The organism is Streptantibioticus parmotrematis (assembly GCF_019890615.1).
Taxonomy (GTDB): Bacteria; Actinomycetota; Actinomycetes; order Streptomycetales; family Streptomycetaceae; genus Streptantibioticus_D; species Streptantibioticus_D parmotrematis.
In genome coordinates this window covers 1-45128 of record NZ_JAINVZ010000037.1, presented here as the reverse complement: position 1 = coordinate 45128, position 45128 = coordinate 1, and the positions used below count along the sequence as shown (strand labels likewise).

Below are 45128 nucleotides of genomic sequence, written 5' to 3'. Positions count from 1 at the left end.
TCCGACTCTATCAGACCATTTCCGATCCGATTACCGCCGGGGTTTTACCGACCTCACCGGCACACACGTTTCCGTGCGGCTCGTCGAGGCGGTTGTGCCAACGTACTGGAGGGGGCGTCCGGATGCAAATCCGGGCACCCCCTCCGGTGACGAACCGTCAGACCTCGACCACCACAGGCAGGATCATCGGTCGGCGGCGGTAGGTGTCGGAGACCCACTTGCCCACCGCGCGACGGATCAGCTGCTGGAGCTGGTGGACGTCGGCCACGCCGTCGTTGGCGGACCGCATCAGGGATTCCTCGATCTTCGCCACGGCCGGGGCGAACGCGGTGTCCTCGATGCCGGAGCCGCGTGCCTGGATGTACGGACCGCCCACCAGCTTGCCGGTGCTGCTGTCCACCACCACGAAGACCGAGACGATGCCTTCCTCGCCCAGGATGCGGCGGTCCTTCAGCGAGGACTCGGTGACGTCGCCGACCGACAGGCCGTCCACGTACACGTAGCCCGCCTGGACCTTGCCGACGATCTTGGCGACGCCGTCGTAGAGGTCGACCACGACGCCGTCCTCGGCGATGACCGTGCGGGACTTCGGGATGCCGGTGGCGATGCCGAGGTCCGCGTTGGCGCGCAGGTGGCGCCATTCGCCGTGTACCGGCATCAGGTTGCGCGGCTTGCAGATGTTGTAGAAGTACAGCAGCTCGCCGGCCGACGCGTGGCCGGAGACGTGCACCTTGGCGTTGCCCTTGTGGACGACGTTGGCACCCCAGCGGGTGAGTCCGTTGATCACGCGGTAGACGGACGTCTCGTTGCCGGGGATGAGCGACGAGGCCAGGACCACCGTGTCGCCCTCGACGATGCGGATCTGGTGGTCGCGGTTGGCCATCCGCGACAGCGCCGCCATCGGTTCGCCCTGGGAGCCCGTGCAGATCAGCACGATCTCCTCGTCCGGCAGGTCGTCCAGCGTCTTGACGTCGACGACCAGGCCGCCGGGGACGCGCAGATAGCCCAGGTCTCGGGCGATGCCCATGTTCCGGACCATCGAGCGGCCGACGAACGCCACCCGGCGCCCGTACTCGTACGCCGCGTCCAGGACCTGCTGGATGCGGTGCACGTGGCTGGCGAAGCTGGCGACGATGATGCGGCGCTCCGCCTTGGCGAAGACCTGCCGCAGCACCGGCGAGATGTCGCGCTCGTGCGGGATGAAGCCGGGGACCTCTGCGTTCGTGGAGTCCGACAGCAGCAGGTCGATGCCCTCCTCGCCGAGCCGCGCGAAGGCGGGCAGGTCGGTGAGGCGGCCGTCCAGCGGCAGCTGGTCCATCTTGAAGTCGCCGGTGTGCACGACCATGCCCGCGGGGGTGCGGATGGCGACGGCCAGCGCGTCCGGGATCGAGTGGTTGACGGCGACGAACTCGCAGTCGAACGGGCCGATGCGCTCGCGGCGGCCCTCCTCGACCTCCAGCGTGTAGGGCCGGATGCGGTGCTCCTGGAGCTTCGCCTCGATCAGGGCCAGCGTCAGCTTGGAGCCGATCAGCGGGATGTCGGGCTTCTCGCGCAGCAGGAACGGGACGGCGCCGATGTGGTCCTCGTGGCCGTGGGTGAGCACGATGCCGACCACGTCGTCGAGACGGTCCCTGATGGACGTGAAGTCCGGCAGGATCAGGTCGATTCCGGGCTGCTCCTCCTCGGGGAAGAGCACCCCGCAGTCGACGATCAGCAGTCGGCCGCCGAACTCGAAGACGGTCATGTTGCGGCCGATCTCGCCGAGGCCGCCGAGGGGGGTGATGCGCAGGGCCCCCTCGCGGAGTGCCGGCGGGGCCGAGAGGTCAGGATGCGGATGGCTCAAAGGTTCTCCTTGGCGCTCGCGCCACATCCCCAAGGGTGCCGCCGTACGGACCCGTAGTGGTCCGCGGGCTCTGCCGGCCCGGCGTGGCGGTCCCGTGGGACACATGGCGCGAGTGGATCGTGCGGTGTTCTGGTCAGTGGTGTTGTTCTGGCTGTATTCGGTTGTTCTGGCCTGTATTCAGTTGTGAAGTCTTTGGTCAGAGCTGTACCCCGCCGGCGGCGAGATCCTTCCTCAGCTGCTCGGTCTCCTCGGGCGAGAGCTCCACCAGCGGCAGCCGCAGCGGTCCGCCGGGCAGCCCGCGCAGGGCCAGGGCGGCCTTGGTGGTGATCACGCCCTGGGTGCGGAACATGCCGGTGTAGACGGGCAGCAGGCGCTGGTGCAGTTCGGCGGCCTTGGCCACGTCACCGGCGAGGTAGGCGTGCAGCAGGTCGCGCAGCTCCGGCGAGACGAGGTGGCCGACGACCGAGACGAAGCCGACCGCGCCGACCGACAGCAGCGGCAGGTTGAGCATGTCGTCGCCGGAGTACCAGGCGAGGCCGGAGCGGGCGATGGCCCAGCTGGCGCGGCCGAGATCACCCTTGGCGTCCTTGTTGGCGACGATGCGCGGGTGCTGGGCGAGCCGGACGATCGTCTCGGTCTGGATCGGGACGCCGCTGCGGCCGGGGATGTCGTACAGCATCACGGGCAGGCCGGTGCTGTCGGCGATCGCCGTGAAGTGCCGGTACAGGCCCTCCTGGGTGGGCTTGCTGTAGTACGGGGTGACGGTCAGCAGGCCGTGGGCGCCGGCCTTCTCGGCCTGGCGGGCGAGTTCCACGCTGTGCCGGGTGTCGTTGGTGCCGACGCCCGCGACGACGAACGCGCGGTCGCCGACCGCTTCGCGCACCGCCCGTACGAGCTGCTCTTTCTCCGCATCGCTGGTGGTCGGGGACTCACCGGTGGTGCCGTTGACGACGAGTCCGTCGTTGCCGGCGTCCACCAGATGGGCGGCGAGGCGCTGGGCGCCGTCGACGTCGAGAGCGCCGTCCGCGGTGAACGGCGTGACCATTGCGGTCAGGACCCGCCCGAAGGGGGTCTGCGGTGTGGAGGTCGGAGCCATGGGTCCAACGCTACTCGTAGCCGGTACCGGAGTGCCCCCTTGGGGACCTTCCGTGAGGTCCGCGAGGGTTGCGCGCCGCCGCGTCGGGGCCCTGACACGGGCGGGAGCGGGGGAGGTGGGACCCCGGCGCTGCCTGCTCGGGGGTCCAAGCAGCGCCGGAATCCGTTTCTGAAGCCTAGATGAATGTCACTAATACCCGCAATTGGGACACTTTGGACGTTGGTTCATCAGGGGAACGGCCCTGTCACGGGGCGGGCTCTTCTTCCCCCGGTCCCGCGTGGGCGGGTCGGTCCGCCGGGCCGGTTCAGGGGGCCTGGCGGCCGTTGGCGTTGAACGCGGCGTACGTCAGCGGCATGAGCCGCGCCCACTCCGCCTCCATCCGCTCCGCGACCATCTCGATCTCCCGCTGCGGGAACGACGGCACGGCGGCGCGGTCGTCCTTGGTGCGCAGGCTGAGGAAGTGCATCAGGGAGCGGGCGTTGCAGGTCGCGTACATCGAGGAGAACAGCCCGACGGGCAGCACGGCCCGCGCCACCTCGCGCGCGACGCCGTCCTTCAGCATCCGCTGGTAGGCCTCGTAGGACTCCAGGTAGGAGGCGCGCATCGTCTCGGAGACGGCGGCGTGCTGCTCCGGGGAGCCGTGTACGAACTCGTACTTGCCGGGGCGCCCCTGCTGCACGAGCTTGCGGTCCTCGCCGGGCACGTAGAAGACCGGCTGCAGCTCGCGGTAGCGGCCGGACTCCTCGTTGTACGACCAGCCGACGCGGTGCCGCATGAACTCGCGGAAGACGAAGATGGGCGCGCTGACCAGGAAGGTCATCGAGTTGTGCTCGAACGGGCTGCCGTGGCGGTCGCGCATCAGGTAGTTGATGAGCCCCTTGGACCGCTCGGGGTCCTTGCCCAGCTCGTCGAGGGACTGCTCCCCCGCGGTGGAGACCCGGGCCGCCCACAGCACGTCCGAGTCCGCGGCGTTGTGCTTGACCAGTTCCACGGTCACGTCGCTGCGGAAAGAGACGGAGGTCTCGGAGGGGGTGTCGGGCACGAGAGCACACTTCCTGAATCGTCACTGGTGGACCCGGCCGGGCCGACGGCCAGCCTATCGATCGGCATCGTGCCGGGCTGGAGGCGGGGCCGCTCCGGAACCCCGGAGGCCGGGATCGCGTCAAATACAACGACCGGTGCAGATCATGGACATCGGGCACCAAACGGCGGCCCGGTTCGTTTCCGGTGCAGACCAGCCTACGATTCGGGGAGGAAGACGCCATGTTCCGCCGGGGAGAGCCCGTTCCGTTCGCCTTCGTGGCCGAGGCGGACAGCTTCCGCAGCAACGTGGAGCCTCCACCCCGGCAGCGCGCGTCACGGTCCCAGATAGCCGGGCGCATATTCGCCACGGTCACGGTCGTCGCCGGGCTGGTGGGCGCCGTGGTCCTGGGCACGCCCGCGCTCAACGCGCAGCACTCCCCCGGGTCCGCGCCCCAGCAGGCGGACGTCGCGCACCACCACTGAGCCGGAGTCCTTTTCCGCACGGGAGCCGCCGGTACGAGCTCCGCACGGGAGCGGCTGGTACGAGGCCCCATGGTCCGTCGCGGCGCTGGTAGCCTCACCGGTCACGGCCTGCCCCGGGAACGATCGAGGGCGGCCGGTCTGGTCCGCGCACATCCACCGCTGGAAAAGGACATCGCGCCGTGCCCCTGTCTTTCCTCACCTCCGACGCCGGCCAGGACGAGCGCTTCGCGGCCGCGGACCTCGCTTCGCGGCGGGCGGTGGAGGGATGGCACCGGCCGTACCAGCTGGGGCCGTGGCGGGTGGCGACGGCGTCGCTGCTGCTGGTGCTGGCGTCCTACCTGCTGTTCGCCGCGCTCATCGAGGGGCTGGCGGTCGGCGCGTCCGGCGCGGTGACCCTGCTGGTGTCGGGCGTCGTGGTGATCGCGGTCGCGCTGCGGCTGCTGCGCGTCGGCGTCTGGGTCGGCGCGCACGGCCTGCGGGTCACCACGCTGCTGCGGACGAACACCGTTTCGTGGGACGGCGTCGAGGTGCGTACCGCGCAGCAGCCGGTGCGGTTGCTGGCGCTGCCGCGCACCGTTCAGGGACAGGCCCTGGTGGTCCGCAAGGCGCACGGCGGCGAGCTGCCGACCGTGCTGACCGACCACAGCCCGGACTTCCTGGGCCGGTCGGAGTCCTTCGACGTCGCGGCCGACGTCATCGAGGGCTGGGCGACCGACCTGCGCCGCGGCTGAGTCCGGCGAGGGCCGCGTACCCGGGGCGGGCCGCGGTCCGTGCGCTCAGGCGCGGACCGGGCGGCCGTCGTGCAGGGCGATCGCGCGCTGCATGGCCTTGCGGGCACGCGGGGTGTCGCGGGCGTCGTGGTAGGCGACGGCGAGGCGGAACCACGAGCGCCAGTCGTCCGGCGACGTCTCCGCTTCCGCCTTGCGCCGGGCGAAGACCGCGTCGGCGGAGTCCCGGTCGATGCGGCCGCTGGGGGTGCGTACCAGTTCGTCGACCGGCAGGCCGCCCTCCGCGTCCAGTTCCCTCGCCAGCCGGTCGGCGCTGGTGGCGAACCGCGTGGTCTGCACGAGGAACCACACGCCGATGAGGGGCAGCACCAGCACGGCGACGCCGAACGGGATGGTCACCGCGGTGCCCTGTTGCAGGAGCATCACGCCGCGGCTGCCCGCCAGGTAGAAGTAGACGAGCAGCACGGCGGCCGTGACGAAATACGTGATCTTCGCGCGCACAACGATCAGCCGATCAGTCCAGGTCGAGGAAGTGTTCGAGGCCGAAGGTGACCCCGGGGCGCTCGGTCACCTTGCGGGCGGCGAGCAGAATGCCGGGCATGAAGCTCCGGTGGTGCAGGGAGTCGTGCCGGATGGTCAGCGTCTCGCCCGAGTCGCCGAACAGCACCTCCTGGTGGGCCAGCAGCCCGTGCAGCCGCACCGCGTGCACCGGCACGCCGTCCACGTCCGCGCCCCGCGCGCCCTCCAGGCCGACCGTGGTCGGGTCCTGCTGCGGCGCGAGCCCGGCGCGTTCGCGGGCCGCGGCGATCAGCTGGGCGGTGCGGGTGGCGGTGCCGGACGGTGCGTCGGCCTTGCCGCGGTGGTGCAGTTCGACGACCTCGACGGACTCGAAGAACCGCGCCGCCTGCTGCGCGAAGCGCATGGTGAGCACCGCGCCGATGGAGAAGTTCGGCGCGATGAGCACGCCGGTGCCGGGTGAGGCGGCGACCCAGCCGTCGAGCAGCGCGAGGCGCTCGTCGGTCCAGCCGGTGGTGCCGACGACGCCGTGGATGCCGTTGGCGACGCAGAACCGCAGGTTCTCCATGACCGCGTCGGGGTGGGTCAGCTCGACGGCCACGTCCGCGTGGGCCGCGGTCAGCGTCTCCAGTGAGTCGCCCCGGCGGAGGGCGGCGACCAGTTCCAGGTCGTCGGCCGCCTCGACGGCACGTACGGCTTCGGAGCCGATCCGGCCGCCGGCGCCGATCACGGCCACACGCAGCTTGCTCATCTCGCTTCGTCCTTCGGGTTCGGGGCGGTCGGAAGGGTCGGGGCCGCCGCCCGCGGTCCGGGGCGGCGGGCCCGGGGTCAGGCCACGGCCTCCTGGAGGAGGGCGGCCCGCTTGCCGTTCAGCGGGCCGATCGCGGCCAGTGACGGCCGCCGTCCCAGCACGTCGCGTGCCACCGCCCGCACCTCGTCGGGGGTGACGGCGCGGATGCGGCCGAGCATGTCGTCCACCGACAACTGCTCGCCCCAGCACAGCTCGCTCTTGCCGATACGGTTCATCAGCGCGCCGGTGTCCTCCAGGCCCAGCACCGTGGAGCCCGCCAACTGGCCGACGGCGCGGGTGAGTTCCTCGTCGGACAGGCCGTTCTCCGCGACGTCGTACAGCTCCTCGCGGCAGATCTTGAGGACCTCGCCGGTGCGCCGCGGCTGGCAGCCGGCGTAGACGCCGAACAGGCCGCAGTCGGCGAAGGAGGAGGTGTAGGAGTAGACCGAATAGGCCAGGCCGCGCTTCTCGCGGATCTCCTGGAACAGGCGGCTGCTCATCCCGCCGCCCAGCGCGGTGTTGAGCACCCCCAGTGCCCAGCGCCGCTCGTCGGTGCGTGACAGACCGGGCATGCCGAGCACCACGTGGGCCTGCTCGGTGCCGCGGTCCAGCACCTCGACGCGGCCGGTGGCGCGGATCGCCTTCGTCCCGCACCGCGGTCCCACCGGCACCGCGGTCGTGTCGTCCAGCGCCCCGGCCGCCTCGAAGGCGCGGCGCACCTGCCGTACGACGGTGGCGTGGTCGAGGTTGCCCGCGGCGGCGACGACCAGGTGGGTGGGGTCGTAGTGCTTGCGGTAGAAGCGGGAGATGCGCGGGCGGGTCAGCGCGTTGACGGTCTCGACGGTGCCCAGCACCGGGCGGCCCAGCGGGGAGTCGCCGAGCATCGCGGTGTTGAACAGGTCGTGGACCTGGTCGCCCGGGTCGTCCTCGGTCATCGCGATCTCTTCGAGGACCACGCCGCGCTCGGCGTCCACGTCCTGCGGTGTGATCAGCGCGCCGGTGAGCATGTCGCAGATGACGTCGACGGCGAGCGGCAGGTCGGAGTCGAGCACCCGCGCGTAGTAGCAGGTGTACTCCTTGGCGGTGAACGCGTTCATCTCACCGCCGACCGCGTCGATCGCGGCGGAGATCTCCAGCGCGCTGCGCCGCCCGGTGCCCTTGAAGAGCAGGTGCTCCAGGTAGTGCGTGGCACCGTTCAGCGACGGGGTCTCGTCGCGCGAGCCCACGCCGACCCAGATGCCGAAGGTCACCGAGCGCACCCCGGGAATCGACTCGGTGACGACGCGCAGACCGCCGGGGAGCACCGTGCGGCGCACGGTGCCGACGCCCGCGTCGCCCTTGAGGACGGTGGTGGTACGGGCGACGGCCCGCCCCTCAGAAGAGGGGCGGGCCGTCGCGCCACGCTTGCGCGTCGTCACTTGGCGGACTCGTCCTTCGCCGCCTCGGCGTCGCCGTCCTCGCCCTCGATGACCGGGATGAGCGAGAGCTTGCCGCGCTGGTCGATCTCGGCGATCTCGACCTGCACCTTGCTGCCGACCGCGAGGACGTCGTCGACGTTCTCCACGCGCTTGCCGCCGGCCAGCTTGCGGATCTGCGAGATGTGCAGCAGACCGTCCTTGCCCGGCATGAGCGAGACGAAGGCACCGAAGGTGGTGGTCTTGACGACCGTGCCCAGGTAGCGCTCGCCGACCTCGGGCATCGTCGGGTTGGCGATGCCGTTGATGGTCGCGCGGGCGGCCTCGGCGGCCGAGCCCTCGGACGCGCCGATCAGCACCGTGCCGTCGTCCTCGATGGCGATCTCGGCGCCGGTGTCCTCCTGGATCTGGTTGATCATCTTGCCCTTGGGGCCGATGACCTCGCCGATCTTGTCCACCGGGATCTTGATGCTGATGATCCGCGGGGCGTTCGGGGACATCTCGTCCGGGACGTCGATGGCCTCGTTCATCACGTCCAGGATGTGCAGGCGCGCGTCGCGGGCCTGCTTGAGCGCGGCGGCCAGCACGGAGGCCGGGATGCCGTCGAGCTTGGTGTCGAGCTGGAGCGCGGTGACGAAGGTCTTGGTGCCCGCGACCTTGAAGTCCATGTCGCCGAACGCGTCCTCGGCGCCGAGGATGTCGGTCAGCGTCACGTAGTGCGTCTCACCCTCGATCTCCTGCGAGATCAGGCCCATGGCGATACCGGCGACCGGGGCCTTGAGCGGCACACCGGCGTTCAGCAGCGACATGGTGGAGGCGCAGACCGAGCCCATCGAGGTCGAGCCGTTGGAGCCCAGCGCCTCGGAGACCTGGCGGATGGCGTACGGGAAGTCCTCGCGGGCCGGCAGCACCGGCAGCAGCGCCCGCTCGGCCAGCGCGCCGTGGCCGATCTCGCGGCGCTTCGGGGAGCCGACGCGGCCGGTCTCGCCGGTGGAGTACGGCGGGAAGTTGTAGTTGTGCATGTAGCGCTTGCGCGTCTCGGGCGCGAGCGTGTCGAGCTGCTGCTCCATGCGCAGCATGTTCAGCGTGGAGATGCCCAGGATCTGGGTCTCGCCGCGCTCGAACAGCGCCGAGCCGTGGACGCGGGGGACGACCTCGACCTCGGCGGACAGGGTGCGGATGTCGGTGACACCGCGGCCGTCGATGCGCACCTTGTCCTTGATGACGCGCTCGCGCACCAGCTTCTTGGTGAGCGCGCGGTAGGCGGCGGAGATCTCCTTCTCGCGGCCCTCGAACTGCGGCAGCAGCTTCTCGGCGGCCAGGCCCTTGACCCGGTCCAGCTCGGCCTCGCGCTCCTGCTTGCCCGCGATGGTCAGCGCCTGGGCCAGCTCGTCGCGGACGGCGGCGGTCAGCGCCTCCAGGACGTCGTCCTGGTAGTCGAGGAAGATCGGGAACTCGCCGGTCGGCTTGGCGGCCTTGGCGGCCAGCTCCGACTGCGCCTTGCACAGGGTCTTGATGAACGGCTTGGCCGCTTCCAGACCCGCGGCCACGATCTCCTCGGTCGGCGCCTCGGCGCCGCCCTCGACCAGCTTGATGGTCTTCTCGGTGGCCTCGGCCTCGACCATCATGATCGCGACGTCGCCGTCCTCCAGGACGCGACCGGCGACGACCATGTCGAAGACGGCCTCCTCCAGCTCGCTGTGGGTCGGGAACGCCACCCACTGGCCGCGGATCAGCGCGACGCGCACGCCGCCGATCGGGCCGGAGAACGGCAGGCCCGCCAGCTGCGTCGAGGCGGAGGCGGCGTTGATGGCGACCACGTCGTAGAGGTGATCGGGGTTGAGCGCCATGATCGTGGCGACGACCTGGATCTCGTTGCGCAGGCCCTTCTTGAACGAGGGGCGCAGCGGGCGGTCGATCAGACGGCAGGTGAGGATGGCGTCCTCGGAGGGGCGGCCCTCACGGCGGAAGAACGAGCCGGGGATGCGGCCGGCCGCGTACATCCGCTCCTCGACGTCCACCGTGAGCGGGAAGAAGTCGAGCTGGTCCTTGGGGTGCTTCGAGGCGGTGGTGGCCGACAGGACCATGGTCTCGTCGTCCAGGTAGGCCACCGCGGAACCGGCGGCCTGGCGGGCCAGGCGGCCGGTCTCGAAGCGGATGGTGCGGGTGCCGAAGGAGCCGTTGTCGATCACGGCGTCGGCGTAGTGGGTCTCGTTCTCCACTATGGGAATTCTCCTTGTGTCCGCTCCGGGGCACCTGCCCCGGAGCCTTCCGCGGTGGAGCGCCGCACCGCCGGACACGGCGGTCCCGGCCGGGCCGGTCTTCGATCGAAGCCACCGGGGTGCCACGTCGTGCGGCGGGTCGTCCACCGCGCGGCGCGACCCGGGGGCCACTACCGAGGACCGGCGCCTCTGGCACCGACTCGGCGGTCGGCAGGCGCGGGCGCTCCTCCTTTGTTCTGTTCTTTCCAGGCCAGACTACAAACCTCGCGGTCCGGCCACACGTACGGCGAACAACCGTCACACGTACGGCGACATCGTCGCCGCGTCCCGGGCGGTGCTCACGTACGGCAAAGGGAGCGGCCCCCGGGTCGGGAACCGCTCCCCTTCACGACGTCTCAGCGGGCGCCCGCCGCGCCGCGGCGGATGCCGAGGCGCTCGACCAGGGCGCGGAAGCGCGTGATGTCCTTCTTGGCCAGGTACTGCAGCAGGCGGCGGCGCTGGCCGACCAGGAGCAGCAGACCACGGCGCGAGTGGTGGTCGTGCTTGTGGGTCTTGAGGTGCTCGGTCAGGTCGGTGATCCGGCGGGTCAGCAGGGCGACCTGGACCTCGGGGGAGCCGGTGTCGCTCTCCTTGGTACCGAAGTCCGCGACGATCTGCTTCTTGGTTGCGGCGTCGAGCGGCACACTTACTCCTTGGGTCTTCGTGCTCGCGAGCGCCCCTGGTCTGCTTCTCAGGGGAACGTCGAAACTCGTCGAGCGAGAGGGCCGGGTGGACACACGGCCGTCACCCAGAGTACCAGCCCCTGTCCGAGGGTCGTCCCCGGGTCCCCGGCTCGGCGTCCGCTCAGCCGGAGCCCATCCCCCGCGCGGCCCCGTAGACGCCGAGCACCGCCAGGCACAGCGGCACCAGCGACAGCAGCACGGCGCCCTCGGCGAGGTCCAGCAGCCTGCCCCAGAACGGGGAGACCCCCTTCTTCGGCACGATCAGCGCGACCGCCGCCGCGAGCCCGGCCCCGGCGGCCACGCTCGCGGCCAGCCACAGGGTACGCAGATCCGCCCGCGCGTGGTCGCCGGTGAGCAGGGCGTGCGCCTCGGCGGCCGGCGGGTGCAGCGCGAGCCCGAGCACCAGCAGCGCGATCGCGCCGACCCCGGCGGCCAGCAGGCAGCCGACCTGGGCGGTGTACCGGAAGAGCCGGGCCCGGGTCAGCGCGGCGAGCCCGGTGGCCAGGGCGAGCGGCTGGGCCCAGGCGGAGTGCGAGAAGCCCAGCACCGCGCCGCAGCCCACCACGACCGCGCTGCATCCGCCGACCAGGCCGAGCAGCATCTCGTGGCCGCGCCGGGCCCGGGCCGCGATCCGGGTCTCGTCGACCGGCTCGGCGTCCCGTACCCCCGCGGCGTCGTCCGGGCGGGGCGTGGCGAAGCCGATGGGCAGCCGGGCGAAGCGGGCGGACAGCGCGGGCAGGAACGCGGTCGCGGCCACCGCGAGGACCGCGCAGACCGCGGCGACGTGGGAGGGGGCCGCCTCGGTGAGGACCGCGGCGAAGGCGGCGAGGGTGCCGACGGCGGCGGCGGTCGCGGCGGCCACGAACGGGGCGTCCCCGTTCGGGGTGAGGGCGATGAGCAGGGTTGACGCGACGAGGACGGTGACGCAGCCCAGCAGGAACTGGAGGCGGCCAGGGCCCTGCCCGGTGTCGGGGGCGACGATCGCGGAGCCCGCGAGCAGCAGCAGCGGCAGCGCGCCGAGCCCGAACGCGACGGCGGAACCGCGGTCGTCGTAGACCCGGGCGCGGACCGCGGCCAGGGCGGTGAGCAGCACGCCCGCCGCGGCGGCGATGACGCCGGGCAGTCCGTGGGTGTCGTGGCGCACGGGGTCGGCGCACCACAGCACCAGGGCCGTCAGCGCCAGCAGCAGCATCCCGCCGGTGAGTCCGGCGGCCCGCATCAGCTCGTCGCTCCAGCGGCGGCGGTCGGTGGCGACCGCGGCGGCCACGGCGTCCACCACGTCGTCGTAGACCGCGGGCGGCAGCGACTCGGCGAACGGCCGCAGGCTCAACACCTCGCCGTCGAGCACCCGTTGGGCGGCGAGGCTGCGGGCGGGGTCCAGCACGGTGCCGTCACGGCGCACCAGATGCCATCCGGTGGGCGCGTCCGGCGGCTGGGTCTGGCCGGACAGCCGCAGGATCTCGGGGTTGATGTCGGCGAGCGGGATGTCCTCGGGCAGGGCGACGTCGATCCGGCTGTCGGGTGCGACGACGGTGACGCGGCTGAAGCCGGTCGCTGCGGTCGTGCTCACCTCGCGGTTCCCCCTTGAGTTCGTGGCGATGCGGCCAGCAACCCTATCGGGCAAGGGCGTTGACGTGTTCAGTAGGATCGTCGATCGCGCGGGGGGAGGCCGTCGCCACCCGGCGGCGGCGCGGAGCTGAGGCCAGCTGACCCGGAAGACGTCCCCGTCCGCATTGAGGATTGATGCTTCGGTGAGCGTGGTCGTCGTCAAACGCCCGCCCAGGGCGGTGCCGCCCGAGGTCCCCGCGCAGGAGGTCCGGCTGGAGACCCCGCCGGAGCTGCCCCGGGGCCAGGAGCAGGGCCTGTTGATGACGCTGCTGCCGATGCTGGGGATGGCGTCCTCGTCGGCGTTCTTCTTCATGCCGGGCACGCAGGCGTTCATGAAGGTGATGGGCGGACTGATGGTCGCCTCGACCGCGGTCATGGGCGTCACCCAGGCGGCGCGGATGCGGCAGGGCCCCTCGGGGCAGATGGCACAGGCGCGCCGCGACTACTTCACGTACCTGGCCGGGGTGCGCAAGCAGGTCCGCCGCACGGCACACGCGCAGCGCACCGCGCGACTGCACCAGCACCCGGAGCCGGACCAGCTGTGGGCGCTGGTGGCGCAGGGCGACCGGGTGTGGGAACGGCGGGTGAGCGACGCGGACTTCGCCCACGTCCGCCTCGGCCTGGGCGCGCAGCGGCTGGCCACCCCGCTGGTCGCGCCGACCACGGCACCGGTGGAGGAACTGGAGCCCCTCACCGCGTCGGCGATGCGGGGCTTCCTGGCGGCGCACGGGTCCTTGGACGGCTTGCCGATGGCGGTCAGCCTGCGGGCGTTCTACCACCTGACCGTCTCCGGCGCGCCCGACGCGGTGTACGGGACGGCGCGGGCCATGGTGGCGCAGCTGGCGACCCTGCACTCCCCCGAGGACCTGGTGATCGCGGTCGCCGCCGGGCACGGCTCGGCGGACGAGTGGGAGTGGACCAAGTGGCTGCCGCACACCCAGCTGCCCGGCACGCTGGACGGCGCGGGCACCCGGCGGCTGTTCCGCGACGACGTTCCCGAGCTGGAGGAGGCCCTGCGGCCGTACCTGGAGGGCCGTCCGCGGTTCCACCGCTCCGCGCAGCCGCTGCTGGACCAGCCGCACCTGGTGATCGTGGTGGACGGCGTGACCGTCCCGGCGGAGGCCGCCATCGCCTCGGCCGAGGGGTTCCAGGGCGTCACCGTGGTGCAGCTGCTCCCCGGTGAACTGCGGGAGCCGGTCGGCATGTTGTCGGTCGTCGTCCATCCGCGTGAGCTGCGCACCGAGACGCCGGACGGCATGGTCTACACCGGCGTGCCGGACGCCCTGCCGTACGCGGGCGCCGAGGCGCTGGCCCGGCAGCTGGCCCCGTTGCGGCTGGGCACCGACGACGGCGAGGAACCGCTGCTGACCAACCTGGAGTTCACCGACATGCTCGCGCTCGGCGACGCGGCGTCGGTGGACGTGGCCAGGACGTGGCGTCCGCGTTCGGCGCACGAACGGCTGCGGGTGCCCGTCGGCGTCGGCCAGGACGGCCGCCCGGTCGTCGTCGACCTGAAGGAGGCCGCCCTTGAGGGCATGGGCCCGCACGGCCTGTGCGTCGGCGCCACCGGCTCGGGCAAGTCGGAGCTGCTGCGCACGCTGGTGCTGGGGCTGGCGGTCACCCACTCCTCGGAGGCGCTCAACTTCGTGCTCGCCGACTTCAAGGGCGGCGCGACCTTCGCCGGGATGTCGGAGCTGCCGCACGTCGCCGCGGTCATCACCAACCTGGCGGACGACCTGACGCTGGTCGACCGGATGCGCGACTCGATCACCGGCGAGCTGCAACGGCGCCAGGAACTGCTGCGCGCGGCCGGCAACTTCGCCAACGTCCACGACTACGAGCGGGCCCGGGCAGGCGGCGCTCCGCTGGAACCGCTGTCCTCGCTGCTGCTGGTGGTCGACGAGTTCAGCGAACTGCTCAGCGCCAAGCCCGACTTCATCGACATGTTCATCCAGATCGGCCGCATCGGCCGGTCCCTCGGCGTCCACCTGCTGCTGGCCTCGCAACGGCTGGAGGAAGGCAGGCTGCGCGGCCTGGACACCTACCTGTCGTACCGCATCGGCCTGCGCACCTTCTCCGCCGCCGAGTCCCGCGCCGCGCTCGGCGTGCCCGACGCCTACCACCTGCCGTCGATCCCCGGTTCCGGTTACCTGAAGTTCGGCACCGACGAGATGGTGCGCTTCAAGGCGGCCTACGTGTCGGGGCCGTACCGCCCGGGCACGGCCGCCTCCGGTGACGGCCGTGACGGCTCACCGGCCGTGGAGCGGCGGCCCGTGCTGTTCACCGCGGCGCCGGTGCCGGTGACGTACGCGGTACCCGACCCGGTCGGATCGCCGTCGCCCGGCGACCGGGACGAGGCGGGGCAGGCCGCCACCGTGCTGGACGTGATCGCCGGGCGGCTGGAGGGCCAGGGGCCGCCGGCGCACCGGGTGTGGCTGCCTCCGCTGGACGAGGCGCCGCCACTGGACGAGCTCTTGTCGCCGCTCGCCCCCGTGGAGGGCCGCGGGCTGACCGCCGCCGGGCATCCGCACCTGGGCAGGCTGTGCGTGCCGCTGGGCGTGGTGGACAAGCCGTTCGAGCAGCGCCGCGAAACGCTCGTGCGCGACTTCTCGGGTGCGGCGGGCCACATGCTGGTCGTGGGCGGGCCGCGTTCCGGCAAGTCCACGCTGCTGCGCACCCTGATCTGCTCGTTCGCGCTGACCCACACGCCGCGTGAAGTCCAGTTCTACGGGCTGGACTTCGGGGGCGGCGCGCTCAGCTCGGTGGCGGACCTGCCGCACGTCGGCGGGGTGGCGTCGCGCCTCGACCCGGAGCGGGTGCGCCGTACCGTCGCCGAGGTCGCCGGGGTGCTGGCGCGGCGCGAGGAGTTCTTCCGCGCCCAGGGCATCGACTCCATCGGCACCTACCGCAGGCGCCGCGCCGCCGGTGAACTGCCGGACGAGCACTGGGGCGACGTCTTCCTCGTGGTGGACGGCTGGGGCGCGTTCCGGCAGGACCACGAGGCGCTGGAGGCGGTCGTCACCGACATCGCCGCCCGGGGCCTGGGCTACGGCGTCCACGTGGTCGTTTCCGCCGCCCGGTACATGGAGGTCCGCGCCGCGCTGAAGGACCTGCTGCTGGGCCGTCTCGAACTGCGCCTCGGCGACACGCTGGACTCCGAGTTCGACCGCAAGGTCGCCGCCAACGTGCCGGCGGGCGTGCCCGGCCGGGGCCAGGTGCCCGAGCGCCTGCACTTCATGGCCGCGCAGCCACGGGTGGACGCCACCGGCTTCGCGGAGGACCTGCCGCAGGCCACGTCGGCCCTGGTGCGCGCGGTGGCGCAGGCCTGGCCGCACGCGCACGCGCCGAAGGTGCGGCTGCTGCCCCGGCAGGTGCCCGCGGACCGGCTGCCGAAGGGCTTCGAGTACCCGCGTCAGGGCGTGGCGTTCGCTCTCGACGAGAACGATCTGGCGCCGGTCTTCGTGGACTTCGAGACCGACCCGTTCTTCGTGGTGTTCGGCGACAGCGAATCGGGCAAGACCGCGCTGTTGCGGCTGTTCGCCAAGCAGATCGCCGAGCGGTACACGCCCGAGGAGGCGGTGATCGTCGCGGGCGACTACCGGCGTTCGCTGCTGGGCGCGCTGCCCGAGCAGCATCTGCTGGAGTACGCCCCGGTGGCGTCCTCGCTGGAACTGCACATGAACGAGCTGAACGCGCTGATGACCCGGCGCGCTCCCCAACCGGACGTCACACCACAGCAGTTGCGTGACCGCAGCTGGTGGTCGGGCCCGCAGGTCTTCGTCATCGTCGACGACTACGAGCTGGTGGCCTCCGGGCCGTCCAATCCGCTGTCGGCACTGGTGGACAACCTTCCGTTCGCCCGCGACGTGGGCGTGCGCTTCATCGTCGCGCGGAGCACCGGCGGCGCGGGGCGTGCGCTGTACGAGCCGTTCATGCAGCGGGTACGCGAACTGGGCGCCCAGGGCGTCGTGTTGTCCGGCGATCCGTCCGAGGGCGAGCTGCTGGGCCCGGTCCGCCCGCGCCCGATGCCGGCCGGCCGGGGCTTCTTCGTGTCCCGCAGGAGGGGTGTGCCGCTGGTCCAGCTGGGCTGGCTGCCGCCGAGTTGAGGGGACGTACGGCGCTGCTAGCGTCGTGGCATCGCAGGCATGGAGGGGGAGGGCGTGATGGACTACAGCGGTACGGCACCGGGGTGGACGTCGCCGGGCGGTGCGCGGGACCTGGCGTCGAGTCCGGCGGCGAAGGCGGCGGCCGTGACGGCGTTGCACGGTCTGGAGACCGACCTGAAGACGGACGGCTCGGGCGCGGACAGCGCGACGCACGAGGCGGTCGCCGGTCTGAAGGGCTGGGAGACCGCCGCGGGACTGTCGGACGCGCTCACCGAGTGGCACCGCCAGGTGGCGGCGTTGAACGGCCGTTTCACGGCGGCGCGGCGGGCGCTGAGTGGCACGAACACGCTCTTCGGCGACAACGACGGCGCGACGGCGTCGTCGTTCGGAAGCGGGCCGTTGCTGAAGCCGGAGGCCGGCGGCCCGGTGCCGCCGTATTCGAAGTTGTCGCAGTTCTGAGCTGTCGCAGTTCTGAGCTGTCGCGGTCTTGAGTTGTCGGGTTCCGAGTTGTCGCGGTTCCGAGTTGTCGCGGTTCCGAGTTGTCGCAGTTGAGGGGATGACCGCATGGTGACGTACCAGGAGGCCATGGCGGCCGACCTGTCCAAGCTCGGGGACGCCGCCAGGCAGTGGGGAACGATGGCGGGCACGTTCGGCGACATGGCCACCACGTACCGCACCAAGGTGCTCAGCGTGAGCACGGACGGCAGTTGGACCGGGGTGAGCGCGCAGGCGTCGGTCGGCACGTCGTTGACCGACCTCCAGGACATCCAGGCCGCCCGGAAGGAGGCCGAGGCGGTGGCCTCGGTCCTGAAGGAGGCCGAGGCGAAGCTGACCCCGTTACAGAGCGCGCTCAGGAAGACGGTGAGCCAGGCGCGGGCGGCCGGGATGATCGTCGACGCGGACGGCTCGGTCTCGGCCGACCCGCGCAACCCCGACTACAACCCGCACCTGTCGAAGGACAGCGGTGAGCAGGCCTCCGCGGAGTGGGCCCGTCGCATCGGTGACGCGCTGTCCGCCCTCCAGGACGAGGACTACGGGGTGCGGGTGGCGTTGGACGCCGCGTCGCGCTACCAGGCTCTCCCGACGGACAACGACTTCAACGCGTCCGCGGACGGGGACGTCAGCCGCGACGACGCCCGTGAGGCGGCGAGACTCGCGTTGCAGTTGGACTCGGCAGGCAAGCTGACCGGGGAGGACATGAGCCACCTCCAGATGCTCATGCGCTCCGGTGACCACGACACGGACTTCAGCCGGACGCTGCTGACGTCGCTGGGCGCGGACAACACGCTGCGGCTGGCGACCACGCTGAACCATCTGTCCAACAGCGGCGCCGAGGACACCCGGGGCTCGTACGCGTCCCTGGAGTCGGAGGTGGCCCTCTCCCTCGCCTCGGCCACGAAGGACCCGACGTCGGCGTTCTACCAGCGCTGGATCAAGCAGCTGACCCGGGCGGGCACGCACACGTTCGGCGACAACCTCGAACCGGTCTACGGCTACCAGTCGCTCGTGACGCTGATGAGCCACGGCGGGAACGGCTACGGCACGCGGTTCCTCTCGGACGTGGGCGACGGGATCATCGCGGCGGAGAAGCCCCGGTCGGGCATCTGGAACCCCGTCAACGGCAGCGTTCCGCCGGGGATGGTGACCGATCCCCTGGACGGCCTGCTCGGCATCATGGGCAAGGAACCGGCGGCGGCCCAGGCCTTCCTGAACCCCGCGGCCCCGCAACACCGGCTCCAGTACCTGCTGGACCAGCGGCAGTGGCCGTACGCGGAGGAAGCGGCGGCCGGAACGCTCGTGGCGTTCAAGGGCCCGGCGGACTGCCAGGGCTTCGGAGCGGCCCTGGAGGCGGCCACGACCGGTCGCCCGTACGGCAGCGGTTTGCTGAGCGCGGCGGTGCCGCATTCGGGGACGGGTGCGTCGATCATGAGCACGGTGGTCAACACGCTGGGCGGACATCCGGACTGGCTCGACGGCGATGACGATCACCCGGCGAAGTTCGCCGATCTGCGGGCGGATCTCGGGGACATGAGCGCGGATTACATTGCGGACTTTCAGAGGGGGGTGAGCGGCTTCAAGGACATCTCGTCGTTCGGCGCGTCCGTCGACCTCACTGGCAGGAACCCGATGGCATTCCTTTGCGCGGTGGGATCAGACCCCCATGCCTACGCCGCGATCACCGGCGCCAACCAGGCGTTCACTGGCAACCTCATCGACCGGGAAGTCGGCGCACACACCGGCTCGGCGGTGTCGCTGACTGAGCGCGTCCAGAACGCCACACTCCCGGGCGCCACCGTCGCAGGTCTGATGAGCGGTGCCCGCGCGCAGGCGGTGCACGACTCCTACGCCCAAAGCGACAAGGACTTCAACGAGAACGCGGCACTCGCCGACAAGTGGGCCACTCGCATCGTCGCGGTGGGCGCGGACAAGGCACTGGAACACGCCACCGAGGCGGTACCCATCGTCGGCACCGTTTCGGAGTGGGCACAGGACGACCTCAACGACAGCATCATGGACACCATCAAGCACGACAACACGCTCGCGGCCCAGGCCGCGGCCGGAGAGCAGTACTCAGACGCACGCATGGCAGCTATCAGTGCGGCACAGGCATCGATCGCGCGGGCAGGAAGGACGCATCATATGAACGGCCCCACGGTTACCGACCTTCAGGACAGCGTGGCCGGTCAGGTGGGGAACGCCTTCGGGTCCGCGACCGCTTGGGCCAAGGCCTACCATGGTTGAGTCCCGTATCCCGCTGCGAGCCGGCTGTACCGGAGCCCGGACCGTTTCCTGGCGCGCGGTCTTCCTCTCCTTGAGCATGCTGCTCCTACCCGCGTCCACCCTCACGGGCTGTGCCTCGACTGCGGCCGTTCCGGCAACGTTCTGCGGACTGAAGGTCGACACGTCTCTTTACGGTCCGCTGTTCCCCAGTGGGAAAACCCTCAAGCCGACTCCCCCAGGGTTCAGGGCCGTGTCCCAAGAGCAAATGCTCGGTATTCGAGGGTGCTCGTACCAGGACAGCCACCGAAACACGCTCATCAGCGCCTCGCAGGAAGGAGTGGGGCAGGACAGCATCTCCAAGGTCGTCAAGTCCTCGAACGCTGCGAACCTGCGGGACTTCCAACCCGTCAACGGGCCTTACGAAGCGGCGTCGTGGAAGGACGATCTCGGAGCGTACGTGGCAGCCATCGTGCCGTGCTCGATACCGGTGCTCGACACCAATTGGTACATGCTCACGATTCAAGCGGGAAGCTCCGCCACCGACGTGAAGACTCTGCGCAAGCTCATCACACCCGCGGCGAAGGCCTACCTGGCCGTGACCCCGTGCCAGCCCGCGAAGCCGGCCACTTCGCCCTCGCCGGCGGCATCGTCGCCGTCCCCGGCCGGGGGCAAGAGCAACTGAGGGTCGGGGCCGCCGGTGCGGCCCCGACCCTCAGCGACGCCTCACGGCGATCACGCGTGGAAGTACTGCGACGCCTTGCGGTCCGTGGCCTGGTACGAGCCGTGGGCGTCCTCGACTCGGCGGGCCACGTCGTCCAGGACCGACTGGATGTCGGCGGCGCGGGACTGCCAGATGGCGTCGGCCTGCTTGAAGGACTGCTGGGCGTCGCCTTCCCAGGTCTCCGAGACGCGCTGGACCCTGCGCCGCAGCTGTTCCAGCTGGTTGCCGAGATCCTTGGCGGCCGTGCGCAGCGCGGTGGCCGCGTCGGTCAGCGAGGAATAGTGGACCTTGAGGTCGTCACCGGTGCTCATGGTGCCCCCTGAGGAAGATGGTTCGGATGGTGGCGGTCGCCTCTCCCGCGAACGGACGCGGTAGGGACGCGACCGGGCTTAGAGGCTGCTGAGCCCACTCGTCGGCCGGCCCCCGACGTTGACGCTCTTGAGGTCCTGAAGGACCTGCTCGTCGTTGGTCTGGGCGCCGACCTTGGTGTCGTGCACCGCTTCCCTGATCCCGTCGAGGACCTTGCGGAGGGCGGTGTGGTCGTCGTTCAGCTGCTCCTGGGCGCGGACGAAGGCGGTACCGCCCAGGCCCTTCCAGTCCGACTGGAGCTGGGCGATCATGTTCGCCAGGTTCTGCACCTGCTTGGTCATCGACTCCGTGGTCGTCTGGATGTCCGTCTCCAGAGACTGGATCTCGGCGTAGGTGAGCCGCTGCTGCTGGGCCATCTGTTTCCTCCCCCTTGTGGAAGTGTTCGGTCGGCGCGGGCCTGCGTCCAATTGCTGGGCGATCGCGCGCTGTTCGTGACTGATGCGTACCGAATTGGTGCACGGTATCCGCTCCGGCGGACACCTCGACCACCAACGGCGGTGTGGGCGACGGCAGTTAGGCCCGACGTCGTCGGCGCAGGGCCCACGCACCCCCTCCTGCGACGACCACGACGGCGGCGACTCCGCCGAGGACCCAGGGCAGGGCGCCGCCGCCCCCGGTGGACGAGGCGGCTTGGGCGGGCAACTTCCCACGTGCCGACGCGGACGAGGACGGCGCGGAGGCGGAGGGCGAGGGCGCGGAGTCGGAGGCCCCAGGCAGCGGGTAGACGTTCGCGGGACCCGGGTCGCCCTGGTGGTCGATGACGGCGATACGGGGGCGGACCATGCCGTAGCCGACGTACTGGCTGGGCACCTCGCCCGTGGTCGGCTTGCCGGCCGTCGACAACAGGACGCGCAGAACCTGGTTCGCTGTCCAGCTCGGATGCTCGGACCAGATGAGGGCCGCGGAGGCGGAGGCGAGGGCAGTGGCAGGGCTGGTGCCGCCGCTCTGGCAGTACTGCTGGCTGTCGGGGTGGCAACGGCTGGGAATGTTGTCACCGGGCGCGGCGAGCGCGACCTGTGGGCCGTAAGTGGACCACTTGGTCACCTGGAGATTCTGCCCCACGGCACCTACACCGACGACTCCGGGAAGGGATGCCGGAGCGACGTCTTCGTTCTGGCCGTCTCCATCGTTTCCAGATCCAGCAAAAATCAACACCCCTTTGCTGTGCGCGTACTTCACTGCGGATTCCATCGGGAAATCACGAGCCGCCGTATCGTCAGCAAAGGACATGTTGACGATACGGGCCCCGTGCGCCACCGCGTAGCGCAGGGCCGTAGCCGCGGCGACCATGCGTGACTCCCCCGCCTTGACCGGGAGAATTTTAGCTCCGGGGGCGAGCCCCTGAATCCCGTTGTCGTTTCCTGTGCCCGCGATCAGCTCGGCCATCTGCGTGCCATGTCCGTCCTGATCAGAAGCGTCGCTGGACGAGTCCACGGCGTTGTAACCAGGCAGGAGATGTCCTGCGAGGTCCGGATCGTCGGGGCGGACGCCACTGTCGACGACTGCGACGGTGACCCCGGCACCTGTGGCGTGCCGCAACATCTGCGTGGCCTGCATCGGTGTGAGGTACCACTGGAGAGACCTGACGTCCATAGCCGACGCCGTCGGTGCGAAGAGACCGAAGACAGCCACCCAAGCGATGAGCACAACGAGCCCCCGCGTAAGCCTGCTCATGGTCCTACTCCATCCGGCAGCGCGCACAGCACTACAGCTTCCGAATGTCCACATCGCTGGTGACTAGCCAAGGACCGGCGGGACGACATCCGTCCTGCCCACATCCCAGGTCTCTTCCTCCTCTTGCAAATAGTCCGGACGAGCTGCACCTTGTCTTCCACCTCCGCCTACCGGCGTGCCAGGCGTGCCCAACCCGCCCACGGACCGGCCCCCGACCAGTCCGGACCCGCCCGAGGTGAACTGCGCGGGTTCCTCGGCGGAAGCCCTCAGTTGCTCCTGGCCGGAAATCGTCTCCCCCGCACGCCCTGAGGGAACGCCGCTGGTCGCTGAAACCGGCGCAGAACCGAATCCAGCCGTAGCACCCGGTGCTGAAACCTCTGCCTCTCCACCGATCGCACGGCCGTAGCGTCCCGCGGACCGAGGGTTCGACAAGGCCTGCGGAGTGCCGCCGAAGATCCCCTGGCCTGCGTCGCCGCCCCCGAGAGAGCGAGCCGAGGATGGAAACCCCGGGCCCTCGTCGCTCTCGTTGAGCGATGCCTCCGGCGGAACTCGCACGACGTTGCCTGCCCGGGCAGGCGGGGTCTCCACTGTGCGGTAGGGAGGGGGCAACATGCCGGGCCTCATACCTCGTTCAGTACCAGGGCTGTCATGCCCGCCTCTGGCAGACGCCGGAGGCCGCGCCGCCGTCACCGTGCTCGGAGGCGCGACAGAATCCAGCGACGTCCGTGAGGCCGGACGCCAGTCCGCCTCAGGCACCGATGTCTGAGCACCCGACCGCCCCGCGGTGACTCCGCCGTCTGAACCGGATTCGTTGTACACCGGGTCTCGCGAGGCACCGCCCGGATCATAGTCAGGCGTCACGTCAGTATCCGGGGTCTCGACAGCCGAGCCGTAGGGGCGCATGTATGCCTCGATCAAGCCCCCGGTGGGTGTATAAGGCACGGGCTGGAAGTTCGGAGCCTTACCCCCGGAGATCTGGCCGTTGGCCCACTTGTAGGAGGACGACAGGCTCTCCATGAGCGTGATCGCCTCCTGGCGGTCGGGCTCTTCCGCCTTGACCGCCGCCTGCTCCTTCTTCGGGTCGACGAAGCACTCCGTGCGCTTCGACTTGGGCATCGCCTTCTGCACGTACTGCAGGCTCGAGCCCGCGGTGATGAGCTGTTCACCGACCAGGCCGGTGTAGTCCGCGAGGTCATAGCTCTGGGTGGTCAGTTGAGATCCCCAGTCCTGGAAGGCCCGGGCGCTGTCTCCCTGCCAGGAGACACCACTCAGGTGGCTCTTCAGGTCGTCCGCGACACCCTGAATCTTGGACTGGGCGTCCACCAGCGCCTCGCCGGTCGTCGTGAGGTGCTGGCTGTTCGCGGACGCCACCATCGCGTTCATGTCTTCCAACGACAGGTCTTCGAAGGACGACTTGAACGAGGGGTCGAAGGGGACGCCGCCTCCGGGGTCCGACCTCACGCCGACACCCCCCTTCCGTCGTGGTCCGACGAGGACTGCCCGCCACCGGGCTCCTGTCCCGTACCGGAGTGCGCGGACGCCGGCGCGTGGTAGTACTGCGCGGTGCGCTTCTGGATGGCCATGAGCCGGTCCTGCTGCTCCTGGTCGATGCCCTCGTAGTCGCCGTTGGCCATCTGGACGGCTATGCCGAGGGCCTCGATCTGGTCGCTGAAGGTCTGCGACATCGTGACCAATTGCGTGTGCACCTTGTCGTACTGCGACGCGAGGTCCTGGGCCTCCGTGAAGTCGCCGTACGACGCCGGCGGGATCTTCCGGGTGCCCAGCCTCTTGTGAGACGCCTCGGACGTGTCCAGGTCGGCCAGGATCTTGTCGATGCGGTCCTTGAACTTCTTCAGCGACTCCGCTTCGCGCGCGAGCTGCTGCGCGTTGCCGTTGGGCGTACTCACGACGCGCTCCCCCCGATTGTCTGCTGCGCCACGTGATCCTCACTCTATCGCCGGGCACTGACAGCCCTCAAAGCGGTAACCCGGCTTTCCCTTAAGCGACTTGACGGCCGGTTATTGCCTGTTGAACCAAGCCGTTCCGCGGCGTTCGGTCGCCCCACGTCACCCCGGCGCCTTCGCCCCCACCGCGGCCACCTCACGCACCGCACAAATCGCGCCATCAACCACACCACACCCCCACCCACACCCACGTACGCCCTGCTCACAGCCACCCACCGGCAAGCTCCCACGAGCGCCCAGCCGGCCGGCCACCACCACGCCCCCGCGACTTCCCTCCGCATTCGCGCACACGCATCACCCACCGCGGGATCGCAGATCGCGGCATTCATGACACCTCCCCCTCACCCCATTGAATTTCCGGCCGACCGGCCGCTTATGAATTCTTACGGGTTCACGGAAACTCCCGCATTCCTCCCCCCGCTCCACCCGAAAGGCGGACCGACCGTCTCCTGTCGCATTCACCTCGCCCCCGCACCACCGAATGGTCTACACCCCTTGACCGCCCGTCAGGGGCGCGGTACTCAGGGATGGCGATCAGGGGAGGGTGGGAAGCCGGTTCGGGTCCTCGGGGTACACCGTCGAAGGGGTCATTCGTGAGGCGACGACAGAAGGCTTGGCGGAAGATCAGGACGTACGCGGCCGTGCTCGGGCTGCTGAGCGGGGTCGGGCTGGGGGTGGGGGCGGCCGGGCCGAACGCCGTCGCGGCGGCCGCGCCACCCAGACCGCTGGGGCAGGTCGTGCCGGAGCCCTCCTCCGTCCAGCCGGGCGGAGCCCCGTACACCCTGGGGCGGCACGCCGTGATCGACGCGAGCGGGCCGGCCGCGCAGGTCGGGCAGTACCTCGCGGGACTGCTCAGGCCCTCGACCGGCTACGCGCTCCCGCTCACCCACGACGCGCGGCCCGGCGCGATCACCCTGCGCGTCGCCCACATGCCCGGGCTCGGGGGCGAGGGCTACCGGCTGGACGTGCGCGACTCGGGCGTCCTGATCGAGGCCGACGCGCCCGCGGGGCTGTTCCACGGCGTGCAGACGCTGCGCCAGCTGCTGCCCGCGAACGTCGAGGCGCGGACCCCGCAGGCCGGGCCGTGGACCGTCGCGGGCGGGACCATCACCGACACCCCGCGCTACGCCTACCGGGGCGCCATGCTGGACGTGGCACGCCACTTCTTCACCGTGGCGCAGGTCGAGCGCTACATCGACGAACTGTCGCTCTACAAGATCAACTACCTTCACCTGCACCTCACCGACGACCAGGGCTGGCGCATCGCCGTCGACTCGTGGCCGAAGCTCGCCACCTACGGGGGTTCGACCGAGGTCGGCGGCGGCCCCGGCGGCTACTACACGAAGGCGCAGTACGAGCAGATCGTGCGGTACGCGGCGAGCCGGTTCATGACCGTGGTGCCCGAGATGGACATGCCCGCGCACACCAACGCCGCCCTCGCCTCCTACGCGGACCTCGACTGCGACGGGGTCGCTCCCCCGCTGTACACCGGCACCAACGTGGGCTTCAGCTCCCTGTGCGTCGCCAAACCCGTCACGTATACGTTCGTCGCCGACGTGCTACGTGAACTGGCGGCGTTGACGCCCGGCCCCTATCTGCACATCGGCGGCGACGAGGCGCACTCGACCAGCGCGGCCGACTACACGACGTTCACGGACAAGGTCCAGCCGATCGTCACCGGGCTGCACAAGACGGTGATGGCGTGGAACGAGATCACCGACGCGCACCCGGTCAAGGGCGCCATCGCGCAGTACTGGGGCACGACGGGGACCGAGGCCTCGGTCATCGCTGCGGCCAAGGCGGGGACGCGGCTGGTGATGTCGCCCGCCAACCACGCGTACATGGACATGAAGTACGACAAGAGCACCGTGCTGGGGCTCAACTGGGCCGGATACATCGAGGTCGAGGACGCCTACAACTGGGACCCCGCGACCTTCGTCAAGGGCGCCCCGGCGTCCGCGGTCTACGGGGTCGAGGCACCGCTGTGGTCGGAGACCCTGACCACCAGCGCCGACATCGACTACATGGCCTTCCCCCGGCTTCCGGCCATCGCGGAACTGGGGTGGTCGCCGGCCGCCACGCATGACTGGAACTCGTTCTCCGTACGGCTGGCCGCCCAGGGACCGCGGTGGGACGCGATGGGGATCGGCTACTACCACTCGGCCCAAGTCCCCTGGCCCACCTCGGAGTCGTAGAGGCCCGCCGCGGACTCGTAGCGGGCCCGGCACGCAGTCGTAGGGGCCGACCCTCACCGCGAGATCGTAGGGCCGCGCCAGTCGCCACGCCCGCCTGTTGCCGTTCTGTCGCCACTCCTCGATCGGGTGGCGACAGTCGGCGGCATAAGGTATCGGCCATGTCTTGGCCCCAGAACCCCAACGATCCCCAGCAACCGCCGCGGGCGCCGCAGCCCGGGCAGGCCCCGGAGCCGCAGCAGCAGCCCGCGCAGCCGCCGCGGGCCGAGTCGTCGCAGGCCCAGCCGCAGCCCGGCGAGCCGGCGCAGGGAGCCCCCCAGGGGGCGCCGCAGGGGTTCGGTCCGGCCCCGCGCTGGACGCCGACGGGCGAGATGCCGCAACTGCCGCAGCCGCACGGCGGGTTCCCCGGCCAGCAGCCCCAACAGCCTCCGCAGCAGCCCCAGGGGGCGTTCCCGCCACCGCAGCAGGGCGCGTACCCGCCCGCCCCGCAGCAGGGCGCCGGCTACCCGCCTCCGCCCCCTCCGCCCGGCGGCGCCTTCCCGCCCCCGCAGGCCGCACAGCCGCAGCAGCCCGGCCAGCCCGGTCACCCTGGGCAGCCCGGCCCCAACCCGTACGGCACCGCCCCGCAGCAGTACGCCGCGCCCCAGTACGGCGCACCGCAGTACGGCACCCCGCAGGCCCCCGACTCCCCGCAGCCCGGCCAGGACCCGCAGGGCCCGCGGTCCCCGGGCAGCCGCAGGACGCTGTACGCCGTCGTCGGCGCGGTCGTCGCGCTCGCGGTGATCGGCGGGGGCGTCGCCTTCGCGATGAAGGGTGACGGCAAGAAGTCCGACCAGGCGCACAACGGTCCCGGCACGTCCGCCTCCGCGCCGGCGCCCGCCCCGCCCGCCTCGGGCGGCCCCAACTCGACGGCGGGACCGCTCAAGCCGATGATCACGGGCTGGCAGACGCAGACCCGGGCCGACCACCACTTCGCGTACGACGTGCCGCCGACTTCGCAGCAGTGGCACGTGTACGACCCGGGGATCGAGATCGCGTACACCGACGACCAGGGCAAGCCGATCGTCGCGATGAGCGGCACCGCCGACTACCACGAGGGCGGCTGCGCCTCGCACCCGAACGCCAACACCATCGGCCAGGCGGGCAAGGGGCAGTTGGCGACCATCGGCACCCAGGGCAGCGGTGGCGGCTCCCTGCAGGAGAACGCCTACAACGTCGCGGGCAACTGGGTGTTCGCGGCCTACGGCGGTGCCGACCACAAGCCCAGGATCTCGGTGACCAAGGCCGTGCCCTGGGACCACAACGGGATCAAGGGCTGGACGTCGACGGCCACCGCCACCGACATCTACCGCCCCAGCTCCTGCGTGCCGCCGCGGGCGATCGCCAAGTCCATCGCGCAGCAGCTGCCGGACGGCACGGTCCACGAGTGGGTGATCTACGCGGACCAGGACGTGCCGAACGCGCTGACCGAGGCCCAGATCGACAAGATCATGAGCACCGTGCGCCCTTACAGCGGTTCCTGACGGGCAGTAGGTGCGGGCCGCGTACGTACGTCGCTCCGGCAGGCGTGACGCATACGTTGCTCCGCACGCCGTGACGTATACGTGGTGTCGCGCGAGGCCACGTATACGTCGCGGCCGCTAACGCGACGTACGGCGGCGTCGTGCGTCCCGTACCACGACCGTGCCGCCCGCGATCGCCGCGACCAGTACGACCGCCGCACCCAGCGCGTACGTGGCGGTGCGTTCCGCGCGCTGCTGCGGGGTCTCGCCGAGTGTGAGGGCGGCGGGGCGCACCCGTTCACCGGTGGCGGCGGACCGCTGGTCGGGCACCGGGTGGTCGATCGGCCGGGCGTCGTCGGTGAGCGCGCGGACCGGGTCGACCACGCCCCAGCCGATGAAGTCGTTGCGGCCGGGGTCGACCCGGTCCGCGGTCTGCTCGATCTGCGCGACGACCTGCCCCGCCGTCCAGCCGGGGTGCTTGGCCCGGACGAGGGCGGCGACTGCGGCCACGTAGGGGGCCGAGAAACTCGTGCCGTTGTCCGCGCACTGTCCGCCCAGCGGGACCGTGGAGACCATGTCCACGCCGGGCGCCGCCACGCCGACGAAGGAGCCCGCCTGGGAGAAGTCGGCGCGTTCGTCGTCGCGGTCGGACGCGCCGACCGCGAGCACGCCCGGATAGGCGGCCGGATACGTGGTGTTGAGCTTGCCGCCGCTGCCGTCGTTGCCCGCTGCGGCGACCACTACGACGTCGCTGTCGAGCGCGTGACGTACGGCGGCACCCAGGACGGGGTCGGGGGTGAGCGGATTGGCCACGTCCTGCGAGATGTTGATGACCCGGGCGCCGTCGCGCACCGCGTCGTCGACGGCCTTGGCGAGCGTCTTGGTGTCGCCGTGCCCCTGGTCATCGTTCTGCCGGATGGGGATGATCGTGGCCTGCGGCGCGATGCCGACGAAGCCGGTGCCGGACGCCGGGCGGGCGGCGATGATCCCGGCGACCTCGGTGCCGTGGCCGACGGTGTCGTCGGTGCCGTCGCCCTTGGGGTCGATCAGGTCCTCGCCGTCACGGGTGTCGACGGCCTGACGCAGCTGCGGGTTGCGGTTGTCGACGCCGGTGTCGATGACGGCCACCTTGACGCCCTCGCCGCGCCCGTACTGCCACAGCTGGTCGAGCAGTACGCGTTGCAGCGACCAGGGGGTGCCCTTGATCTGCGGCGCGGGGTACGTGCACTCGCCGTCGCCGTCGAGGACGGTGGCCGCGTGGCCGACGGGGGCCGCGCAGGGCAGCAGCAGGAGGGCGGCGGCCGGCGCGGCCAGGGCCAGGCGACGCGCGCGCATCACGAACCCTGCGGCTGGGCCGCGCTGTTGGTGTCGAGCGTGGGCCCGGCGGGCAGGAAGGACGACCAGGTCCGCGGGACCGGCACCGGCTGGACGCCGCCGTAGCCGAGCCGTACCTGCGCCTCGTCGGTCTGCTGCTGACCGTCCGACGTGCTCCCGGCCGACGGATCGGTGACCTTCGACCTGGCGGTGTCGCTGTCGTCGTTGGACTGCACGCCGTAGCGCAGTCCGGTGTCGGTCAGCAGGAACACCGGGCCGCTGCCGCCCGCGCTGCCGGTCACCTGGCGGTAGAGCAGCCCCGAGCCCGGGGTGACGTAGGCGGTGGAGCCGCCGTCCGCCACGGCTGCCGGGTAGTCGGTGCCCGCCCAGACGCTGAGCGCGGGTCGCGAGCCGTTCATCGTGCCGCGGTAGACGCTGCACACGGTGGAGGTGGAGCCGGTGTCGGCCTGGTGCGGCATGGTGGCCGGCCAGCCGGTGTCACCGAGGTACGGGGTGGCGGCGGGGGTGAGGTCCTGCGCCGCGACGTGCTGCGGGGCGGGCGTGCCGCCGGGGTACATCGCTGGTGCGCCGGGCGCGTTGAGCAGCAGGGTGGCGACGAGGGCGGAGACCCGGGCGACCTGACCGCGCAGGACTACGTAGCTCTGGGTGCCGCCGCCACTGGGGGCGCTGAGCACCATGCCGACGTGGTCCAGTCGCGGATCCAGCCGGGGCACCCCGGCGGGGCCACCGAAGCCGTCGGGGTGCGGGAACGCCAGCGGTTGCCCGGAGTTGAACGTCTCCAGCCAGTCGGCGGTCACCTTCTGCGGGACCGCGCCGTCGCCGAAGAGAGCGCGCAGCAGCAGGTTGGGGTCACCGCCCCGCGTCGCGCCCGGCTGGATGGGGAACCTGGTGCCCGAGGCGTCCACCAGGTAGCGCGTCCCGTCCGGCCCCTGCACGTACAGCGTCTGGTCGCCGCGCAGCCGCCCGGTGCCATCCACCTTCGGCGCGTCGCGCGCGGCGAGCACGAACGCGGCCTTCTGCGCCGAGGTCACGTCACCGCCCGGCTGCTCGCACACCGCCCACAGCTTCGGCGTCCCGGCGTCGCCCGCGCCGGGGAGCCGGTCGGGGGCGTAGGGGATGCCGAGCGTGGGACCGTGCGGGATCTCGCCGTTGTCCAGGACCGATTCGTCGACCTTCAGCACGCCGAACTTCGAGGGGTCCAGCAGGAGTTTGGCGGAGGCGAGATTGAGCACCGGGTCGAGCTGCTTCTTGCCGCCCGCCTCGACGACGACGTACCGCGTGGTGGACTGGCTCCCCACCAGGACCTTGGAGTACGGCTCGGCCCATCCCTGCGGCGCGCCCGGCTTGATCAGCCCCCAGGCGCCGAACCCGGCGACCAGCAGCGCGGCGGCGACGAGGCTCGGCGCCACCGCGCGCAGCGGACGCGGCGCGCCCTCCTCGGAGCCGGACGGTGACGGCTGGAGGAACGCGGCGACGGTCCGCTTCCTGGCGAAGGTGTACGCGTTGAGCTCGTCCCGCCGTGAGGCCATGGGCTGTTCGTCTCCCCCGGTGATGTCGCTGTGAGCCCCGATGTCACTGCCGGTCCCGATGTCACTGCCGGTCCCGATGTCGCTGTCGGTCCCGGTGACGCCCGGCGCCGCGTGGCCGCCGGGCGCCGGAATGCCGGGCGTGGCCGTCGGCGGGGCACCCGGCCGTCGTTGTCAGTGCGGCCCTCTACTATGCCGGTAATGGATCCGCACGCGCCGTGCGGGTGGGCCGACAGCCTGTCAACAGCCGTGCCCGGCACGGTGGTCGGGCGTCGGGCGGCCGGTCCGGGGCGATGACAGGACGCGGACGGCGAGGGGAACGGGACTCCGGGCAGCCGGAGTGCGAGGGGGTGACGGGGATGGCCGGCACGACGACGGCGGTACGGGGCCGCACCAGGGCGGACAGCGGCGCGGTGCCCGCCGCGAGCGCGCCGTCCGGTGCCGACGCCGCCTCCGGTGCCGACGCCCCGTCCGGCGCCGTGTTCCGGCTCCAGCCGCGCTCCGGTCGCTTCGGGCCGTTGCGGCTGGGGCAGTTGGTGCTGATCGAGGTCGCGGTCGCCGTGCCGCTTGCCGCGTGGGCGACGCACCCGCTGCTGGTGGTGCCCGCCTGCGTGGTGGCGGTGGCGCTGGTGCTGCTCGCCGTGGTGCGGCGTCACCGGCGGCCCGCGCCGGAGTGGCTGACGGCCGCGCTGGCGCTGCGCGCGAGGCGGCGTACGGCAGGTCAGCCGGTTCCGCCGGGCACCGACCCGGGTCTCGCGCCCGCGGTGGAGTGCGAGCCCGGTCTGCGGACCCTGACCTACCTGCGCCCCGGACGCGGCGGCCCGGACGGCCACGCCGACCGCGTGGACCGCACCGACGGCGAGCAGCGCGCCGTGGGCATGGTCGGCGACGGCACGTTCCTGACCGCGGTGCTCCAAGTGCAGGCGAACGACGCCCCGTTGCGTCCGCTGCGCACGGCCCGGCCGCTGCCGCTCGACCTGGTGTACGGGGCGCTGGAGGTGGACGGCATACGGCTGGAGTCCGTCCAGGTCGTCCAGCACACCCAGCCCGCGCCCGCGCCGCACCTGCCGGAGCAGGCGATGGCCGCCCGCTCCTACGCGCCGTTGCAGGCCCAGTCGGGCGCCCCGTCGGTCCGGCTCACCTGGGTCGCGCTGAAGCTCGATCCGCAGCTGTGCCCCGAGGCGGTCCTGGCCAGGGGCGGTGGGCTCGTCGGGGCGCAGCGCGCCCTGCTGCGCGCCGCCGACCAGTTGGCGAGCCGACTGGCGGGCGCGGGCTTCGACGCCAGCGTGCTGGACGAGGCCGGGCTGACGTCGGCGATCGCCACCTCGGCCTGTGTCAATCCGCACGCGGGGGCGCAGGCCGCGCGGTCGGACACCCCCGTGCGCCGTACCGCCGAGACCTCGCGCACCTGGCGCTGCGACGACCGGCGGCACACGACGTACTGGATAGGCCGCTGGCCCCGGTTGGGCCCCGGCGGGACGCCCGCGCCGAACCTGGTGGCGCTGCTGACGTCGATGCCCGCGCTGGCCTCGACGTTCAGCCTGACCGCGAGCCGGGGGCCGGGCGACGTCGCGGCGCTCACCGGACACATACGGGTGACCGGGCGCAGCGACACCGAACTGGTCGCGACGCGGCGGCAGTTGGAGCGTGCCGCGCGCGGGGTGAAGGTGGACCTGGTGCGGCTGGACCGTGAGCAGGTGCCGGGTGTGCTGGCGACGCTGCCGCTGGGGGGTGCCCGCTGATGACGGCGCCGACGGGGTTCCCGGGGGGCGATGCGGTGACCGCCGCGGCGGTGGGCGGGCGTTCGCGTGGGGGGCGGCCCCGGCTGGGCTTCGGGCTGCGCGGGCCGCGTCGGCCCCGGCACGTGCTGGCCGTCGAGCAACTGGCCGCCGTGGGGCTGCCGGTGGGCGACGACGGCGTGGTGATCGGGGTGGACAACGCGGGCCGTCCCGCGGTGCTGGGCGTCAACCGGCCCACGCCGCTGGACGTCGTGCTGATCGGCGGGATCTGGACGGCGCAGGTCATCGCGCTGCGGACCGCGGCCACCGGTGCCCGGGTGGCGGTGGAGACCGCCCGCCCCCAGCTGTGGACCCCGCTGGCCCAGGCGGCGGGCGGCGGTCAGCCGTGCGTGACGGTGTACGACGTCGGCCGGGTTCCGCCGCAGGGGGCGTCGGTGGGCAGCCCGGTGCTGGTGGTGCGGGACGCGGGGGTGCGTCCGCCGCGCGGGCGGGTGGCGGCGGCGCCGTGGCAGTCGGTGCTGACGCTGCTGCCGTATCTGGGGCCGACCGCGCCGAGGTTGCTGGAGGGCGCGTCGCTCGTCGGGGTGCAGCGCGTCTCGCCGGACGAGGCGCGGCTGGTCGGCCGGCTCATGCGGCTGCCGGAACGGGACGTGGAGGCGCTGCCCGGGCTGGGCGACCAGTTCGCGCTGTGGTGCACGCGACAGCACCGGCAGTTCGTGATGACGCGGCCGACCGAGGCGGAGTCGGGGCTGCTGGGCGGCCCGCGCCGGGTGGACTGAGGCGTACCGGCGGCGGCCTTCCGCCCGGGGGACGGACCTGACACGGATGCCGGTCACATGATTAGGCTGTCCTCCTGAGCGGCAGGAGCACAGCAGGTGCCCGTGGCACGGCTCGCGTGACACCGGTCTCCGGGCTGGCGCGGGCAAAGGCTGCGGGAGCCGCCGCGGTACGGGGGTGGGGTCACCGGTGGCCCACGGCACGCGCCGTGTCCGTCCTCGCGGTGCCGCGCGCCCGCGTGCGACGTGGACGCAGCCGGGCATGACAGCAATCCAGGAGGCACAGTGAGCAGCGACCGGGACGAGAACCACGTCGGCGGTGACGGGGCACGGTCGACGGACGCCGACTACACGGGCGAGTTCACCATCGACTACACGCCGCCTGCCTGGTACATGACGAACAACAGTGACGAAAGCGGTGCGGGGGCCGGCGCGGACGAATCCGGCGCGGGTTCCGCGGCTGCCGCGGCGCAGCCTCCGGTGGCGCCCTCTCCGGTGGCGCCCCCTCCGCCGCCGCTGCCACCCCGCCCGGCGGCCCTCTCCGACGCCACCGGCCCCGCGGACTCGTCCGGTTCCGCGAGTTCCGCCACTCCGGCCGCTTCCGCTGCTTACGCCGCTTCCGCGCAGGGTTCCGGGACGCCGGACGGCCAAGTGCCGGGTGCGGGTGGCCAGTCCGGGGCGGAACGGCCCAACTCCACCATGCGGTTCTCCGCGTTGTCCCTCGACGGCATCAAGGCCCCGGCTCCCGCCGACACCCCCTCGGACACGGCCTCTGAGGGCGAGGGCGCGGGCGAGGCCCGGCGGGAGCCCGCGTTCCGCTCGACCGAGCGGTTCTCCGCGCTGTCGCTCAAGCGGCCCGAACCGGAGGCCGACGGGCCCGAGGCGCCCACGCCCGCGCCGTCCGACGCGACGCCGCAGGCCCCGGTCACCACGGCCCCCGTCGCACCGCCCGCGGTCACCACACCCACGGCCGACGCGCCCGCCGACGCCGACGCCGTTCCCCCGGCTCCGCAGGCGCCGCAGCCTCCCCAAGCCTCACAGCCTCCGCAGACACCGCACGCCCCGCAGCCCCCGCAGACGTCCGGGCCCGCCATACCTCCGCCGCCCGTGCCCGGACCGCCCTCCCCCGCCGACCGCGTCCCGGAATTCGCGCCGCAGGCCCAACCCCCGCAGGCCCAACCCCCGCAGGCCCAGCCCCCGCAGGGGCAGCCGGTCGCGCCGGTGGGAGCGCAGTCGTGGGCGCCGCCCGCGCCGGACAGCCAGTGGACGCCGACGCCCCAGCCGCCCGGCCCTCAGCCGCCGCAGCCCCAGCCGCACGCGGCCGTACCTCCGTTGCCCCCGCAGTTCCAGAAGCCGCAGGCCACGCCCGCGCAGCAACAGCAGCCGCCGCAGCCGCAGTCCGGTCCCGCCGAGCAGCCGCCGCCCCCGCCGCGGCCCGCGTACGGCTACCCCCACCAGGGACAGCCCGGGCCGCCGCTCCCGCCGCCCGCCGCCGACCAGCCGCCGCGGCCTCCCTTCCCCGCGCAGGGCGGCCCCGCCCCCGTACCGCCGCAGCACCAGCAGCCGCCCGCGTACGGCTACCCACACCCTGGTCAGCCCGGTCAGCCCGGTCAGCCCTCCGCGCCCCTGCCCCCGCCCGCGGCCCAGCAGCCGCAGGCCCCGCAGCCTCCGCAGCCGCAACCCCCGCAGCAGGCCCAGCCGCAGGCCCCCGTCGATCCGCGGACCGGCGGCTGGCCCACCGTCTCGCCCGACCAGCGGCAGCGCACCGTCGGCGGCGCGCCGCTCGGTTACACCGCCGCGGTCGAACTGTCCTCCGACCGGCTGCTGCGCAACCAGCCCAAGGCGCGCAAGCCCGGAAGCAACGTGCCGGGCGCGTCCCGGTTCCGGTTCGGCGCGAAGCAGGCGGAGGCCGAGCGGCTGCGCAAGCTGGAGCTGATCCGCACGCCGGTGCTCTCCTGCTACCGGATCGCGGTGATCAGCCTCAAGGGCGGCGTGGGCAAGACCACGACGACCACCGCGCTGGGCGCGACGCTCGCCTCCGAGCGGCAGGACAAGATCCTCGCCATCGACGCCAACCCGGACGCGGGGACGCTGGGCCGCCGGGTGCGCCGCGAGACCGGCGCGACCATCCGCGACCTGGTGCAGAACATCCAGTACCTCAACAGCTACATGGACATCCGCCGCTTCACCTCGCAGGCGCCGTCAGGTCTGGAGATCATCGCCAACGACGTGGACCCGGCGGTGTCCACCACGTTCAACGACGAGGACTACCGCAGGGCGATCGACGTGCTGGGCCGCCAGTACCCGATCATCCTCACCGACTCCGGCACCGGTCTGCTCTACAGCGCCATGCGAGGCGTTCTGGACCTGGCCGATCAGCTGATCATCGTCTCCACGCCGTCCGTGGACGGCGCCTCCAGCGCGAGCACCACGCTGGACTGGCTGTCCGCGCACGGTTACGCGGACCTGGTCAGCCGCAGCCTCACGGTGATCTCCGGGGTGCGCGAGACCGGCAAGATGATCAAGGTGGAGGACATCGTCTCCCACTTCGAGACGCGGTGCCGCGGTGTGGTCGTCGTACCGTTCGACGAGCACCTGGCGGCCGGCGCCGAGGTGGACCTCGACATGATGCGGCCCAAGACCCGCGAAGCGTACTTCACCCTCGCCGCGATGATCGCCGAGGACTTCTCCCGCGCGCAGCAGGCCCAGGGCCTGTGGACGCAAGGGGACGGCAGCACGCCGCCGCCGCAGGTCGCGCCGCCGGTGCCGGGTCAACAGCAGCCCGGTCACTACGCGCCGCAGCCGCCGTACGAGGGCTACCCGGGCGGGCAGACGCCGCCCCCGCCGCCGTACGAGGGGCAGCCCCCGCAGCAACCCCCGTACCCCCAGCACCCCGGCGCCCCGCAGCCCGGCGTACCGCCGCAGGGCGCACCGCAGGGCTGGCCGCAGCAGCCCGCGCAGGGCCAGAGCTGGCAGCAGGAGCCGCAGGCCCCGTCCCAGCCGCAGCCCCAGCCGGGATACGGCTACCCGCCGCCCCCGCCGCAGGGCTGAGCGACGGCGACAGCGCGAGGGCCCGGACACCCGCTCACGACGAGCGGGCGTCCGGGCCCTCGCGCGTCAAGACCATCACGCCCTCGCGTCCGGGCCCTCGCGCGTCGAAACCATCGCGCCCGCGCTCGCGGGACCGCGGCCGGGCGCTCAGCCCTCCACCAGCTCCCGCGCCCGCTTGACGTCGACCGCCATCCGTTCCAGCAGCGCGTCGATGGAGTCGAACTTCTCCTGCCCGCGCAGATACTCCTGGAAGTCCACCGCCGCGTGCAGCCCGTACAGGTCGAGGCCGACGCGGTCGATGGCGTACGCCTCGACGGTGCGCTCGGTGCCGTCGAACGTCGGGTTGGTGCCGACCGAGATCGCGGCGGGCATCCGTTCGCCCGCGACCACCAGCCAGCCCGCGTAGACGCCGTCCGCCGGGATCGCCGAGTGCGGCAGGGTCTCGACGTTGGCGGTGGGATAGCCGAGTTCGCGCCCGCGCTGGGCGCCGCGCACCACGACGCCCTCGACGCGGTGCGGGCGGCCGAGGATCTCCATCGCGCCGGTCACGTCGCCTTCCGCGATCAGCCGCCGGGTCAGGGTGGAGGAGAACGGCTCGCCGCCACCCGCCTCGCCGCGCATGAACAGGTCGACCACCTCGACGCCGTAGTCGTACTTCAGGCCGAGCGCGGACAGGAACTCCACGTCACCGGCGGCCTTGTGGCCGAAGCGGAAGTTCGGGCCCTCGACGACCAGCCGGGCGTGCAGCTTCTCGACCAGCACCGTGCGCACGAAGTCGCCCGGCGACAGCTGCGAGAACTCGGTGGTGAACGGCAGGATCAGCAGCGCGTCCACACCGATCTCGGCCATCAGCTCGGCGCGGCGGTGGTGCGCGGCGAGCAGCGGCGGGTGGCTGCCGGGGCGGACGACCTCGCTGGGGTGCGGGTCGAACGTGACGACGACGGCGGGGACGCCCAGTTCGCGGGCGCGTTCCACCGCCCGTCCGATGATCAGCTGGTGTCCGCGGTGCACTCCGTCGTACGAACCGATCGTGACGACGCTGCGCCCCCATCCCTCGGGAACGTCTTCCAAGCCCCGCCAGCGCTCCACCGTGACCGCTCCTCGCCCGTGCGTTTCTCGTCCTGGTGCGGATACGGAAACAGGTCCCCGTGTATCCACACAGCATGCAGGGTCCAAGCCTGCCATGTCCGCGCCGCCGGGCGTGCACGGGTCCGGCGGGCGGGGCCGTGGTGACTAGTGGCCGACGGGGGTCTCCTGGGCCCGCAGCACGCCCAGCAGTTCCCTGCGCAGCGGCCGGGACGCGGGCGTGCCGGCCGACGTCAGTACGGGGGTGAGCGCTCGCCGTACCTCCTGCCCCGGTGTCCGCAGCAGCACCGCGACCAGCGGGAAGAGCACCGCGCGGGCCGCCGGGCCCTGTTCCAGCCGGGCGTCGAGGTACGCGGCGACGTGTGACGCGCCCGCCGGGCAGCGTCGGGCGTAGCCGCTGACCAGCGCGGCGGCGCGGCGGGCCAGCGCGGGCGTGGTGACCCGGGACAACGCGGCCAGTACCTCGGCCGCCCCGGGGCCCGGTTCGCGCAGGCGGCGGCCGAAGGCGGCGAGCACCGGTTCCGGGTGCGTGGCCAGCGCGGCGGCCAGTGCGCTCGCCGGGACGCACGGATCGCCCGCGGCGAAACGCGCGACGGCGGCGGGCAGGTACCGGTTGCGGGTCACCGGGTCGCGGACGAGCAGCGCCAGCGCGGCCCCCCGCGCCCCCGAAGCGTCTCCGGCATCGTCCACCGACCCCGGCCCCGACCCCGGCTCCGCCTCCGCCTCCGTAAAAGCGCCCGCCCCTCCCGTCTCCACAGCACCCGCTTCCCCCAGCAACGCCAGCGCCGCCCCCCGCAACCGGGCGCGGTCCTCTTCGGTGCGGACGTGCGGGGCGACCCGCAGTCCGTGTCCGGCGGCGGCCACCCGCCGTTCGACGCGTGCGTCGCGCGCCCAGCGCTCGACCGCGCGGCACACGGCGGACGGCTCGTCCTCGGCCAGTGCGCCCAGGAGTTCGTCGGCGCGCGCGTGACCCGCGTCGGCCAGCGCCTCGGCGAGGGCGTCCAGGGCGTGGTGCCGGTGGGTGTGCAGCAGGGCCTGGGCGGCGGTCGCCACCGTGGGACGCGCCCGCGCGCCGGGAGCGGCTGCCAGCGGCCGGTCGTCGCCGAACCAGCGGCACAGCACCGGCAGCGCGGCGGCCGTGTCCTCGCGCACCACCTCGTCCACGGCGGCGATGAACCGGTCCTCGCGCGGCACGGGCCCGGGACGCCTGGGCGCGGGCGGCGGGTCGGCGGGCAGCAGCAGCCGCAACAGGTCCAGCCGGGTCGCGGTGGTCAGCGGCAGCCGCCGCCAGAACCACGGCCCGAACTCGGCCAGCCCCTGCGGCACCCGCGGCCCCTCGGACCCGGCGAACCCGCCGCGCGCCACGGCCCGCACCGTGATCCGCTCGGCCAGCCGCCGCAGCACCCCCCGGTACGGCTCGGCGTCCGGCACCCGCAGCAGCGCCTCCCCCAGCAGGTGCGCCGCCCACCACGTGGCGTCGGACCTGCGTTCCTCGGGGGCGTCCGGGCGCGGGTCGGCGGCGTGGTGCGCGACCACCCGGGCGGGTTCCGGGGCGTCCGTGTCCAGCGCGGAGACGAGGGCGTGCAGGCGGTGCGCGAGCGAGGCGGGGCCGTCCCTGCGGGCGGTGAGCAGCAGGGACTGCGCGACGGGTCCGATGCGGTGGCGGGGCACCGGCAGGGTGTGCGGCGGCTCGGCCGGGGCCAGCGCGGGAGCGGGCGGCGGCGGGGGCGGTCCGCCGTCGGGCGGCGCGATGGCGGCGGGACGGGACGGCAGGCGTACGGCGGTATCCCGGCCGGGCCGCGGCGCGGTCGTCCAGCGGTGCACCAGGGCGTGCAGCGCGGTGTCCAGGTCGAGGTGGGCGCCCTGGAGCCAGTCGCCGAACTCCTCGTGCGCGAAACGGTATCCGGCGCCCGCGGGCACCAGCAGTCCTTCGCCGAGCACTGCGGAGGCCCAGCCGCCGCGCCAGGGGAAGATCCGCTCGAACGCCTCGCGGTCCAGTTCGCCCTGGCCGGGGCCCAAGCAGCGGCGGGCCGCCTCGTGCGCCTGGCCCGCGACCCGGATGGCCAGCCGCCGCAGCGCGGAGGGCGGCGCGTCGGGAGCGAGCCTGCCGGCGACACGCAGGCAGACCAGGTCGAGGTGGGCGGCGAAGACGTCGGCGCGGTCGGGGACGCCCGTGAGGCCGGGCGTGGCGGCGCGCACCTCGCCCAGCAGCCGCAGCGTGAGCGGGTGCCCGGCGTCGGCGGGGGCCACCGCGTCGTCGGGGACGCCGTGCCGGGCGCGGGCGGAGGCGGCCTGCCGGGGCCCGAGGTCGCCGAGCAGCACGCAGGGCGGCAGGGCGCGGGCGGGCGTGCCGGGGTCGTGGAGCGTGCCCGGCGGGAAGTGTCGTCCGGCGTGCTCCCAGAACTCCGGACGGCAGGCGACGACCAGCCGCACGTCCGCGTCCCGCAGCCAGTGCGCGGTGCCCGCGATCCAGTCGGGCAGCGCGTGTGCCAGCGCGGGCGGCATCTCCTCCGGGGCGTCCAGCAGCACCAGCAGCGGCCGTCCGGCGCCGCGGGCGAGCCGGGCCACCGCGTCCGGGCTGACACTTTCCGCGCCGCCGCGGGGTGCCGTGCCCGCCGCCGCGTCGATGATCCGTCCGGCGGCGCGCAGCGCCCGTTCGACCGCGTCCCGCAACCCGCCGTCGCCGGGCCGCAGTTCGGCTCCGCGCAGCCACACCGTGGGCGCGGGACGTGCCTCGCGGGCCCGGCGGGCGGCGAGCGCGGCCAGTTCCGTGCTGCGGCCGCAGCCGGGTTCGCCGACCAGCGCGAGCGTCAACGGGCCCTGGTCGTCGGCTGGTTCGGCGAAGCGTCGCAGATGGGCCTCGATGTCGGGTCTGCGCACCGGGTCGAGCCGCTCCCCGAGCGGTCCCGCGCCCGTCGCGGCGCCGACGCAGGTGCCGGTGAGGTGGAGGGCGCCGGCGAGGTTGAGGTGCGGGCCGTAGACGGGCACGGTGGCGGCGTTGCGGGCGAGCGCCTCGGCCAGCGGTCCGGTGCCGCGCGGCGGGATCGCGTAGGCGGCCGCGGGACGTTCGGCGTGCAGCGCGGTGGCGAGCAGGGCGACCACCGCGCCCGTCGTGGCGTCGATCAGCGGGCTGCCGGAGACCAGCGGATGCGGACGCAACGCCTGGACGTCGCCGGTGGCCAACGCGTAGACCTCGGGCAGCAGATGGAACCGGTCGGTCGCGGTGTACGTGCCCGGGGCGGTCCCCACGACCCGCGCCTCGGTCCACTCCTGGGCCCGGACCCGGACCCGGCCGTCCAGGTCCGCGGGCCCGTACGGCGCGACCGGCAGCGGCGGGGCGACCAGCCCGTCCGTGGCCACCAGTGCCAGCCCCAGGCCCGGCAGCGGGGTGACGGCGGCGGCGTCGGCCAGGCAGGTCTGTTCGCCGGTGGCGTGCAGCACCAGCCGGGGCAGTCCGTCGACGGCCTCGTGGCTGGTCAGCAGCGTGCCGTGGGTGTCGATGAGGAACCCGGTGCCGCGCGTCCGTCCGGCCAGGTCGTGGATCCGCACCAGCGAGTCGTCCGGGTCCGGCCTCCCCCGGCCTGCGCCGCGCGGAACTCCGAGGGCCATGCACCAACCTCCCCGTCGAATCGGCAGGACAAGAAACGCGATTCGACGGTAGGGGTGAACACCTTTTCCCGACAGGGCGCGAAGGAAAGACGACCCTTTCCGCGACCGAATTCACCCCCGGTTCCGCCACGTTGGGGTGAATCACCGATGCGGCATGGATAGCCGCTGGTCACAGGGGCATCGTCGGAGTCGGTGCCGTAGTCGGTGCGTGCACCGTGAGGCGCCTTCGCAAGGCGCCCAGGCGTAGGACCGCATTCGCCGGGCCGAACGGAATACCGGCGAATACGGTCGTAGGATTTGCACTTCAGCGCTTTATTGCGCGAACCCGGCGAGGATGCGGGTCTCGCCGCGCTTCTCCTCCACCAGCGCGATGAAACGCTCCTCGGGTCCGAACACCGCGATCGGCCCGGTGCCGAGCCCCGGCGCCTTCTGCCGCACGCCGTTGGCCAGCAGCCCGGCGGTGCGCTCGTCCACGTCCCAGCGCGGGAACGCGGCCGCCGCGGCCTGCCCGAGCGGCAGCACGGAGAACGACTCCTCCAGCTGCTCCAGCGTCCGCGCCCCGTCCAGCCCGTACGGCCCGACCCGGGTGCGGCGCAGCGCGGTCAGGTGCCCGCCGGTGCCGAGGCCGGCACCCAGGTCGCGGGCGAGGGCGCGGATGTAGGTGCCCGAGGAGCAGTCCACGGTCACGTCCAGGTCGAGCAGCGCGGTCCCGTCGGGCGCGGCGCTGACGCGCACCTCGTGCACGGTGAACGCGGACACCGTGACCGGCCGGGCGGCCAGCTCGAAGTCCTCGCCCGCGCGGACCAGCCGGTGCGAGCGCCGGCCGTCCACCTTGATCGCGCTGACCTTGGACGGCACCTGGAGGATGTCGCCCGTCAGCTCGGCGACGCCCGCGTCGATCGCCTCACGGGTGACGTGCGCGGCGGACGCGGTCGCGGTGACGTCGCCCTCCGCGTCGTCGGTCACCGTGGACTGCCCGAGGCGGATCGTGGCGTCGTACGACTTGCTGGTGAGCGCCAGGTGGCCGAGCAGCCGGGTCGCCTTCTCCACGCCGACGATCAGCACGCCGGTCGCCATCGGGTCCAGGGTCCCGGCGTGCCCGACCCGGCGGGTGCCGGCCAGGCGGCGCAGCCGGGAGACCACGGTGTGCGAGGTCAGCCCGGCGGGCTTGTCGACGACGACCAGCCCGTCCGGGCCGACACCCTTGCGCTTCACGCGTCGTCCGAGGCGTCGCCACCGGCCTCGGCTTCGTCGTCCTCGGCGGGCTTGCGGTACGGGTCGGCGCCGGCCGCGTAGTCCTTGCCCGCGGACGTCTCCCGGACCTGCTCGTCGGCGGCCTTGGCCTTGGCCAGCAGGTCGTCGATGGTGCGCGCGTTGTCGGGGACGGCGTCCAGGACGAAGGCGAGCGTCGGGGTGAACCGGACGCCGGTCTGCCGGCCGACCTCGGAACGCAGCACGCCCTTGGCGCTCTCCAGCGCCGCGGCGGAGGCGGCCCGCTCCTCGTCGTCGCCGTAGACCGTGTAGAAGACGGTCGCCTCCCGCAGGTCACCGGTGACCCGGGTGTCGGTGATCGTCACGTACCCCAGTCGCGGGTCCTTGATCCGGCGCTGGAGGGTCTCGGCGACCACGACCCGGATGCGGTCCGCCAGCTTGCGCGCCCGCGCGGTGTCGGTCATGCGTGATCTTCTCTCTTCTCGGGTGGTTCAGTCGTCTTCGCCGTGGATCCGCTGTCGTGCGGAGAGCAGGTCCACCTCGGGGCGCGCGGCCATCCAGTGCTCGCAGCGCTCCAGCACCTCTCTGAGGTGGCCCGGATCGCCGGAGACGAGGGCGAGGCCGACGACGGCCCTGCGGTACAGGTCCTGCTCCCCCACCTCGGCGGCGCTCACCGCGAACCTGCGGTGCAGCTCGGCCACGATGGGACGGATCACGGAACGCTTCTCCTTGAGCGAGCGGACGTCGCCGAGAAGCAGGTCGAAGGACAGAGTCCCTACGTACATGGGCAACGGGTCAAAGCCGACCCGGGAGGCCTCGTGTGACGGATGGCGGCTGACGCGGCCGGCTGCTCGCCGACGTGATCAGCTCTTTCCACACTACCGGCACCGGCCGGGGCCGATCGACGGATTATCTCCGCCGACCGGGCCCCGGCCGGACCGGTCAGCCGCGTCAGCCGCGCGGCTTCTCGCGCATCTCGTACGTCGCGATGACGTCGTCGACCTTGATGTCGTTGAAGTTGCCGAGGTTGATACCGCCCTCGTAACCCTCGCGGATCTCGGTGACGTCGTCCTTGAAGCGACGCAGGCCCTCGATGGTGAGGCTCTCCGCGACGACCTTGCCGTCGCGGATGAGCCGGGCCTTGGTGTTGCGGCGCACCTCGCCGGAGCGGATGAGCACACCGGCGATGTTGCCCAGCTTGGACGAGCGGAAGATCTCGCGGATCTCCGCCGTGCCGAGCTCGACCTCTTCGTACTCCGGCTTGAGCATGCCCTTCAGGGCCGCCTCGATCTCCTCGATGGCCTGGTAGATCACCGAGTAGTACCGGATGTCGACGCCCTCGCGCTCGGCCATCTGCGTCGCGCGACCCTCCGCGCGGACGTTGAAGCCGATGACGATGGCGTCGGAGCCCGCCGCCAGGTTGATGTCGGACTCGGTGACCGCACCCACACCGCGGTGCAGGACGCGGATGTCCACCTCGTCGCCGACGTCGAGCTGGAGCAGCGAGGACTCCAGGGCCTCGACCGAACCGGACGCGTCGCCCTTGATGATGAGGTTGAGCTGCTGGACCTCGCCCGCCTTGAGGGCCTTGTCCAGGTCCTCCAGCGAGATGCGGATGCCCTTGCGGGCGAACGCCGCGTTCCGCTCGCGGGCGGCACGCTTCTCCGCGATCTGGCGGGCGGTGCGGTCCTCGTCGACGACGAGGAAGTTGTCGCCCGCGCCGGGGACGTTGGTCAGACCGAGGACCAGGACCGGCGTCGAAGGACCGGCCTCCTCCACGTTGTTGCCGCCGTCGTCGAGCATCGCCCGCACGCGGCCGTACGCGTCGCCGACCACCATCGTGTCGCCGACCCGCAGCGTGCCGCGCTGGACCAGCACGGTGGCCACGGCGCCGCGACCGCGGTCGAGGTGGGCCTCGATCGCGATGCCCTGCGCGTCCTGCTCCGGGTTGGCCCGCAGGTCGAGCGAGGCGTCGGCGGTGAGGATGACGGCCTCGAGGAGGTCGTCGATGTGCAGACCCTGCTTGGCGGAGATGTCGACGAACATCGTGTCGCCGCCGTACTCCTCGGCCACCAGGCCGTACTCGGTCAGCTGACCGCGCACCTTGGTCGGGTCGGCGCCCTCGACGTCGATCTTGTTGACCGCGACGACGATCGGCACGTCGGCCGCCTTGGCGTGGTTGAGCGCCTCGACGGTCTGCGGCATCACGCCGTCGTTCGCCGCGACCACCAGGATCGCGATGTCGGTCGACTTGGCACCGCGGGCACGCATGGCGGTGAACGCCTCGTGACCGGGGGTGTCGATGAAGGTGATGCGGCGGTCCTCGCCGTTCACCTCGGTCGCCACCTGGTACGCGCCGATGTGCTGGGTGATGCCGCCGGCCTCGCCCGCGACCACGTTGGTCTTGCGGATCGCGTCCAGCAGGCGGGTCTTGCCGTGGTCGACGTGACCCATGACGGTGACCACCGGCGGACGCGCGACGAGCGCTTCCTCGCCGCCCTCGTCCTCGCCGAACTCGATGTCGAAGGACTCGAGCAGCTCGCGGTCCTCCTCCTCCGGGCTGACGATCTCGACGACGTAGTTCATCTCGTCGGCGAGCAGCTGAAGCGTCTCGTCGGAGACGGACTGCGTCGCGGTGACCATCTCACCCAGGTTCAGCATCACCTGGACGAGGGACGCCGGGTTGGCGTTGATCTTCTCCGCGAAGTCGGTGAGCGACGCACCGCGCGACAGCCGGACCGTCTGGCCGTTGCCGCGAGGCAGCATCACGCCGCCGACCGACGGGGCCTGCATGGCCTCGTACTCCTGGCGCCTCTGACGCTTCGACTTGCGACCGCGCGCCGGGCGACCGCCCGGGCCACGGCCGAACGCGCCCTGCGTGCCACCACGGCCACCCGGGCCGCCGGGACGGCCACCGAAGCCGGGACGACCGCCGAAGCCGCCGCCACCACCGGGGCCACCGCCACCGGGACGGCCGGCGAAACCGCCACCGCCGCCGGGACGACCGGCACCGCCGCCGCCACCGGGGCGACCGGCGAAGCCGGGACGACCGCCGCCGCCACCGCCGCCGGGACGACCGGCACCGCCGGGACCGCGACC

At 72.4% G+C, this 45128-nt stretch carries 33 protein-coding genes; 11 read left to right on the top strand and 22 right to left on the bottom strand.

All coding sequences use genetic code 11. The annotated features are described in order from the left end of the window. Positions 1–157: 157 nt before the first annotated feature. The 3 genes from K7472_RS30805 to thyX all read right to left on the bottom strand — a co-directional run bounded on the left by K7472_RS30805 (position 158) and on the right by thyX (position 3981). Positions 158–1843, bottom strand: coding sequence for a ribonuclease J (locus K7472_RS30805; RefSeq protein WP_222982329.1), 1686 nt, complete (start codon positions 1841–1843; stop codon positions 158–160). A gap of 196 nt (positions 1844–2039) precedes the next feature. Continuing rightward, entirely contained in the window at positions 2040–2939 is a 900-nt protein-coding gene (gene dapA, locus K7472_RS30800; RefSeq protein ID WP_222982327.1) for a 4-hydroxy-tetrahydrodipicolinate synthase, read from the bottom strand. Positions 2940–3243: 304 nt separating this feature from the next. Next, a complete protein-coding gene (gene thyX / locus K7472_RS30795; RefSeq protein ID WP_222982325.1) occupies positions 3244–3981 on the bottom strand; it encodes an FAD-dependent thymidylate synthase in 738 nt (245 codons plus the stop codon). Positions 3982–4202: 221 nt separating this feature from the next. On the opposite strand from thyX, the gene K7472_RS30790 reads away from it, so the two are divergent. Together K7472_RS30790 and K7472_RS30785 are read left to right on the top strand one after the other, a co-directional pair. Beyond that, positions 4203–4445, top strand: coding sequence for a hypothetical protein (locus K7472_RS30790; RefSeq protein ID WP_222982323.1), 243 nt, complete (start codon positions 4203–4205; stop codon positions 4443–4445). Positions 4446–4624: 179 nt separating this feature from the next. Beyond that, positions 4625–5176, top strand: a complete 552-nt coding sequence (locus K7472_RS30785) for an SCO5741 family PH domain-containing membrane protein (protein ID WP_222982321.1) — start codon at positions 4625–4627, stop codon at positions 5174–5176. A 45-nt stretch (positions 5177–5221) separates the two neighbouring features. Here the strand turns inward: K7472_RS30785 and K7472_RS30780 are convergent, their stop codons facing one another. From K7472_RS30780 to eccD, 6 genes are all read right to left on the bottom strand, one after another. Beyond that, complete coding sequence (locus K7472_RS30780) at positions 5222–5674, bottom strand: tetratricopeptide repeat protein (RefSeq protein WP_222982318.1); 453 nt, start codon at positions 5672–5674, stop codon at positions 5222–5224. Positions 5675–5687: 13 nt separating this feature from the next. Then, positions 5688–6440, bottom strand: coding sequence for a 4-hydroxy-tetrahydrodipicolinate reductase (gene dapB / locus K7472_RS30775; RefSeq protein ID WP_222982316.1), 753 nt, complete (start codon positions 6438–6440; stop codon positions 5688–5690). Between the two features lie 77 nt (positions 6441–6517). Next, complete coding sequence (locus K7472_RS30770; protein WP_222982314.1) at positions 6518–7897, bottom strand: M16 family metallopeptidase; 1380 nt, start codon at positions 7895–7897, stop codon at positions 6518–6520. Beyond that, positions 7894–10116 (bottom strand): polyribonucleotide nucleotidyltransferase, encoded by a 2223-nt coding sequence (locus K7472_RS30765; RefSeq protein ID WP_222982312.1) that lies wholly within the window; start codon positions 10114–10116, stop codon positions 7894–7896. The genes K7472_RS30770 and K7472_RS30765 overlap by 4 nt, the downstream gene beginning before the upstream one ends. Positions 10117–10511: 395 nt before the next feature. Then, the gene (rpsO, locus tag K7472_RS30760; RefSeq protein WP_222982311.1) at positions 10512–10799 is read right to left on the bottom strand and encodes a 30S ribosomal protein S15; all 288 of its coding nucleotides are present in this window, start codon (positions 10797–10799) and stop codon (positions 10512–10514) included. Between the two features lie 160 nt (positions 10800–10959). Then, positions 10960–12408, bottom strand: coding sequence for a type VII secretion integral membrane protein EccD (gene eccD / locus K7472_RS30755; protein WP_222982310.1), 1449 nt, complete (start codon positions 12406–12408; stop codon positions 10960–10962). A gap of 181 nt (positions 12409–12589) precedes the next feature. Between eccD and eccCa the strand changes: the two genes are divergently transcribed. The 4 genes from eccCa to K7472_RS30735 all read left to right on the top strand — a co-directional run bounded on the left by eccCa (position 12590) and on the right by K7472_RS30735 (position 19955). Beyond that, positions 12590–16552: a type VII secretion protein EccCa gene (gene eccCa, locus K7472_RS30750; protein ID WP_222982309.1), complete on the top strand. Its 3963-nt coding sequence runs from the start codon at positions 12590–12592 to the stop codon at positions 16550–16552. Between the two features lie 39 nt (positions 16553–16591). Continuing rightward, positions 16592–17011, top strand: coding sequence for a hypothetical protein (locus K7472_RS30745; RefSeq protein WP_222982308.1), 420 nt, complete (start codon positions 16592–16594; stop codon positions 17009–17011). A gap of 105 nt (positions 17012–17116) precedes the next feature. Continuing rightward, positions 17117–19294 (top strand): hypothetical protein, encoded by a 2178-nt coding sequence (locus K7472_RS30740; protein ID WP_222982307.1) that lies wholly within the window; start codon positions 17117–17119, stop codon positions 19292–19294. A 229-nt stretch (positions 19295–19523) separates the two neighbouring features. Next, positions 19524–19955 (top strand): hypothetical protein, encoded by a 432-nt coding sequence (locus K7472_RS30735; protein ID WP_222982306.1) that lies wholly within the window; start codon positions 19524–19526, stop codon positions 19953–19955. A 50-nt stretch (positions 19956–20005) separates the two neighbouring features. On the opposite strand, the gene K7472_RS30730 is transcribed toward K7472_RS30735, so the two are convergent. From K7472_RS30730 to K7472_RS30710, 5 genes are all read right to left on the bottom strand, one after another. Next, a complete protein-coding gene (locus K7472_RS30730) occupies positions 20006–20305 on the bottom strand; it encodes a WXG100 family type VII secretion target (RefSeq protein ID WP_109451208.1) in 300 nt (99 codons plus the stop codon). 78 nt (positions 20306–20383) lie between these two features. Further along, a complete protein-coding gene (locus K7472_RS30725) occupies positions 20384–20719 on the bottom strand; it encodes a WXG100 family type VII secretion target (protein WP_222982304.1) in 336 nt (111 codons plus the stop codon). A gap of 157 nt (positions 20720–20876) precedes the next feature. Continuing rightward, on the bottom strand, positions 20877–21905 hold the full coding sequence (locus tag K7472_RS30720) for a S8 family serine peptidase (RefSeq protein WP_252396513.1): 1029 nt from the start codon (positions 21903–21905) through the stop codon (positions 20877–20879). Between the two features lie 195 nt (positions 21906–22100). Then, on the bottom strand, positions 22101–23498 hold the full coding sequence (locus K7472_RS30715; RefSeq protein ID WP_222982297.1) for a hypothetical protein: 1398 nt from the start codon (positions 23496–23498) through the stop codon (positions 22101–22103). Next, positions 23495–23944, bottom strand: coding sequence for a DUF2563 family protein (locus tag K7472_RS30710; protein WP_222982295.1), 450 nt, complete (start codon positions 23942–23944; stop codon positions 23495–23497). The genes K7472_RS30715 and K7472_RS30710 overlap by 4 nt, the downstream gene beginning before the upstream one ends. Positions 23945–24594: 650 nt before the next feature. Here K7472_RS30710 and K7472_RS30705 point away from each other — a divergent pair. Together K7472_RS30705 and K7472_RS33070 are read left to right on the top strand one after the other, a co-directional pair. Next, entirely contained in the window at positions 24595–26196 is a 1602-nt protein-coding gene (locus K7472_RS30705) for a beta-N-acetylhexosaminidase (RefSeq protein WP_372458138.1), read from the top strand. Between the two features lie 158 nt (positions 26197–26354). After that, complete coding sequence (locus tag K7472_RS33070; protein WP_252396508.1) at positions 26355–27716, top strand: DUF8017 domain-containing protein; 1362 nt, start codon at positions 26355–26357, stop codon at positions 27714–27716. Between the two features lie 117 nt (positions 27717–27833). Here the strand turns inward: K7472_RS33070 and mycP are convergent, their stop codons facing one another. Continuing rightward, the gene (gene mycP / locus K7472_RS30695) at positions 27834–29030 is read right to left on the bottom strand and encodes a type VII secretion-associated serine protease mycosin (protein ID WP_222982291.1); all 1197 of its coding nucleotides are present in this window, start codon (positions 29028–29030) and stop codon (positions 27834–27836) included. Further along, entirely contained in the window at positions 29030–30559 is a 1530-nt protein-coding gene (eccB, locus tag K7472_RS30690) for a type VII secretion protein EccB (protein ID WP_222982289.1), read from the bottom strand. The genes mycP and eccB overlap by 1 nt, the downstream gene beginning before the upstream one ends. Before the next feature lie 356 nt (positions 30560–30915). Between eccB and eccE the strand changes: the two genes are divergently transcribed. From eccE to K7472_RS30675, 3 genes are all read left to right on the top strand, one after another. Next, on the top strand, positions 30916–32298 hold the full coding sequence (eccE, locus tag K7472_RS30685) for a type VII secretion protein EccE (protein WP_222982287.1): 1383 nt from the start codon (positions 30916–30918) through the stop codon (positions 32296–32298). Further along, positions 32298–33074, top strand: a complete 777-nt coding sequence (locus K7472_RS30680; RefSeq protein ID WP_252396507.1) for a hypothetical protein — start codon at positions 32298–32300, stop codon at positions 33072–33074. Before eccE ends, K7472_RS30680 begins: the two co-directional genes overlap by 1 nt. A 282-nt stretch (positions 33075–33356) precedes the next feature. After that, complete coding sequence (locus K7472_RS30675; RefSeq protein ID WP_222982285.1) at positions 33357–36122, top strand: SCO5717 family growth-regulating ATPase; 2766 nt, start codon at positions 33357–33359, stop codon at positions 36120–36122. Between the two features lie 147 nt (positions 36123–36269). Here K7472_RS30675 and K7472_RS30670 read toward each other — a convergent pair whose 3' ends face one another. The 6 genes from K7472_RS30670 to infB all read right to left on the bottom strand — a co-directional run. Beyond that, entirely contained in the window at positions 36270–37211 is a 942-nt protein-coding gene (locus K7472_RS30670; protein ID WP_222982283.1) for a bifunctional riboflavin kinase/FAD synthetase, read from the bottom strand. Positions 37212–37355: 144 nt separating this feature from the next. After that, positions 37356–40817, bottom strand: coding sequence for a S1 family peptidase (locus tag K7472_RS30665; protein ID WP_222982281.1), 3462 nt, complete (start codon positions 40815–40817; stop codon positions 37356–37358). Positions 40818–41129: 312 nt separating this feature from the next. Continuing rightward, the gene (gene truB / locus K7472_RS30660) at positions 41130–42032 is read right to left on the bottom strand and encodes a tRNA pseudouridine(55) synthase TruB (protein ID WP_222982279.1); all 903 of its coding nucleotides are present in this window, start codon (positions 42030–42032) and stop codon (positions 41130–41132) included. Further along, on the bottom strand, positions 42029–42493 hold the full coding sequence (gene rbfA, locus K7472_RS30655) for a 30S ribosome-binding factor RbfA (RefSeq protein ID WP_222982277.1): 465 nt from the start codon (positions 42491–42493) through the stop codon (positions 42029–42031). The genes truB and rbfA overlap by 4 nt, the downstream gene beginning before the upstream one ends. A gap of 27 nt (positions 42494–42520) precedes the next feature. Then, positions 42521–42814: a DUF503 domain-containing protein gene (locus K7472_RS30650; RefSeq protein ID WP_222982275.1), complete on the bottom strand. Its 294-nt coding sequence runs from the start codon at positions 42812–42814 to the stop codon at positions 42521–42523. 166 nt (positions 42815–42980) lie between these two features. After that, the coding region (gene infB / locus K7472_RS30645) for a translation initiation factor IF-2 (protein ID WP_222982273.1) at positions 42981–45128 on the bottom strand (2148 nt) is incomplete at its 5' end.

Excerpts from the sequence above, each read along its gene's own strand:
- dapA (WP_222982327.1), bottom strand. The coding sequence starts at position 2,939 with ATGGCTCCGACCTCCACACCGCAGACCCCCTTCGGGCGGGTCCTGACC.
- K7472_RS30790 (WP_222982323.1), top strand. The coding sequence starts at position 4,203 with ATGTTCCGCCGGGGAGAGCCCGTTCCGTTCGCCTTCGTGGCCGAGGCG.
- dapB (WP_222982316.1), bottom strand. The coding sequence starts at position 6,440 with ATGAGCAAGCTGCGTGTGGCCGTGATCGGCGCCGGCGGCCGGATCGGC.
- K7472_RS30745 (WP_222982308.1), top strand. The coding sequence starts at position 16,592 with ATGGAGGGGGAGGGCGTGATGGACTACAGCGGTACGGCACCGGGGTGG.
- K7472_RS30740 (WP_222982307.1), top strand. The coding sequence starts at position 17,117 with ATGGTGACGTACCAGGAGGCCATGGCGGCCGACCTGTCCAAGCTCGGG.
- K7472_RS30730 (WP_109451208.1), bottom strand. The coding sequence starts at position 20,305 with ATGAGCACCGGTGACGACCTCAAGGTCCACTATTCCTCGCTGACCGAC.
- K7472_RS30725 (WP_222982304.1), bottom strand. The coding sequence starts at position 20,719 with ATGGCCCAGCAGCAGCGGCTCACCTACGCCGAGATCCAGTCTCTGGAG.
- K7472_RS30720 (WP_252396513.1), bottom strand. The coding sequence starts at position 21,905 with ATGTTGCGGCACGCCACAGGTGCCGGGGTCACCGTCGCAGTCGTCGAC.
- K7472_RS33070 (WP_252396508.1), top strand. The coding sequence starts at position 26,355 with ATGTCTTGGCCCCAGAACCCCAACGATCCCCAGCAACCGCCGCGGGCG.
- mycP (WP_222982291.1), bottom strand. The coding sequence starts at position 29,030 with ATGCGCGCGCGTCGCCTGGCCCTGGCCGCGCCGGCCGCCGCCCTCCTG.
- eccB (WP_222982289.1), bottom strand. The coding sequence starts at position 30,559 with ATGGCCTCACGGCGGGACGAGCTCAACGCGTACACCTTCGCCAGGAAG.
- eccE (WP_222982287.1), top strand. The coding sequence starts at position 30,916 with ATGGCCGGCACGACGACGGCGGTACGGGGCCGCACCAGGGCGGACAGC.
- K7472_RS30680 (WP_252396507.1), top strand. The coding sequence starts at position 32,298 with ATGACGGCGCCGACGGGGTTCCCGGGGGGCGATGCGGTGACCGCCGCG.
- K7472_RS30665 (WP_222982281.1), bottom strand. The coding sequence starts at position 40,817 with ATGGCCCTCGGAGTTCCGCGCGGCGCAGGCCGGGGGAGGCCGGACCCG.
- rbfA (WP_222982277.1), bottom strand. The coding sequence starts at position 42,493 with ATGACCGACACCGCGCGGGCGCGCAAGCTGGCGGACCGCATCCGGGTC.
- K7472_RS30650 (WP_222982275.1), bottom strand. The coding sequence starts at position 42,814 with ATGTACGTAGGGACTCTGTCCTTCGACCTGCTTCTCGGCGACGTCCGC.